The sequence below is a fragment of the Hafnia paralvei ATCC 29927 genome, assembly GCF_001655005.1.
Classification (GTDB): Bacteria; Pseudomonadota; Gammaproteobacteria; order Enterobacterales; family Enterobacteriaceae; genus Hafnia; species Hafnia paralvei.
Window position 1 is genome coordinate 1 of record NZ_LXET01000039.1, and the last position, 57,671, is coordinate 57,671.

At 47.0% G+C, this 57,671-nt stretch carries 54 protein-coding genes (1 of these 54 running past the window's edge); 28 read left to right on the top strand and 26 right to left on the bottom strand.

The features are described from left to right. Positions 1-70: 70 nt before the first annotated feature. The 5 genes from add to malX form a co-directional block, all read right to left on the bottom strand. The gene (add, locus tag M988_RS09425; RefSeq protein ID WP_008813542.1) at positions 71-1,069 is read right to left on the bottom strand and encodes an adenosine deaminase; all 999 of its coding nucleotides are present in this window, start codon (positions 1,067-1,069) and stop codon (positions 71-73) included. A gap of 181 nt (positions 1,070-1,250) precedes the next feature. Then, the gene (locus M988_RS09430) at positions 1,251-1,775 is read right to left on the bottom strand and encodes an N-acetyltransferase (RefSeq protein WP_064573821.1); all 525 of its coding nucleotides are present in this window, start codon (positions 1,773-1,775) and stop codon (positions 1,251-1,253) included. A gap of 3 nt (positions 1,776-1,778) precedes the next feature. Next, positions 1,779-2,048, bottom strand: a complete 270-nt coding sequence (locus M988_RS09435) for a type II toxin-antitoxin system TacA family antitoxin (RefSeq protein WP_039186676.1) — start codon at positions 2,046-2,048, stop codon at positions 1,779-1,781. A gap of 235 nt (positions 2,049-2,283) precedes the next feature. Then, positions 2,284-3,459 carry a MalY/PatB family protein gene (locus tag M988_RS09440; RefSeq protein WP_064573826.1) on the bottom strand — a complete coding sequence of 392 codons (1,176 nt, stop codon included), beginning with the start codon at positions 3,457-3,459 and terminating at the stop codon, positions 2,284-2,286. A gap of 87 nt (positions 3,460-3,546) precedes the next feature. Beyond that, positions 3,547-5,142 carry a maltose/glucose-specific PTS transporter subunit IIBC gene (gene malX / locus M988_RS09445; protein ID WP_039186680.1) on the bottom strand — a complete coding sequence of 532 codons (1,596 nt, stop codon included), beginning with the start codon at positions 5,140-5,142 and terminating at the stop codon, positions 3,547-3,549. 281 nt (positions 5,143-5,423) lie between these two features. Here malX and malI point away from each other — a divergent pair, with 281 nt between their 5' ends. Further along, complete coding sequence (gene malI / locus M988_RS09450) at positions 5,424-6,455, top strand: Mal regulon transcriptional regulator MalI (protein ID WP_020303739.1); 1,032 nt, start codon at positions 5,424-5,426, stop codon at positions 6,453-6,455. A gap of 67 nt (positions 6,456-6,522) precedes the next feature. Here malI and M988_RS09455 read toward each other — a convergent pair whose 3' ends face one another. Then, entirely contained in the window at positions 6,523-8,019 is a 1,497-nt protein-coding gene (locus M988_RS09455) for a YdgA family protein (protein ID WP_008813536.1), read from the bottom strand. A 213-nt stretch (positions 8,020-8,232) separates the two neighbouring features. Then, positions 8,233-9,408, bottom strand: a complete 1,176-nt coding sequence (gene manA, locus M988_RS09460) for a mannose-6-phosphate isomerase (protein ID WP_064573828.1) — start codon at positions 9,406-9,408, stop codon at positions 8,233-8,235. Between the two features lie 196 nt (positions 9,409-9,604). Here manA and fumC point away from each other — a divergent pair, with 196 nt between their 5' ends. After that, positions 9,605-11,005, top strand: coding sequence for a class II fumarate hydratase (gene fumC / locus M988_RS09465; protein WP_008813534.1), 1,401 nt, complete (start codon positions 9,605-9,607; stop codon positions 11,003-11,005). A 21-nt stretch (positions 11,006-11,026) separates the two neighbouring features. Here fumC and tus read toward each other — a convergent pair whose 3' ends face one another. The 3 genes from tus to fnr form a co-directional block, all read right to left on the bottom strand. Next, a complete protein-coding gene (gene tus / locus M988_RS09470) occupies positions 11,027-11,959 on the bottom strand; it encodes a DNA replication terminus site-binding protein (protein WP_064573830.1) in 933 nt (310 codons plus the stop codon). A gap of 205 nt (positions 11,960-12,164) precedes the next feature. After that, positions 12,165-13,124 (bottom strand): universal stress protein UspE, encoded by a 960-nt coding sequence (uspE, locus tag M988_RS09475; RefSeq protein WP_008813532.1) that lies wholly within the window; start codon positions 13,122-13,124, stop codon positions 12,165-12,167. A 207-nt stretch (positions 13,125-13,331) separates the two neighbouring features. Continuing rightward, positions 13,332-14,087, bottom strand: a complete 756-nt coding sequence (gene fnr, locus M988_RS09480; protein ID WP_039186921.1) for a fumarate/nitrate reduction transcriptional regulator Fnr — start codon at positions 14,085-14,087, stop codon at positions 13,332-13,334. A gap of 621 nt (positions 14,088-14,708) precedes the next feature. Between fnr and M988_RS09485 the strand changes: the two genes are divergently transcribed. Next, on the top strand, positions 14,709-16,712 hold the full coding sequence (locus M988_RS09485) for a peptidase U32 family protein (RefSeq protein WP_064573832.1): 2,004 nt from the start codon (positions 14,709-14,711) through the stop codon (positions 16,710-16,712). Between the two features lie 67 nt (positions 16,713-16,779). Here M988_RS09485 and M988_RS09490 read toward each other — a convergent pair whose 3' ends face one another. Then, positions 16,780-16,986, bottom strand: a complete 207-nt coding sequence (locus M988_RS09490; protein ID WP_082919446.1) for a DUF1127 domain-containing protein — start codon at positions 16,984-16,986, stop codon at positions 16,780-16,782. Positions 16,987-17,166: 180 nt separating this feature from the next. On the opposite strand from M988_RS09490, the gene M988_RS09495 reads away from it, so the two are divergent. Further along, complete coding sequence (locus tag M988_RS09495; protein WP_064573838.1) at positions 17,167-18,630, top strand: aminotransferase-like domain-containing protein; 1,464 nt, start codon at positions 17,167-17,169, stop codon at positions 18,628-18,630. Here the strand turns inward: M988_RS09495 and M988_RS09500 are convergent. Continuing rightward, positions 18,620-19,087, bottom strand: a complete 468-nt coding sequence (locus tag M988_RS09500) for a tetratricopeptide repeat protein (RefSeq protein WP_064573840.1) — start codon at positions 19,085-19,087, stop codon at positions 18,620-18,622. The genes M988_RS09495 and M988_RS09500 overlap by 11 nt on opposite strands. 21 nt (positions 19,088-19,108) lie before the next feature. Continuing rightward, the gene (locus M988_RS09505) at positions 19,109-20,296 is read right to left on the bottom strand and encodes a sugar transporter (RefSeq protein ID WP_064573842.1); all 1,188 of its coding nucleotides are present in this window, start codon (positions 20,294-20,296) and stop codon (positions 19,109-19,111) included. Between the two features lie 256 nt (positions 20,297-20,552). Here M988_RS09505 and M988_RS09510 point away from each other — a divergent pair, with 256 nt between their 5' ends. Together M988_RS09510 and tehB are read left to right on the top strand one after the other, a co-directional pair. Then, on the top strand, positions 20,553-22,340 hold the full coding sequence (locus tag M988_RS09510; protein ID WP_064573845.1) for a methyl-accepting chemotaxis protein: 1,788 nt from the start codon (positions 20,553-20,555) through the stop codon (positions 22,338-22,340). 207 nt (positions 22,341-22,547) lie between these two features. Beyond that, positions 22,548-23,162: a tellurite resistance methyltransferase TehB gene (tehB, locus tag M988_RS09515; protein WP_008813526.1), complete on the top strand. Its 615-nt coding sequence runs from the start codon at positions 22,548-22,550 to the stop codon at positions 23,160-23,162. A 59-nt stretch (positions 23,163-23,221) separates the two neighbouring features. Here tehB and M988_RS09520 read toward each other — a convergent pair whose 3' ends face one another. Both M988_RS09520 and M988_RS09525 read right to left on the bottom strand, forming a co-directional pair. Next, the gene (locus M988_RS09520) at positions 23,222-23,494 is read right to left on the bottom strand and encodes a hypothetical protein (RefSeq protein ID WP_008813525.1); all 273 of its coding nucleotides are present in this window, start codon (positions 23,492-23,494) and stop codon (positions 23,222-23,224) included. Positions 23,495-23,613: 119 nt separating this feature from the next. Then, the gene (locus tag M988_RS09525) at positions 23,614-24,453 is read right to left on the bottom strand and encodes a DMT family transporter (protein WP_064573847.1); all 840 of its coding nucleotides are present in this window, start codon (positions 24,451-24,453) and stop codon (positions 23,614-23,616) included. A 98-nt stretch (positions 24,454-24,551) separates the two neighbouring features. Here M988_RS09525 and M988_RS09530 point away from each other — a divergent pair, with 98 nt between their 5' ends. The 3 genes from M988_RS09530 to M988_RS09540 all read left to right on the top strand — a co-directional run bounded on the left by M988_RS09530 (position 24,552) and on the right by M988_RS09540 (position 27,514). Then, entirely contained in the window at positions 24,552-25,043 is a 492-nt protein-coding gene (locus M988_RS09530) for a MarR family winged helix-turn-helix transcriptional regulator (protein ID WP_039186697.1), read from the top strand. Positions 25,044-25,117: 74 nt separating this feature from the next. After that, on the top strand, positions 25,118-26,578 hold the full coding sequence (locus M988_RS09535) for an AMP nucleosidase (protein ID WP_071603099.1): 1,461 nt from the start codon (positions 25,118-25,120) through the stop codon (positions 26,576-26,578). A 303-nt stretch (positions 26,579-26,881) separates the two neighbouring features. Next, positions 26,882-27,514, top strand: a complete 633-nt coding sequence (locus M988_RS09540; RefSeq protein ID WP_064573848.1) for a CatB-related O-acetyltransferase — start codon at positions 26,882-26,884, stop codon at positions 27,512-27,514. 481 nt (positions 27,515-27,995) lie between these two features. On the opposite strand, the gene arsH is transcribed toward M988_RS09540, so the two are convergent. After that, positions 27,996-28,700, bottom strand: a complete 705-nt coding sequence (gene arsH, locus M988_RS09545; protein ID WP_064573852.1) for an arsenical resistance protein ArsH — start codon at positions 28,698-28,700, stop codon at positions 27,996-27,998. Between the two features lie 85 nt (positions 28,701-28,785). Between arsH and M988_RS22375 the strand changes: the two genes are divergently transcribed. The 8 genes from M988_RS22375 (at position 28,786) to M988_RS09580 (ending at position 35,555) form a co-directional block, all read left to right on the top strand. Further along, complete coding sequence (locus M988_RS22375; RefSeq protein ID WP_071778688.1) at positions 28,786-29,106, top strand: metalloregulator ArsR/SmtB family transcription factor; 321 nt, start codon at positions 28,786-28,788, stop codon at positions 29,104-29,106. 45 nt (positions 29,107-29,151) lie between these two features. Beyond that, complete coding sequence (locus M988_RS09550; protein ID WP_064573856.1) at positions 29,152-30,441, top strand: arsenic transporter; 1,290 nt, start codon at positions 29,152-29,154, stop codon at positions 30,439-30,441. Between the two features lie 37 nt (positions 30,442-30,478). Further along, positions 30,479-30,907: a glutaredoxin-dependent arsenate reductase gene (arsC, locus tag M988_RS09555; RefSeq protein ID WP_064573858.1), complete on the top strand. Its 429-nt coding sequence runs from the start codon at positions 30,479-30,481 to the stop codon at positions 30,905-30,907. 286 nt (positions 30,908-31,193) lie between these two features. Beyond that, the gene (locus M988_RS09560; RefSeq protein WP_064573860.1) at positions 31,194-32,240 is read left to right on the top strand and encodes a LacI family DNA-binding transcriptional regulator; all 1,047 of its coding nucleotides are present in this window, start codon (positions 31,194-31,196) and stop codon (positions 32,238-32,240) included. Between the two features lie 98 nt (positions 32,241-32,338). Further along, positions 32,339-32,908 carry a gluconokinase gene (locus tag M988_RS09565; RefSeq protein WP_064573862.1) on the top strand — a complete coding sequence of 190 codons (570 nt, stop codon included), beginning with the start codon at positions 32,339-32,341 and terminating at the stop codon, positions 32,906-32,908. 64 nt (positions 32,909-32,972) lie between these two features. Further along, entirely contained in the window at positions 32,973-34,301 is a 1,329-nt protein-coding gene (locus tag M988_RS09570) for an MFS transporter (protein ID WP_064573865.1), read from the top strand. A gap of 17 nt (positions 34,302-34,318) precedes the next feature. Then, the gene (locus M988_RS09575) at positions 34,319-35,083 is read left to right on the top strand and encodes an SDR family NAD(P)-dependent oxidoreductase (protein WP_008813507.1); all 765 of its coding nucleotides are present in this window, start codon (positions 34,319-34,321) and stop codon (positions 35,081-35,083) included. 55 nt (positions 35,084-35,138) lie between these two features. Then, positions 35,139-35,555: an RbsD/FucU family protein gene (locus M988_RS09580; protein ID WP_064573867.1), complete on the top strand. Its 417-nt coding sequence runs from the start codon at positions 35,139-35,141 to the stop codon at positions 35,553-35,555. A gap of 156 nt (positions 35,556-35,711) precedes the next feature. Here M988_RS09580 and M988_RS09585 read toward each other — a convergent pair whose 3' ends face one another. The 3 genes from M988_RS09585 to M988_RS09595 all read right to left on the bottom strand — a co-directional run bounded on the left by M988_RS09585 (position 35,712) and on the right by M988_RS09595 (position 37,641). Next, positions 35,712-36,239, bottom strand: a complete 528-nt coding sequence (locus tag M988_RS09585; RefSeq protein ID WP_064573868.1) for a GNAT family N-acetyltransferase — start codon at positions 36,237-36,239, stop codon at positions 35,712-35,714. A gap of 225 nt (positions 36,240-36,464) precedes the next feature. Then, on the bottom strand, positions 36,465-37,427 hold the full coding sequence (wzzB, locus tag M988_RS09590) for an LPS O-antigen chain length determinant protein WzzB (RefSeq protein WP_064573869.1): 963 nt from the start codon (positions 37,425-37,427) through the stop codon (positions 36,465-36,467). Next, positions 37,417-37,641, bottom strand: a complete 225-nt coding sequence (locus M988_RS09595; RefSeq protein ID WP_008813503.1) for a hypothetical protein — start codon at positions 37,639-37,641, stop codon at positions 37,417-37,419. The genes wzzB and M988_RS09595 overlap by 11 nt, the downstream gene beginning before the upstream one ends. 90 nt (positions 37,642-37,731) lie before the next feature. On the opposite strand from M988_RS09595, the gene ydfG reads away from it, so the two are divergent. The 3 genes from ydfG (at position 37,732) to M988_RS09610 (ending at position 39,367) form a co-directional block, all read left to right on the top strand. Next, complete coding sequence (gene ydfG, locus M988_RS09600; protein WP_008813502.1) at positions 37,732-38,478, top strand: bifunctional NADP-dependent 3-hydroxy acid dehydrogenase/3-hydroxypropionate dehydrogenase YdfG; 747 nt, start codon at positions 37,732-37,734, stop codon at positions 38,476-38,478. A gap of 240 nt (positions 38,479-38,718) precedes the next feature. Next, positions 38,719-39,051, top strand: coding sequence for a DUF1283 family protein (locus M988_RS09605; RefSeq protein ID WP_048797676.1), 333 nt, complete (start codon positions 38,719-38,721; stop codon positions 39,049-39,051). Between the two features lie 43 nt (positions 39,052-39,094). Next, positions 39,095-39,367, top strand: coding sequence for a DUF1161 domain-containing protein (locus M988_RS09610; protein ID WP_008813500.1), 273 nt, complete (start codon positions 39,095-39,097; stop codon positions 39,365-39,367). Between the two features lie 53 nt (positions 39,368-39,420). Here M988_RS09610 and M988_RS09615 read toward each other — a convergent pair whose 3' ends face one another. Then, positions 39,421-40,911: an MDR family MFS transporter gene (locus M988_RS09615; protein ID WP_039186717.1), complete on the bottom strand. Its 1,491-nt coding sequence runs from the start codon at positions 40,909-40,911 to the stop codon at positions 39,421-39,423. 341 nt (positions 40,912-41,252) lie between these two features. On the opposite strand from M988_RS09615, the gene M988_RS09620 reads away from it, so the two are divergent. Both M988_RS09620 and clcB read left to right on the top strand, forming a co-directional pair. After that, positions 41,253-42,641 carry a cytochrome-c peroxidase gene (locus tag M988_RS09620; RefSeq protein ID WP_064573871.1) on the top strand — a complete coding sequence of 463 codons (1,389 nt, stop codon included), beginning with the start codon at positions 41,253-41,255 and terminating at the stop codon, positions 42,639-42,641. Positions 42,642-42,788: 147 nt separating this feature from the next. Continuing rightward, positions 42,789-44,066, top strand: coding sequence for a voltage-gated ClC-type chloride channel ClcB (gene clcB, locus M988_RS09625; protein ID WP_039186926.1), 1,278 nt, complete (start codon positions 42,789-42,791; stop codon positions 44,064-44,066). 10 nt (positions 44,067-44,076) lie between these two features. On the opposite strand, the gene bioD is transcribed toward clcB, so the two are convergent. From bioD to M988_RS09640, 3 genes are all read right to left on the bottom strand, one after another. After that, entirely contained in the window at positions 44,077-44,742 is a 666-nt protein-coding gene (bioD, locus tag M988_RS09630) for a dethiobiotin synthase (protein ID WP_004089733.1), read from the bottom strand. Between the two features lie 228 nt (positions 44,743-44,970). Beyond that, positions 44,971-46,191, bottom strand: a complete 1,221-nt coding sequence (gene mlc, locus M988_RS09635; RefSeq protein WP_008813487.1) for a sugar metabolism global transcriptional regulator Mlc — start codon at positions 46,189-46,191, stop codon at positions 44,971-44,973. A 140-nt stretch (positions 46,192-46,331) separates the two neighbouring features. Next, the gene (locus M988_RS09640; protein WP_008813486.1) at positions 46,332-47,237 is read right to left on the bottom strand and encodes a LysR family transcriptional regulator; all 906 of its coding nucleotides are present in this window, start codon (positions 47,235-47,237) and stop codon (positions 46,332-46,334) included. Between the two features lie 193 nt (positions 47,238-47,430). On the opposite strand from M988_RS09640, the gene M988_RS09645 reads away from it, so the two are divergent. Further along, a complete protein-coding gene (locus tag M988_RS09645) occupies positions 47,431-48,690 on the top strand; it encodes an MFS transporter (protein WP_371419420.1) in 1,260 nt (419 codons plus the stop codon). 49 nt (positions 48,691-48,739) lie between these two features. Here the strand turns inward: M988_RS09645 and pntB are convergent, their stop codons facing one another. After that, complete coding sequence (gene pntB / locus M988_RS09650) at positions 48,740-50,131, bottom strand: Re/Si-specific NAD(P)(+) transhydrogenase subunit beta (protein ID WP_008813484.1); 1,392 nt, start codon at positions 50,129-50,131, stop codon at positions 48,740-48,742. 10 nt (positions 50,132-50,141) lie between these two features. Next, on the bottom strand, positions 50,142-51,671 hold the full coding sequence (pntA, locus tag M988_RS09655) for a Re/Si-specific NAD(P)(+) transhydrogenase subunit alpha (protein WP_008813483.1): 1,530 nt from the start codon (positions 51,669-51,671) through the stop codon (positions 50,142-50,144). Between the two features lie 626 nt (positions 51,672-52,297). On the opposite strand from pntA, the gene ydgH reads away from it, so the two are divergent. Together ydgH and M988_RS09665 are read left to right on the top strand one after the other, a co-directional pair. Continuing rightward, positions 52,298-53,248 carry a DUF1471 family protein YdgH gene (ydgH, locus tag M988_RS09660; RefSeq protein WP_008813482.1) on the top strand — a complete coding sequence of 317 codons (951 nt, stop codon included), beginning with the start codon at positions 52,298-52,300 and terminating at the stop codon, positions 53,246-53,248. A 278-nt stretch (positions 53,249-53,526) separates the two neighbouring features. Then, entirely contained in the window at positions 53,527-54,918 is a 1,392-nt protein-coding gene (locus M988_RS09665; protein WP_008813481.1) for an amino acid permease, read from the top strand. Between the two features lie 87 nt (positions 54,919-55,005). On the opposite strand, the gene M988_RS09670 is transcribed toward M988_RS09665, so the two are convergent. Then, entirely contained in the window at positions 55,006-55,425 is a 420-nt protein-coding gene (locus M988_RS09670; RefSeq protein WP_020303748.1) for a hypothetical protein, read from the bottom strand. Positions 55,426-56,104: 679 nt separating this feature from the next. On the opposite strand from M988_RS09670, the gene folM reads away from it, so the two are divergent. The 3 genes from folM to rstB form a co-directional block, all read left to right on the top strand. Continuing rightward, positions 56,105-56,827 (top strand): dihydromonapterin reductase, encoded by a 723-nt coding sequence (gene folM / locus M988_RS09675; RefSeq protein WP_008813479.1) that lies wholly within the window; start codon positions 56,105-56,107, stop codon positions 56,825-56,827. Positions 56,828-56,917: 90 nt separating this feature from the next. Continuing rightward, complete coding sequence (gene rstA, locus M988_RS09680; RefSeq protein WP_008813478.1) at positions 56,918-57,631, top strand: two-component system response regulator RstA; 714 nt, start codon at positions 56,918-56,920, stop codon at positions 57,629-57,631. 6 nt (positions 57,632-57,637) lie between these two features. Continuing rightward, on the top strand, positions 57,638-57,671 hold the 5' portion of the coding sequence (gene rstB, locus M988_RS09685; RefSeq protein WP_020303749.1) for a two-component system sensor histidine kinase RstB. 1,295 nt of this gene lie beyond the right edge of the window; only the first 34 of its 1,329 coding nucleotides appear in the window; the start codon lies at positions 57,638-57,640; its stop codon lies off the right edge, out of view.

Genomic DNA, 57,671 nt, shown 5'->3' on the forward strand with positions numbered 1-57,671 from the left:
GACTCGGACGCCAGCACAAGGCTTATGTGATATTCGATGCTTTAGGCGTACGAAACCTTACACACAGTTCTCACCCCAACTTCTTCTCCCGCAATACCTGCTTCTCCGCATCAGAAATAAACGCCATCTCTAAGCCATTTATCTGCGCGGTGCGGATCTCTTCCTGCGTCAGTCCTGCGGCCGGCGCGGCAACATTGTACTCATGCGCCAGCTCGATACCTTCAACCGCTGGATCGTCGGTATTAATTGAGGCCAGAATTCCGTGGCGTAGGAAGGTTTTCAGTGGGTGACTTTCCAGTGAAGCAACGGTGCTGGTTTGGATATTGGAGGTCAAACATGACTCCATGCCAATGCGTTTTTCTGCCAAATAATCTAACAGCTTTGCGTCTTCAACGGCTTTAACACCGTGTCCGATGCGTTCAGCGCCCAGCTCATTGATCGCTTGCCAGATACTTTCCGGACCTGCGGCTTCACCTGCGTGTACCGTGATACGTAAACCCGCATCGCGGGCGCGATTAAAGTGGCTCAGGAAGAGAGAGCCCGGGAAACCGAGTTCGTCACCGGCGAGATCGAGTGCGGTAATGCCTTCGCGACAGGCAAGCAGGGCATCTAATTCTTTTAGGCAGGCGCCTTCACCAAAGGTACGGCTCATGATGCCAATCAGGCGAGTTTCAACACCAAAATCACGCACGCCCGAACGCACGCCATCAATGACGGCTTCAACCACGCCTTGAACGGGTAATTGGTGTTTCATTGCCATGTAGTAAGGGGAAAAACGAAGCTCTGCATAGTCGATACCCGCACGCAGCGCATCTTCAACGTTTTCATAGGCAACGCGGCGACAGGCATCGAGAGAACCTAGCACGGCGACGCCCCAGTCGAGTTTCTGCAAAAAACTGACTAAGTCTGGCGCCGTATCCGTAATCTGTACGTGTGGGCGCAGGGCTTCGAGCTCTTCGGCGGGCAGTTCAAGATTGAACTGGCGGCCCAGTTCCAGAATAGTTTGTGGACGAATGTTACCGTCGAGGTGACGGTGGATGTCAGTCAGAGGAAGGCGTGTATCGATCATGATGTGCACTCTCAGTTATTCTGGATAAAGTGCGTAACAGTATAAAAACAATACACTGCAAAATACTAGTGAGTTGCATAAAAATGTGATGTATATCACAAATAATCGCGGAAAGTCTCCGTTTTACGGGGTGCTGTATATAAACACAGTATTTGGTGTGATGACGAAAGATAGGCGAAATTTATTCGTCTTCAAACAGCTTTTCGATGGATTTTGTTGGGTAGAACAACGAGTTTGCGTTATTGCCTGTAAGCGCAATAAAACCAAGTTGAAGATAGAACCGCTTGGTTTTTTCGTTAAGGGCATCAACAAACATACCATGGATGCCGACCGCCAGTGACGCGTGATAGATGACTTTCATAGCATGAGTTACCAGCGTTGTTCCCCAGTCTTGTCCCTGCAACTCTTTTTGGATAGCCAGTCGCCCCAAGGTGACGCTGGGCACATTAGCGTAAGGTACTTTCCGTTTCTGTGTGTTTGAGGGAAGCGTTTCTTTCTCGAAGCAACTGCCAGATAACGTGTAATATCCTACGATTTTAGGTTTTGGCTCTTTGGTGACCAGCAAATAACCCCGTAAGATTCGAGCGTTGTGCTGGCGGGCAAGATGATTGGTGAGGAATATATTGAGAGATTCTTCACCACAGTCGAAATGAGCAAAATCATATTCGATGTCGTTCGAAAAAATCTCAATAGCGAGATCTGGCATGTTTTACTCCATGCTTGCTAGACGTTTCGCTGCTCGTTTCAGCCGACTGTTCGGGGCTGGCGGATTGCTGATAGCGTCCATCACCAAATTCCACGACTCATCGTTGAGAACGAGACGACGATGCTGCTCAATGACTTCCTCTGCGCGTTCAGCGGCGCTAGCAACCATAAACTGGGTGATAGTTTGGTTGGTCATTGCGGCCGCTTCTTCGATCTTGCTTTTGTCATCATCGGTGAGTCTGAGATCGATACGTTGTTTTTTTAGGGCGGACATAATGTACTCCTCGACAGCGGGCGTTTAGTCACTGTCAGACTTATTGTTTCAGCTCTCTTTTAGTCAAAAAAGGAAACCAAACTTGAATGATACTGTACGGAAATTTTCCGTACGCCAACTATAGGCGCGATCGCATCATCTTTCAACGGGTAAGTCGATTTGTTGAACAAATGGGATGCGAATCGAACAGGGGAATACCCCCACCGATATGCGCGGCGGGGGATTTTCGGCAGGGTTATTTAACTAACTTGTTTAAGGCTGAAATCAACTTTTGTACCCCGAGTTCAACTTTGCTGCGTGGGCAGCCTACGTTAAGTCGCACGAATCCGCGTCCTTCTTCACCGTAGGTAAAACCGGGCATGATAGCGACTTTCTCTTCGTCAATTAATATGCGCTGTAGCGCTTGATCATCGACAGCGAGTGCGCGTAGATCAATCCAGGCCAGATAGGTTGCCTGTGGGATTTTCCAATTCAACTGTGGGAATGCGGCATTGAGCTCATGGGCAACATATTCCAAATTAGCCTGAAGATAACCGCGTAACTCATCCAGCCACGGTTGTCCCTCACGGTAGGCGGCAATATGCGCTGCCACCGCCAGTACAGCGGGAGAGGAAAGGCCGTCTTTACTTTTCAACTGTAGGAAATAAGCATCTCGAGTCGCAGGATCGTTGATGAAGCCATAGGCACCGGTTAAGGCGGGAATGTTGAACGATTTAGAGGCCGAGGTAAGCAATGCCCACGGTGTTTTTCCCACTTCGTTCCAAGGAGTATGACGGTGTTCTCCCCACGTCATATCCATGTGAATTTCATCACTAATCACTTTAACATCATGGCGTTCGCAGAGCTCGGCCATGATGTGCAGTTCGGCCTGCGTCCAAACTTTACCCGTTGGATTTTGCGGACTACACAATAAAAGCACCTTGGTCTGTGGACGAGCCAGCAGCGCTTCCAGATGAGCCATATCGCAGTACCATTCGCCCTCTTTTTGTTTCAATGGACAGGAGAGCAGTTGGCGCTGATTACCTAGTACCACCTTATAAAACGCGTCGTAGGCGGGGGTATGGGTTACCACGAATTCGCCCGGTTGAGACCAAAGTCGAATGAGCTGGGCGACCATATAGATGACCGAAGGGCCATAAACCGCGGTGTCGGTATCAATGGCGCTATTGAAGCGTTTGGCATACCAGTGTCGTAGGGCGCCAAGGAAATCTTCGTGCTGCCAGCGACTATAACCAAGAACACCGTGCGCAATGCGTTTTTCTAATGTTTCGGTAATACAGGGAGCGGTAGCAAAATCCATATCGGAGATGGTGAATGGCAGCAGGTCATTGGCACCAAATCGATCGGCAATATAGTCCCACTGGGTACACCAAGTGCCATGACGGTCAACAGTCTTAGAGAAATCAAACATATTTCATTCGCCTTTTATGATATCTGCTCGAATGAGGGATTAGATAAATAAAGCGGGGCGCTTAGCGCCCCGAATCAATGATAAAAATTAAGCACTCGGCTGAGCTATCAGATAGTCTAATTCATCTTTGACTGACTGTACCTGTGGTCCGATAACAACTTGTAAATTGTGCTCGTTCAAGTGTACGACGCCAATTGCACGGAGATTTTTTAGCGTTGCATCATCAACCAACGACATATCTTTAACTGACAGGCGTAGGCGGGTAATACAGTTGTCGAGCGAGACAATATTCTCTGCACCGCCTAAGGCGGTCAAAATTCCCGGCACATCGTAGCCAGACTTGCTGGAAGAGGCATTTTTAGCCGATTTCTCGCTAGTCGCGCTGTTATCGACATCGCGTCCCGGCGTTTTGATATTGAAACGAGTAATCGCAAAACGGAAGATCGCGTAGTAGACCACGAACCAAATCGCTGCAACCACCGGCACCAGATACCATTTGGTTTGTAAGCCATGCAGGATACCAAAGACCACGAAATCAATAATGTTGCCGTCGGTATTACCGATAGTCACACCCAGCATGGACATGATGGTGAAGCCCAAACCGGTCAAAATAGCATGGATCACATACAGGAATGGTGCGACGAAGAGGAACAGGAATTCCAGAGGCTCAGTCGTACCACCAACCACACAGGCAACCACACCGGAAATCAGCAGGCCTTTAATCTTATGACGGTTCTCAGGACGAGCACAGTGGTACATTGCCAGCGCAGCACCTGGCAATCCACCTAAGAATGCAGGCATTTTGCCTTGAGAAAGGAACTGTGTCGCACTCTCGGAGAAGCCGTGTGTCGTTGGGCAAGAGAGCTGTGCTTGGAAAATGGTCAATGCGCCGCTAACGCTGTTACCACAGACGTCCATGGTACCGCCAGCTTCGGTGAAGCGGATCAACGCCACCAGAATATGGTGCAGGCCGAAGGGCAGCAGTAGACGCTCGCCGGAGCCGAAAATCATGGGGCCGAAGACGCCAGCGTTATGAATAAGCTTGCCGAGTCCGTTGATCCCCATCGCGAACCAAGGCCAAATCAATGGAACCAGCAGGCCTAATAGGCCAAGCACCAGCGTGGTGATGATAGGCACAAAGCGTGTACCGCCGAAGAAGGCTAGCGCATCGGGGAGACGAATAGTGTTAAAACGTTCGTGCAGCAGATAAACCACGATCCCGACAATCACAGCACCCAAAATACCGGTGTCGATAGACTGGATACCGATGATGTTTTGGATGTTGTTTGCCTTCAGCACCAAAGGATCAACGGTGGGTAAAATACCTTTGGTGGTCAGATAAAAGTTGGTAGCTAGATTAAACACGGCAAAACCGACAAAACCGGCAAATGCCGCTACGCCTTTATTTTCCCGCGCCATACCTAGCGGAATAGCAATTGCAAACATCACTGGCAGGAAGCTGAATGCGAAAGAGCCGACTTTGCTCATCCAAGTAAACAGCAACTGGAGTGGGACATTATCCAGCATGGGTAATAACGTTAACACATCACGGCTGCTCAGCGAGCTACCAATTCCCAGCATAATGCCGCAGAAAGACAGCAGTGCCACGGGTAGCATAAAGGTTTTTCCTAGACTCTGGAAAAACTCCCACAGCGTGATTTTTTGTTTGGTCTGAGTGGGCATGACGACTCCTGATGAAAGATCCTTGACTGCTCTTAATTTAATGAAATTTTAAAATGACGTATAAAACTAAAATGACTTACAAATCTATCGACGGGTATTCAGCGATTCTGGTAAAAGAAGATAAAACGTTTTACCAAACAAAACCATTTGCCGGATCACAGTTCTCAGAATCGGTGTTAATGTGAATTATGCGATATCGGATTAAATGTTTTACTAAAAAATAAGGTAAAATAACCATGCAATTGAGCGCGATAAGCTACCCATAAGTGAATAAAAACGGCATGAACTCGAAAAAAATCACTATCACCGATGTTGCACAACACGCTGGCGTGTCTGTGACCACGGTATCTTTGGTTCTCAGTGGGAAAGGGCGTATCTCTGATAAAACCAGCAGCCGTGTCAATCACGCCATTGAGACATTGGGTTATGTGCGCAACCAGCAGGCAGCCATGCTGCGCGGAAGTGTGTCGAATGTGATTGGTCTTATCGTAAGTGATATCAGCGAGCCGTTTTATGCCGAAGTCGCCGCTGGCATCAGTGAAGTACTTGAAGCACAGGGAAAAGTGCTGTTTCTTACTCAGTGCGGTAAAAACGGACGCAATTTAGCGCGTTGCTTAGATAGCCTCAGCGGCTATGGCGTTGATGGCATTATCGTAGGCAGTGGGCGTTTTCTCAGTGATGAGATGAAACAAAAAGCGCGAGAAATGCATTTACCGCTAGTATGTGCTGCACGGGCCAGCGAATTTGATGATATCGACGTCATTCGCCCTGATAACTCGCAGGCGGCAAAGATAGCGACAGAATATCTGATCAAACATGGTCATCGTCAGATCGCTTATTTGGGGGGCGAAAGCAGCTCATTGACGCGCGCAGAACGGCTGGGCGGATTCTGCGGCACGCTTATCCAGTACGGCTTACCGTTCAAATCGGAATGGATTATCGAGTGTGAATGCAAGCAACAGGCCGCAGCTCAGGCCACCCAAACGCTGCTTAATCATTATCCCAAGGTGACAGCCATCTTGTGTCATAAAGCCTCTATTGCCATGGGCGCTTATTTTGGCGTAATCGGGATGGGAAACAGCGTCGGTAAGGATGAAAATGAAAGCTACTATAACCGTCAGGTGGCACTGATAGGCTTTGGCGATGTGCCAGAAGCTGAGCTTACCGATCCGCCTCTGACGTTCATCAGTAGCTCTGCGCGTGAAATTGGCTATAGCGCGGCAAATCGTATGCTACAGCGCATTGATGCGCCGGATGAACAGGCCCAACATATTATTTTGCCACCAAAACTTATTGCCAGAGGTTCTGCGTAAGATATCCGTTAAAAAAACGGCCCCAATAGGGGCCGTTTACGTTGGAGGTGTTGTTCAGTGACGGAAATTAATTCCCGGCAGGGGCTTCGCCCTGATCCTGCATGCCACCTAAAATGCCAAACAGGCCAACAAACTGAGCGAGAGGCATTTTGGTGCCGTTCAAATCAACCTGACCATTCGCATAGCTGAAGCTGCTAGAAATCATGTTGTCTTTCTGCGTTGTCAGTTTAAACATTTGGCCCATAGCTGAAATGCCTTGAACTTGCTGTCCCGCTAAGCGTTTTGCATCTTCAGCGTTATAACCTTCTAGTTCTGCTGCTTGAGACGCTAACTGAGTCGCCATTGGCATGGAGATAGCCAGTTTTGCATCCAGTTTTTTGATTGACTGCAACATCAGTGGTTCGTCGGCGGTTTCTGCTTGAGGTTGAGGATTCACTAAGTTGAGATCCAAGCTAAACTGGCTTTCACCCTGAGAGGTCTTCCAGCTTAGTGGTTGTATATTCAGCGTTGGATTACCGGCGAGTAGGGCTGGCATGTTCTTTTCAACCAATGCCGCTAATTCTTGTTGATATACATCAGGATCGAGGTCATCGCCTTGGGCCAGTTGGCGATTGATAAAATCATTGTACTGTGAGGCAAAGGTTTTCAATCCCTTACCATCAACACCGTTAAATTTCAGCGTTAATGCGCCCTGACCAAAATCTTTGCCGCTGATTTTTAGTGCATCGAGTGTGTAGTTCAAAACGCCATTGAGGTTTTTATCATCCTCGCCCATGTTAGCGTCTAGCTTGAAGCCATCTAACACTGCCGACTCTTTACCATCGACAGACACCGACAGATGCTTGGCATTCATTTTCTGTGAGCCAATATTCAGATCGAACTTGCCGCGATGGCTATCACTTTCCATCGTGAAACCTTGCAGAGTGATTTGCTCTTGCTGGCTCATCTCATTTGGCGCAGAGATCACGACGTTATCGCTGTTCATATCGAATTTCAGCGTGGAAAGATCTTTAGCTACATCTGCGTTAATTACTGCACCGTCAAATTTCACCGAAATTTTATCTTTTGCGTAGTCGACAGGAATGAGCGTAATTTTCGATTGCGTATCGCCGTTGTAGGCGATGCGGGTATCAGCATCGACCAGCGATTTACCCTTAGTGGCATCAAACAGCACTTTTACCGCAGGCGTGTTTTCTAATTCGGTATGTACAGACGCCATGCTCGGCACAAAGTTGAAGTTCTTGAGCTGTGCTAGCGGGAAGGGGCCGTGAGTAATGGTTTCTTTCAGGACAATCTGCTCACCGGCTTTGAGGCTTGGCTCGCCTTTGAAGCTCGGATCGTTTTGCAGAATATAGCGCACATCGGTGGAGAACAGGTGACGGTTATAGTCTTCGTAGCTGAGTTTTAAACCCGCTTTAGGGAAATAGTTGTTGAGCTGGCTATTAACGTTCTCGACCTCAGTCGTCATTCGTTGCTCAATGAGCTTGCCGGTATACCAAGAGGCTCCGGTCCAAGCGGCACCTAAAACCACGATGACCGCGACCGCGACAGCTGATTTTTTCATATTAAGTTCTTCCTTAAGCCTTGAATGTGCTGCCGCAGGGAGATGTCCCATCAACGGCGTATCAAAAAATTTGTGGCGAGCATAAACAAAAAACGCCCGCAGGCGTTTTTATTGTGGCGGTAAACAACGCCAATTAGCAAATACTAATCTGAATTAGCTAAGAAAAGAGAATTTTCTAAAGAGGGTTTTAGCCTCGTTTATCCTCTTATGTGCTCAGAGTTCGTTAAATACACGAGCCAACTGCCCATGACCTTGGGCGATCACCGGTGACTCATTCGCAGGAAGATAGCAAGACTCTCCCGGTGCTAACGTAATACGCTGCTCACCTTTGCTTAATGTTGCTTCGCCCTCGATGCAGAACAGCACAGCGGCACTCTCTTGCGCTAAGGACTGTGGTGCGTCGGTTAGCGTGTGTACGGCAAAGGCAAAGTCTTCCACGGGAATAGGGAAGCGCGTTTCGTTACCAGTGATAATAGGCGTCGTCAGCAGTGAATTCGCTGGTTTAGGTACAAATTTCACGTTGGCCAGCAGTTCTGGGACATCGATATATTTTGGCGTTAGGCCTGCGCGCAACACGTTATCGGAGTTAGCCATAATCTCTAACCCTACGCCGTTTAAGTAGGCATGCGGCGTCTCGGCATACAGAAACATACTTTGCCCAGGGGTTAACTCGATGGTGTTGAGCAGCAATGGCGAGAACAGTCCGCTATCGTCCGGATACACCTGAGCGATACTGCGGATAGCGTCCCACGCTGAACCTTGTTGATGGTTCAGCGCCTCGGCAAGTACGCTAAGTGCATGGGCTTTTTGTTCGCCCGTCATACTCAACAAATTCCCGAACAACGCGGCGAGATGCTGTTCATCGGGATGCTGGATAAATTGCGCGATATCTGGGTGAGCGTCAGCGACGGGTTGTAGCAATTGCGCGATTTCAGTCAGTTCGCGGAACCCGTTCATTGCTTTGAATGGTGTTAAGGCATAGACCAATTCAGGCTTATGGTTAGGATCTTTGTAATTACGATTTGCGGCGTTAATTGCAATTCCAGCTGACTCTTCACGCGCAAAGCCTTCTTCGGCTGCATGTTTGCTTGGATGTACTTGAATCGAGAGAGGTTGTGCTGCGCAGAGTACTTTGAACAAAAATGGCAGCTCTCCAAAGCGTTTTGCCACCGCATTCCCTAAATTTCCATTCAGATCCTTGGCGATTTCGTCACGTAGCGACACTTTATGGCCATTTTTATCTAAAACCATGGAGCTACTTAGCGGGTGCGCGCCCATCCATAGCTCTGCCATGGGTTTATTGTCTGGATTTGGGAAACCATAAAGATTGCTGAGTGCGTCGTGACTACCCCAAGCATAGTTTTGTACGGCATTGATCATCTTTTGCATTGGTATCAACCTAAAGTGAAGTTAAAGCGATATAAAGTGATTGTGGTAAGTAAACAGGAGATAGCGCACCTGACGCAAGGATATTGATGTAAGAAATTAGACGAGCTCTCACATTCTAACCAGTTGATATAACGCTATACTCATTAAATAAGCTAACCATTCACCGGAGTTTGGTATTTATAACCAAGGAGAAAATATGACAGCTATGCGCGTTGAACGAGACTCTATGGGCGATATTGATGTTCCTCAGGCGCGGTTGTGGGGAGCTCAAACGCAGCGCTCATTGGAACATTTCCGTATTTCGGTGGAGAAAATGCCGCAGGCGTTAATTGATGCGTTGGCGGTGGTAAAAAAAGCGGCTGCGCAGGTGAATCTAGATCTTGGCTTATTAAGCGAGGAGAAAGCCGAAGCGATCATGCAGGCTGCGCAGGAAGTTATTGATGGTTTTCGTTATCAGGAATTTCCGCTCGCGGTATGGCAAACCGGTTCGGGTACGCAAAGCAATATGAACATGAACGAAGTTCTGGCGAATCGCGCCAGTGAATTATTGGGTGGAGAACGTGGCAATGAGCGTAAAGTTCATCCCAATGATGACGTGAATAAAAGTCAGAGCTCGAATGATGTATTTCCAACCGCGATGCACGTGGCGGCGGTGGTGGCAATCCGTCAGCAGCTTTTGCCGCAGATGGATGTATTGATACAAACCTTGCAGGAAAAATCAGACCAATTTCGCCACATCGTGAAAATCGGTCGCACGCATTTACAGGACGCAACGCCATTAACGCTCGGGCAAGAGATCTCAGGCTGGGTTGCGATGCTTGTACACAGCAAAAAGCATATTGAATACGGACTTGAACACCTTTATGAGCTGGCTTTGGGAGGGACTGCGGTTGGAACTGGACTTAATACGCATCCTGAATATGCGGTGCGGGTGGCAAAAGCGATCGCACAACTGAGTGGCTGTGATTTTGTGACTGCACCGAATAAGTTTGAGGCTTTGGCCAGCTGTGACGGTTTGGTACAGGCTCACGGCGCGCTAAAAGGCCTAGCCGCATCGATGATGAAAATAGCCAATGATGTTCGCTGGCTTGCCTCTGGGCCACGTTGTGGCATCGGCGAAATTAGCATTCCTGAAAACGAACCAGGCAGTTCCATCATGCCGGGCAAGGTGAATCCGACTCAGTGTGAAGCCGTTACTATGCTTTGTGCTCAGGTGATGGGGAATGATGTCGCGGTGAATATCGGAGGTGCTTCGGGGAACTTTGAACTCAACGTTTTTCGACCTCTGGTTATTCATAACTTTTTACAATCCGTGCGCCTGCTCGCCGATGGAATAGAAAGCTTTAACGAACACTGCGCCCGCGGAATTGAACCTAATCGGCCTCGAATCAATCAGTTATTAAATGAGTCTCTCATGTTAGTCACCGCGCTTAACACCCATATTGGCTATGATAAAGCGGCTGAAATTGCTAAAAAGGCTCACCACGAGGGATTAACCCTCAAAGAGTCAGCCTTGATGCTGGGCTATGTTACGGCGGCTCAGTTTGACGAATGGGTTAGACCACAAGACATGGTGGGGAGCACCATTAGATCATGATACCTCCGTGACGTTGTCACTTTAATCCAGCTCTCGATAAAGATGCAAGCGAGGTATCAAGAGCTCAAGCTTCTTCGCACGCGGACGATGTTTTACCTGAATATTGTCCGCGTCGTAGTCACTTAAATCGCCCAGCAAGGGAACCGGTGTCTCGCTAAACTCATCTGTTAGGGAAATCAACGGCATACTACAAGGATGCTGTACCTGTTTTTGTTCTTCCTGATACCAAACGCGTGCAATGGGCTGAACTTTTACCGGCCGCTTTATCTTCAGCTTAGCCCCTTCAGGCAAACGCATGACATCTTCTAATTCTTGACTCACCAGCTCAGCCCATTGTTCGCGAGAATAGGGGGGAACAGAACGGTTGGCGGTTAAACTTTTCTCTAAGCGAGCGATGACCTCATCGCGCTGCATATTTTTGATGACGCTCTTATTTGCCCAACCAAAACGTACGGTGGTTGGGTTATGTAATACCGTTAGCGAACGATAGGCGCTCAGTGTAATTAAGCCTTTAAGGTGCGCGTGAACGAACTCAAAGCGTTGCTCGGGGGGGAGACCGGACTCTACGGCAATGATCTTCTCCAACTGTTTTTTTAGCTGGTTAACCTCACTAATAAGGGCGCTGGTGGATTTCATCTGCGAATAGGTGGCAGAGTAGCAGAGCACGCCGGGAAGGCGAACAGCGGCTTTGCTGCTGATATGCTGTGCATGATGGTGAATGAATAGACGGCGAAAATGCTGTAATCCTGCATCAAATGCGGCTTCACCGGAGCAAGGGATTACGCTAATGTGGGTGACTTCATCATGCTCTTTTCCTTTTTCGATATCGGGCAATTGAAAGACGTTCGCTTGCAACGGCGTGAGCGATTTAAGAACGGCATCGATTTCAATTAGGCCTTGCTCAAGCTGGTGGAAGCAAACGTTCATTCGATCAATGACATGGTTAGCAGACATAGTGCACCTTTTTCTATCGTCATTTAGTTACAACATACATTGTAAGCTATAAAAAAGAGATCGTCTTTAACTTCGCAGAAAATAGTTAACTAACGCGATATATGGTATCTCAAAGAATCAACTGCGCTGAACAGCGTAGGGAAGGCAAGCGTAGGTAATCAAAAACCCCCGTAAAACGGAGGTTTTGATAGAGTTCTATCTGTACTCATTCATCATCATGTTCATCGTCGTCGTCCAGTTCTACGGGCGACTGGAAACCATCCGGTTTAATAGCTAACAAGTCGCATTTCAGATGGTCGATAACATGTTCAGCGGTATTACCAATAAATGCCGCGGAAATGCCTGTGCGGCCTAAAGTACCTAAAACAACAACGCCAGCGTTCAGATGCTCTGCCACATCAGGGATCACTTCCTCAGGTAAGCCTTTCTCTACGTGAGTGCATTCTTCCTTCATACCAAACTTCTGACGCAGCGCTTTCATCGCGAGCAGATGCTGCCCACGGATGGCATCATTATAAATGCTCGGATCAAAGTCAGGTAGTTCGATAGCAATGTTAATTGGCGTTACAGGATAGGCACCGACCAAATGCAAAGAGGTATGGTCAACATGCTCTGCCAGTTCGAGTGATTCTTTCACTAATTTAATATTAAGCGGATCGTGGTAGGGTTCTTCGCTTGATAGATTCACCGCCACCAGAGCAGTGCCGTTCTGTGGCCAAGGCTGATCTTTTACCATCCAAACAGGGCAAGGACATTTACGTAGCAAATGCCAGTCGGTGGGGGTGAAAATCACGGATTCTAAGCGATCGTGCTGATGTGCCATTTTCAGCAGTAAATCGTATTTGCCGCTAATCACTTCTTGAATAATGGCTTCGAATGGACGGTTATGCCAGACCACCTTGATTTCGATAGGCACACCCGCTTCCAGATAGTAACGACACTGCTCTTTGATCCAAGCAGAGCGTTGACTGATAACACCTTGTCGCATCGACATTCTCTCATCGGGCGAGAGCAAGGTCGTCATTTCGTAGGAAAAATCGTAGATAGACAGAAATGCCGTAATGCGTCCGCCATTTCGCTGGACCAGATAAACAGCGCGGCGCAACGCCGGTTGATCATCCTGATTGGGATCAATAGCCACCAGAAGATTCTGATACTTCGCCATACCGCCTCCTCGCTAACCCAAATAATGTGTGCATTGCACTGTTTTATCGTCCAAGGGACAAATACAACAATAGGCCTTACAGATTAAGAGTAAACCATCATGGGAAAACAAAGTAGGGAATAGAAGAGAACCGGATCAACTAATCGGAAAAAATCCGTTAGAAATTAGTGACCCGGGTTAATATCATTCAGAAAAATATCTGAACCATTACTCGTTGGTTGAGCGGGGATTGCCAGCCAACAGCGAAAGCGCATCAACATCTTGGATGGTGATGTATTTACCTTTCACACTTAAAATTTCACTTTTTTGGAAACGTCCCAGCAGACGGCTGATGGTTTCAACAGTCAGTCCCAGATAGTTACCGATATCACCACGTGTCATGGTCAAACGGAACTCACGTGGAGAGAAACCACGTTGAGCAAAACGGCGGGAGAGATTGTAGATAAAAGCCGCCAAGCGTTCTTCGGCGTTTTTCTTGGATAACAGCAGGATCATGTCCTGGTCACCTTTAATCTCACCGCTCATCAGACGCATCATCTGCTGACGCAGGCTTGGCATTTTGCCCGACAGATCGTCCAGAGTCTCAAACGGGATCTCGCAAACCATTGAGGTTTCGAGTGCCTGAGCAAAACTTGGATGCTGCTGATTACCGATAGCATCAAATCCCACCAGATCGCCTGCAAGGTGGAAAGCCGTAATTTGTTCATCACCTTGCTCGGTGATGGTGTAGCTCTTAATGGTTCCGGAGCGAATGGCATACAGCGATTTCAGCTCATCACCGGCTTTAAATAACGCCTGACCTTTCTGAATCGGCTTTTTACGCTCAATGATGTTGTCAAGCTGATCCAGCTCGTGCTCATTGAGAGTAAAAGGAATGCACAGCTGGCTAATGCTGCAATCCTGACAATGGATCGCACAACCGCCAGACTGGATACGACGAATGACGCGCTTTTCCGGAATCATAGGTAATGCCCAAGCAATATTGATATTGGTCAATTTTAACATCTTTTAGGGGAGAGAATAAACCCTGTTGTTGATCCAAACGATAATTTGACGTTTAAGTAGACATAACTTTAGGAAATGTGACCGAAATTGAGTTTGTTTTATGTGACAACGTCACAACAAAGAGATGTGTATGTTGTATTTATTTGTGTTACTTGTTTTTCATGTTAATGAATAGCAAATAAAATGGAGGTCGTTTTTTGGGATTCCCCTTTACGGGCTGGTGTGAAACTCATAGCTGGAGCGGCCTAGCGGCAGTCTTAAAAAAAATACGTTAATAAATTGTCGCAAATGAATAAATATCTTCACCACTCACTAAATGCAATATTAATAATTGGTTTAAAAATTTATTTTTGTTCAACGGCACGCTGCAATACGTTAAAAAAGCCAAAAGTAAAATGTAAGCAAACGTGGTCGCTCGATTTTAGCCCCTATGAGATATATCTGGCTGTTTTTTGATTATTGAGCTGAATTGGAAAATATCTGAAAAGAATCACTCAATGTGGGTGAGGTTTCCTTGTGAAGTGAAAATTCCAGACTACAATAGCCACGTTTTCGCCTTTTCACCAAGACGGTTAATCCATGCTACGAAGCGACGTATCCCACAAGAATAAAATTGAACTCCTCAGCCCTGCGCGCGATGTTGCTATTGCGCGTGAGGCTATTTTGCACGGCGCAGACGCCGTTTATATTGGCGGGCCGGATTTCGGCGCACGTCATAATGCAGGCAACTCGCTGAGTGATATTGCTGAGTTAGTCACTTTTGCCCATCGGTATGGCGTAAAAATTTTTGTGACGCTCAACACCATTTTGCATGATGCAGAATTAGAGCCCGCACGCCGGTTAATTCATCAACTGTATGACGCCGGCGTCGACGCACTGATCGTGCAAGATCTCGGCATCCTCGAGTTGGATATCCCGCCAATTGAACTGCATGCCAGTACGCAAACCGATATTCGCAGCGTAGAAAAGGCCAAATTTTTATCCGATGTGGGCTTCTCGCAAATCGTTTTAGCGCGTGAGCTTAACCTAAGTCAGATTAAAAATATCAGTGATAGCATCGATGCGACCGTGGAATTTTTCATCCATGGTGCGCTGTGCGTTGCCTACTCAGGGCAATGCTACATTTCTCATGCCCAGACAGGGCGCAGCGCAAACCGAGGCGACTGCTCTCAGGCATGCCGTTTACCCTATACGTTGAAAGACGATCAGGGGCGCGTGGTCGCCTATGAAAAACATCTGCTGTCGATGAAAGACAACGATCAGAGCCAAAATCTCATCGCATTGATTGATGCTGGCGTTCGCTCTTTCAAGATTGAAGGGCGTTACAAAGATATGAGCTATGTGAAAAATATCACAGCTTATTATCGCCAGCACCTCGACGCGATTATGAACGAACGTCCAGAGTTGGCGCCGGCATCCATGGGGCGCACCGAGCATTTCTTCGCGCCGTCCCCAGATAAAACCTTTCACCGTGGCAGCACTGATTACTTTGTCAATCAGCGCAAAATGGATATCGGCGCGTTTGATTCGCCAAAATTCGTGGGTTTGCCGATGGGTGAAATCCTGAAGGTTGGTAAAGATCATATCGATGTCAGCGTGACCGAACCACTGACTAATGGCGATGGTTTGAACGTATTGATTAAGCGCGATATCGTCGGTTTTCGTGCGAGTAAAGTGGAAAAAATCACGGCCAATAGCTTCCGCGTATGGCCTAACGAAATGCTGGATGCGTTGAAAAATATTCGTCCTCATCATCCGCTGAACCGCAATCTAGACCACAATTGGCAACAAGCGTTGCTGAAAACGTCGAGTGAGCGACGCATCGGCGTCAAACTGCGTCTAGAAGGTAATGAAAACCAACTAATGTTAACCGCAACCGCTGCAGACGGCGTTAGCGTGACCCAAACATTAGCAGGTGACTTCGACGTGGCCAAACAGCCAGAAAAAGCCTTTAGCAATTTGCATGACGGTTTGGCAAAACTCGGGCAGAGCATCTATTTTTCTCAGGGGATCGAAATCAATCTGCCTACGGCATATTTTGTGCCTAACGGTTTGCTCAATCAGTTGCGGCGCGAAACTATCGATATGCTGACAGAGGCGCGTTTACATGCGTATCAGCGCGGTCATCGTAAAGCCGTTTCGAAACCAGCACCGGTTTATCCCGAAACGCACCTGACGTTTTTAGCTAACGTTTACAATCATAAAGCCCATGAATTTTACCAGCGCTACGGCGTCCAACTGATTGATGCGGCCTATGAGGCACATCAAGAGAAAGGTGACGTTCCGGTGATGATTACCAAACACTGTCTGCGTTTCGCGTTTAATTTGTGTCCTAAACAGGCCAAAGGTGTGCAAGGGGTAAAAGGGCGCGCATCACCAATGCAGTTAATCCATCAGGATGAAGTGCTAACGCTCAAATTTGATTGTAAACCGTGTGAAATGCATGTGATTGGCAAAATTAAAAATCACATTTTGAAGATGCCGCTTCCAGGCAGCGTTGTTGCATCAGTTTCACCTGAAGAATTGATGAAAACGTTGCCAAGCAAATCAGCCAGCGCCACAAAAGCTAAAGTTCGTCGCTAGACACTTGCCAATCTGTGCTCGGCTCAAACCTCTCCACAAACGGGAGAGGCTTGAGTAATACGCATGCCTATTTTCTCTGACGCGTGATATTGTCAATATCCGCACAGGATAGACCAATATCTTTCAGCTGCTGCTCACTCATCCGATGTAAATCGTAATGTGCCTTTCTCCGCATACGCCACGTTTGCCAATGCTGATACAGTCCCATGAAAAATAGATAAAACGGCGACTGTAAAAAGGGTTTCTTGGCTTGGTTTTCATCATATCCCATCATGTTGCTCCTCGCTGTTTCGATAGGTCTATCATTGCGCGAAGCGAATACAGGTCACAGATACAAAAATAACTATTATTTAACATACAGATTGCGCATTATGCGATCTGAATGGTCAAATTCACGGGCAACTGTACTGGTTTTAGACGGTTTGAATCTCATACCACGAATCAAGGGGGCACAATGACGCGCTATCAACACCTCGCCGACTTATTAGCACAACGAATTGAAGCGGGGCTATATCAAAGCGGTGAGCGTTTGCCATCGGTTCGCACGTTGAGTGAGGAACATTCGGTCAGCATTAGCACTGTGCAACAGGCGTATCATTTGCTTGAAGATAGGCAGCTCATCAGACCGCAGCCAAGGTCAGGATATTATGTTACGCCACGCAAACATACTCCGCCTGCACCGGCGATCAGTCGGCCAGCGCAGCGTCCTGTTGAAATAACTCAATGGGAATGTGTTCTCGATCGCCTGAATGAAGAACCCGATAGCGATGCCATTCCTTTCGGCAGTGGATCGCCGGATATGAGTCAGTCCACGTTGGCTCCGTTATGGAAAGCGATGACTCGGCTGATGCAGTCACAAGACCGCCGAGTATTGAACTACGATCCCGTATATGGTTCTTACGCCCTGCGCGAACAGGTTGCGCGTTTGGCCATCGATTCAGGATGTCATTTAAATCCTGCCGATATCATTATCACTCATGGCTGTCATGAAGCGCTGATTGTAGCGATTCGCGCGGTTTGTTCGGCAGGCGATATCGTGGCGGTGGAATCACCTGCGTTTCATGGGATCATGCAAAAACTACGTGGTTCCGAAATAAAAGTGATTGAGATACCAACCGATTCAAGCACGGGGATCAGCGTAGAAGCGCTCAAACTGGCGCTTGAGCAGTGGCCAATTAAAGCGGTGATGCTCGTACCTAATTGCAATAACCCCTTAGGTTTCATCATGCCAGAGCCACGAAAGCGCGAATTGCTGTGTTTGGCTCAAGAATATGACATCGCCATTATTGAAGATGACGTCTATGGTGATTTAGCCTTTGAGTATCCTCGACCTATCACGATTAAATCTCTGGATATGGATGGCCGAGTATTGCTGTGCAGTTCTTTCTCGAAGACGGTTGCACCGGGACTGCGCGTGGGTTGGATTGCGCCAGGCCGCTATTTCGATCGCGTGGTTTACATGAAATATACTGGGACAGGCGCCTCGGTTTCGCATCCTCAGTTAGCCATTGCCGAGTTTATCAAGTCAGGGGGATATCAAATCCACCTACGCCGCATGCGCAAATATTATCAGCAGAATCTAGAGAAATTCACCTGTCGGGTGAGGGAGTATTTCCCTTGCGGAATCTGCGTCAGTCGCCCTCAAGGAGGATTCGTGATGTGGATTGAACTGCCAGAACATTTTGACTCAGTGCGCTTAAGTCTTGAGCTCAGCGAAGCGAAAGTACAATTTGTTATCGGTTCGCTGTTCTCTGCATCGGGTAAATATCGAAATTGTTTGCGATTAAATTACGGTCTGCCTTATAGCGATAAAGTCGACCAAGGTTTGCAAAAACTGGCTAAGGCGGTTGAGTGCGCCATGTTGGAATGCCAGCTGCAAACGGCGGGAGAAGCCCGTCAAAACGGCACTAATCGCTGATAAAGTCCAAATCTTGTGCGTAAAAATCGATCGCTTTGCGATAAGCTAGAATCGTGTCGTCCTGTGTGGTGCTAGTGAGTAGCAACAGGGTGTCACGCAGCGCACTTTTTGCATCGCCCATGCTGTATTTCGCCAGCGCATAAAACACCTGTAGCGCACGGTCGTTTGGGAAATGCGCCACGGCCTGAGTGAGAAGTTCATAGGCTTGCTGATAATTGCCGGTCACGCGATAGGTACTGCCAAGCCCTAAATAAGCCTCTTTTAAATCAGCGTCGGGCAATCCCAGGGCAATAGCCTTTTCATAATGAGGAATTGCCCGGTTCTCTTGCCCCAAACCATCACACGCCCATGCCGCATAATAGTGGTTCAACGCTGAGTTGGGGATAATGGCTAACTCTGCTTCTGCCGTATCCAGTGCTAACGCATAGTTCTGCGCCTTCAAAGCCGATAAAATCATACGCTCCCCATCCAGTCAGTATTAATAGCCTTTAGCCATTACTTCGGCATAGCGGCGGAAAATAAACACGCACCACAGCAAGGAAACCACCGCCAGCGCTGCACCAATATAGCCAATGTTTGCCATGCTGAAATGAATACTGATCTGATTTCCCAGCAAAGCGCCTGCGCCAATGCCGATATTAAAGATGCCCGAGTAAAGCGACATGGCAACATCGGTCGCATCCGGCGCCATCGCGAGAACTTTTACCTGCATTCCCAAACCGATGGTCATAATGGCCACGCCCCAAACGACGCAAAGCAGGGCAATCCACAGAGGGCTCGCGGCGGCAGGCAACAACAGCAACAGGCTTAAGGCCAGCAGCACAATGGCGCCAATGATGAGTGCAGTAGGGTGTTTATTACCCAACATGCTAAACAGCACGCTGCCGATAATCCCTGCCGCGCCGAGTATCAATAGCAACATGGTGGCAAAACCTTGGCTCATGGATGCCACGGTTTGGATGAAGGGTTCGATGTAGCTGTAGGCCGTGTAGTGTGCCGTCACCACAATCACGGTTAAAGCATATAAGCACAGCAGCGCTGGGCGACGAGCGAGAATCGGGATGCTTTTCAACGAGCCTGAATGTTCGCTTGGTAGCTTAGGCAGCAGTTTGAGGACGCAGATTAGCGTTATCGTGGCCAAGATACCGATGACCAAAAACGTGGTTCTCCAGCCTAAATATTGCCCGATAATTCGCCCGAGCGGCAGCCCTAAAACCATCGCTAATGCAGTACCCGTCGCCAACAAGCTCAGCGCCTGCGCCTTTTTCCCCGCAGGGGCCAAGCGAATCGCCAGAGAGGCGGTGATAGACCAGAATACCGCATGAGCAAGCGCAATGCCGATACGTGAGATCACTAAAATCCAGAAATTCCAAGCCACCACCGAAAGCACATGGCTGACAATAAACAGCACGAATATTTTCACTAGCAGCCCACGCCGTTCCATCTGGCTGGTCATCAGCATGAACGGGAGAGACATCAGCGCAACCACCCATGCGTAAATAGTCAGCATCAGACCCACTTGCGCGGTGCTCATCGAGAAACTGGCCGCGATATCCGACAGTAAACCAACGGGGACAAATTCGGTGGTATTGAAAATAAAGGCAGCCACCGCAAGGGTAATCACCCTTAACCATGCGGTTTTACGGGAAACAGGAGTTTTATTCATTGCGCTTACTAAGTTAGGAGAATGGAGAAAATAGAGCAGTAGTGAGCATCATACTGCTAAATGTTCAGGATTTATAGGTGATAGGACGACGGGAAAGCAGCAATGAGTGAGATCGGTTACTCTGCTGATTAATATGGTTTAATTTATTTATAGTGTAAATAACTCAAGTTTTAATTTTTGAGGCCGTTATTTAGTGAGCTGTTTTAATAAAAAACATAAGTCTGGCATATCTCTCTTCTAATCAGGGCAAGCAATCATGTTCGACTCTATCCGTTCACGTATTCTGGCAGCCTCCACCGCCATTGTTATTTGCTCTCTCAGTATTAACACCTATCTCAACTATTCCATCGCGAATAAATACAATAACAGCGCGATAGACAGTACCCTTGAAGCCGTTTCATCCAGTCACAACCGTGCTATCGCTGATTGGGTGGCTAGCAAAAGCCATCTGGTAGTATCGTTGACGCCGCACGTTACTTCTCCAGATCCGATGCCTTTGATGGTGCAGGTTGCCAACGGCGGTAACTTTATGGGAATCGATATTGGTTATCCGAATAAAATTGATATTTCATCGGTACCTAACAGCGTCCCCGAAGGCTATGATCCAACAACTCGGCCTTGGTATGTACAAGCAGTAAAAGCAGGTAAACCAATTATTACCGCGCCATATATTGACGTTAACACCAAGAAAATGGTGGTTACCTTTGCGGCACCTAGTATTGAAAATGGGGTGCTTAAAGGGGTCGTCGAGGGGGATGTGACGATGGACAGCGTAATCGAAAACGTTCGTTCAATTCATCTAACCGACAGCAGTTTCGGCATGTTGATTGATTCCGAAGGCAACATTATGGCGCATCCGGATGAATCTCTGACTCAAAAGTCGCTTCGGAGTATTGCGCCGACCTTGGATTTATCACGCTTGCTGAATGCCCGCACGCCGATTGAATCAGAAATTAGCGGTAGCGTAAAACTTCTACTGGCTCAGCCTGTAGCGGGAACGTCATGGTTTACCGTGGTAGCAATGGATAAAACTGAGGCTACGGCGGGTATGCGCTCTCTGCTGACAACCTCGTTAGTCACGCTGTTAGTGCTTATCGTGATTGCTGCCGTCATCATTGGCGTGATTGCCCAGCGCGCGCTAAAACCGCTTATTCGCATTCGAGATGCCATGGATGCGATCAGCTCCGGTACAGAAGATCTGACCCAGCGCTTACCTACGGACGGCAAAGATGAGGTATCGCAAATCGCCGGTGCCTTTAACCGCTTTGTCGATAAGCTCAGTGCGGTGATGAAAACAATCCGCAACAGCAGCGAATCTGTACGTGTAGCGGCCAATGAGATTGCTTCAGGGAACCAAGATCTCTCAAGCAGAACCGAATCCGCTGCGGCAAATCTGCAGCAGACGTCCGCCGCGCTGGAACAAATTTCCTCTACGGTGGCTCAATCCGCTGGCGCAGCTAAGCAGGCTAACAGCGCAGTACAATCGGCATCAGCCGATGCCTCGCGCGGTGGAGAAGCGATCGCTAAGGTGATCAACACCATGCAGTCCATTGAAACGGCCTCCGGTAAAATTGGTGATATCACCGGTGTGATTGACGGCATCGCTTTCCAAACCAATATTCTGGCGTTAAACGCGGCGGTGGAAGCGGCTAGAGCCGGTGAGCAAGGTCGTGGTTTCGCTGTGGTTGCAGGCGAGGTTCGTACCTTGGCGCAGCGTAGTGCTCAGGCGGCGAAAGAGATTAAAACGCTGATCGAATCAACGGTGCGCAGTGTGTCATCGGGGTCAACGCAGGTGCGCCAAACCAGCGATACCATGACCGATATTGTCACCAGTGTTTCGGCAGTGACGGCAATTATGTCTGAAATCACCAACGCGGCCGATGAGCAAATGCGTGGCATCAATGAGATCAACAAAGCCGTCACTCACCTTGATACCATGGTGCAGCAGAACGCGGCGCTGGTCGAAGAGTCAACCGCAGCCTCGGGGGCGTTATTGTCTCAGGCGAATGATTTGGTGGGGGCGGTAGGCCAGTTCAACGTCTAGAGAAATGGTAGGGGCCTGACTATTGGTGTGCTAGATATAAATATCATGCCGAGAGTCAGGCCTAGTGTTTACTGCGGCTACGGGGTTAATAATTTTTTTTCCGTGAGGTTGTCATGGAATGGTGAACTTGCCTACGCAGGGAAGCATTTATCGACAGAATGAGGGATAATTACCCGATTAATTCTGGTAATTGATATGGATACCCTAATGAACTCAGATAACAACACTACCGCTCGTGATGGCGATTATTACACTCGCAAATATCAGCTGACAGCCACGCATTCAGAAGTGTTAAACGCCGCTAAAATTGTTCCGGTGGGTAAAGCGTTAGATCTCGGCTGTGGTCGCGGTCGTAATTCGCTGTATTTAAATTCAAAAGGTTTTGACGTCACCGCATGGGATAAAAATCCGATGAGCATCGCGAGCCTGAATGAGGTTATTCAGGCAGAAGGGCTGGTGAATATCTCAGCCCATGAAGTCGATCTCAACACCCAGCGTTTTAGCGGAGAATATGACTTCATCCTCTCCACCGTGGTTTTTATGTTTCTCGATCGGCAACAAATTCCTGCCATTATCGACAACATGCAGGCTAGCACCCGCGTCGGTGGCTACAACCTGATTGTTGCGGCTGTAGACAGCCCAGACTACCCGTGCAGCGTACCATTCTCGTTTACGTTCAAACCAGATGAACTGCGTAATTACTATGCGGGCTGGGAGTTTGCAAAATATAACGAAGATGTGGGGGAATTACATCGCATAGATGCCAATGGTAATCGCATCAAAATGCGCTTTGCGACCATGCTAGCTAAAAAAGTGAATTAACGTGCGGTAATGAGAGGAGCTTTAGCGCGCCATGATAAGAGCTAAAGCTCCACATAAGATTAGTAGTAAACACATTCATGTTCGATTTCTGGGTCACTATGCATCATGGCTAAAATAGCCGTAAGAAGGTGGTCAATATTGTGGTTTGATTCTCGTTGCTGAATTCGACTCACCCATTCTGGCCCATCGATATGTTCTCCAGGCCGCACCAAATAGCTATATTTCTGCACGGCTAGGTGGAAGTTCTCCTCAATATGATCGTACTGCGCACAGCGACAGTTTTCGACAATCAATATTCCTGCATAGGTTCGAGTCAAACCAAAAGTATTCATATAACACCTCAGAGAGGAATGAATGACTACTCTTTATGTATAGCATTTCCATGTGGCATTTGTGTGACGAACCGTAACAATAGAGGGCTATTTTCATTATGGCGCCATGAAAAAGGGCACTAGAGCACAACAGGTTTCGTCTTAATTACCTTCATCAACAGGATGGAGATAAATATTAATGCAATGCCGCTCCATTGTGTGATAGATAGCCTCTCGCTGAGGAAGATAGAACCGAGTAGAACAGCGGTAACCGGATTGAACAGCGAAATCATCGACATGGTGTGTGGACCGAGCAGGCTTACAGATCGAGTCCAGCACCAGTAGGCGAATGCCGTGTTGCAAACGACCAGCCAGATTAAACCTACCCACGTTTTCGGCGTAGGCAGCGCCGGAGCACCCGCAAACATAAACGCGAACGGCAACAAAATAACTCCCCCCAGAAAAAGCTGCCAAGCGGCAAGTCCAAGCTGATCGTGAGTTGGCCAGCGTGCTATCCACAGTGAGGTTTGCGCCATGAGCAGAGTCCCGAGCAACGCGGCTGCTACGCCGATAGGGTCAAGGTTAGCCGATGGATTTAGCAATAGCACCACGCCAAATAACCCTAATAAGGCAAGGCCAAGCTTTGATAATGCAGGTTTTTTTCCCTCTTCCCCCCATTGCAATAACAACACCATCAACGGTAATGTGGCTCCTAGCGTTCCCGCAACCGATCCCGGTAAGCGGTGTGCCGCAATAAACAAAAGAACAAAGAAAAAAGATATATTACATAGGCTTATTGCCAGCATTCGGTTCCACCTCAGCGGTGGCAACGCGCGATGGATAAGCAACAACAAAAGGCCAGCCGGTAGGGCTCTAAAGACGGCTATCCATACCGGTGATATATCTTGTAGAAAGTAACCGACAACGGCGTAGGTACTTCCCCAGAGCAACGGAACCATAAAAGCGATGAGTATATTCATATATATCTTTTTGAAAAGTTACTTTTGTAAAAGATAAGTTAGTGGCAAAAGTACAATAAAACAAGTATCTTTTTAAAAAGACATATAGGAGGGTGGCGATGGAACAAGATCACGTAGATAAAATCATTGCGCAATGGCAGCGTGAACGACCGGACCTCGATTGTTCCCCAATGGGGATCATTGGCCGCATGGCCCGCATGGGACAGCTTTTATCAAGCAAAGTGACCCAGGTTTATGAACAGCATGGTTTGGATACTATCGAGTTTGATATTTTGGCCACGTTGCGAAGAAGTGGTGAACTGATTACTCCTACCGATCTTTATCAGACGGTAATGCTTTCATCAGGCGCGATGTCAGTGCGACTGGAGCGGCTGGAATCACGAGGGCTCGTGTTCAAACAGCCCAATGAACATGACAAACGCAGCTGTAAAATTGGGCTGACCGAAGAAGGGTTAAAGGTGATAGATAGAGCACTTGAGCACCATGTGCAGAATGAAAAGCAGATCCTTGAGCCACTCAGCGCAGATGAAAGACAACAATTAGCAGGCCTAATGCGTCGCTGGTTGCTGCATAATGAGCCTGCAGAATAAACATCAGCCTGAATAAATGGGTGGATGCGCCATACTGTTTTAACCACAGCTTTGCGAGTCATTAAGGGGATATTTTGAATAAATCACAAGAGACAATGCATCTCACGGCATCCGAAGCACTTGATCGACTCGAAGCACTGTATGAGTCAGCGCTGGCGGCCTTGCGTACCGCCATCAGTGATTACATCAGCGATGGTAAGCTGCCGGATGTTGGTGCAAGAGCAAAAGGGTTGTTTGCCTATCCACAGCTGAGCGTAAGTTGGGACGGAAAATTCCGCGATCATCTGCGAACTCGCGCCTATGGGCGCTTTTCTCGCACCGGTCAGTACAGCACTACGATTGCACGTCCAGCTCTGTTTAGAGAGTATCTTTCAGAACAGTTAACGCTGCTAGAAACGGAGTATGGCGCTAGCTTTGAAGTGACACCGTCACAACAAGAGATGCCATATCCATTTGTTATTGATGGTTCCGACCTCATCCTTGACAGAACCATGACCGCAGGGTTGGCGCAGCATTTCCCTACCACCGATTTAGCGCAAATTGGTGATGGGATCACCGATGGTTTGGAGACCGGCGGCGATTTCTTCCCACTTTCACATTTTGATGCGCTGCGGACAGATTTCTCGCTCGCTCGACTCAAACATTATACCGGTACGCCTGCGGAACATATTCAGCCTTATATTTTGTTCACCAACTATAGTCGCTATGTCGATGAGTTTGTCAGCTGGGCATGCGAACAAATTCTTGATCCTAACAGCCCGTATGAAGCACTTTCCTGCGCCGGTGGAAGCTATATTACGGCCGAAACGGCAGATCCAGAAAAGACCACGTCTGACTTAGCGTGGAAGAAACATCAGATGCCAGCGTACCATCTGATTTCGGCTAACGGGCAGGGGATCACACTGGTTAACATCGGTGTAGGTCCATCAAATGCCAAGACAATTTGCGATCACTTAGCGGTGCTAAGACCGCATGTTTGGCTGATGATTGGACATTGTGGTGGGCTACGCGAAAGTCAGTCGATTGGCGATTATGTACTGGCGCATGCCTATCTCCGTGACGATCATGTTTTAGATGCGGTTTTACCCCCAGATATTCCAATCCCAAGCATCGCTGAAGTTCAGCGCGCGCTATATGACGCCACTAAAGCCGTGAGTGGGATGCCGGGTGAAGAGGTGAAACAGCGTTTGCGTACCGGTACCGTTGTCACATCCGACGACCGTAACTGGGAACTGCGTTTTTCCGCATCAGCGCTGCGTTTTAGCTTGAGTCGCGCCGTAGCGGTTGATATGGAAAGCGCTACGATTGCGGCTCAGGGATATCGGTTCCGCGTTCCGTACGGAACATTACTGTGCGTTTCTGATAAACCGCTGCATGGTGAGATCAAACTGCCGGGACAGGCAAATCATTTCTATGAAGGTGCCATTTCTGAACACTTACAAATTGGCATCCGCGCGATTGATTTGCTGCGAGCCGAAGGCGATAAACTTCATTCTCGTAAGCTACGTACGTTCAATGAGCCGCCGTTCCGTTAAGTATTAAGCAGATAGGCCCACGAAAGTGGGCTTTTCTGTGATCGCGCTGTGTAAAATCTCGTGTATCACTACACTGTTAAAACTCCAGATTTCACGTAGCGTTGTCTCTATGCTGAACGGTTTTATAACGTGTCCGAGCTTGATATTATAACAATACTCATTGAAAGCAGGTTTATCCCTATGCATCTTCTATATCAGCCATTGCTGAAACATCCCCGGATCTCTGATAGCAGTAATTATCTGAACGAGTAATTACTGCCACGAAAAATCGTTCCGTGGCTCTTATTAATAGAAGGATGAGTCATGAAAGAAAAGCATTGGTCAAAACTGGAATATCTACACCTGACCGTAAAGAATCCCAACATTTTAGTTAGCGGCACTCACAGTTATTACAGTGACTGCTGGGACAATGGATTTGAGAAGTCGGTTGTTCGATATTTACACGGCGATAGGATTAGCCAAAGCTGGGAGCCGCTAGGCAAGATCGATAAACTCAGAATCGGAGATTATGTTTGCATTGGTGCTGAGTCCGTTATTTTAATGGGCGGTAATCATAATCACTGCATGGATTTTATTAGTCTTTATCCCTTTATGGAGACAATAACGGATACATATCGTCATCGCGGTGACACGGTTCTTAACGATGGTTGTTGGCTGGGAATGCGTTGCATGATTATGCCTGGCGTTACCGTAGGCGAGGGTGCCATCATCGCGGCTGGAAGTATCGTGACGAAAGATGTGCCAGACTATGCGGTTGTCGGGGGTAATCCCGCCAAAATACTTAAATACCGGTTCTCTGAATCCGATATTGGTAGAATTCTAGCGTTAAATATTTACGACAGATCTGAAGACGAGCTTGAAAGCGTCAGAACCTTGCTAAGCTCGAATGATTTAGATGCGCTGGAGTTTGCACTGCGGGCGTCTGCAAACCCATAAGTACAATAAAGCTTGGAAAAGACAATAAGTGAGTGCTTTGAGTCTTTCCGAGCTTTTCTGACAAAATCTGACGGGCAAAATTCTACGTTTTAAATCTCAGACTTCACGTAGCGCAATCACAAAGAGGTGACCGAGCGTTGGTGATAACAGCGCAACGCAAAGAATGCATATCATTACCGATGTCTGCATGTTACCGATACATAATCATTCATCACGCATGATGACTCAGGATCAACTGACAGGGGAAAGGGGCGGAAAGGCACACAGCGTAGGTTTTCGCTCCATTTACTCAATTTAACATAATATACATTATGCGAACCAACGTATCATTAGGTGGAGTTTACAGGTTTTTAGTCATGGTTACGTTACTCACATGCTGACGCGCCTCCTAGCTATCCCGCCAAACTAAGCGATTCAGGCTCCAGTTATCTTTCTCACGTTACAGTCTTACTGCAGCGTTCACTGCTTTCAAATTGTGGTCTCAGATTTTTGCTTGATTGACCCGCGCCGAAAGTTCCTGATGGTTTTCTTTCCTTTCGCTGTAACGGTCGGCAAGATAGCTTGTATGTTCCTTCAGGATCAGGGTTATTTTGAAGAGCTCTTCTGCGACATCAACAATTCGGTCATACCAAGGAGATGGTTTCATGCGTCCTTCGTCATCAAATTCCTGCCACGCTTTAGGCACTGACGACTGATTGGGAATGGTGAACATACGCATCCAGCGGCCAAGTATTCGCAACTGATTTACTGCGTTGAACGATTGCGAGCCACCGCAAACTTGCATAACAGCAAGCGTTTTTCCCTGTGATGGACGAACAGCGCCTTCACTAAGGGGGATCCAGTCAATTTGGGCCTTCATAACCGAACTCATGGCGCCATGTCTTTCCGGAGAACTCCAGATCATTCCATCACACCACCTGACCAGTTCTCGTAGTTCAAGCACTTTCGGATGACTGTCCAAGGCATCATCAGGTAATGGCAGGCCGGAAGGATTAAATGTTTTCACCTCAGCCCCCATTTTTGTCAGTAACCGCCCTGCTTCTTCAGCTGCAAAGCGACTGTAGGAGCGTTCTCGAACTGAACCATAAAGGATGAGAAAACGCGGCATTGTTTCAGTGTTGCTTGCTAGTTTGCTGACGATTGCATCATCAAAGCAATCCAGTTCAACTGCTGGTAACTGTGTCATAAAAACCCTCTGTTTTATAAGCTATACTTTAAAACCTATCATATATGAAATATCATATGTATATGTTTTTTCGTTGAGGTCAGAAATGCTACAGCCTGTTCAGCTTTTTAAACTCCTTGCGGATGAAACTCGTTCGACTATTGTGATGCTTCTCAGGGAGTCTGGTGAGATGTGTGTTTGTGATATTTGTGCATCAACGGCAGAGTCTCAGCCCAAAATATCACGTCACATGGCTCTGTTACGCGAGTCCGGTCTAGTGATAGATCGCCGTCAGGGAAAATGGGTGCATTATCGACTATCACCACATATGCCTGCTTGGGCTGCAAGTATTATTGAAACAGCCTGGGACTGTGAACGTGAAAATATACGCAATAAGCTCAATAGAGCGTTGTTATCCTCCTGCTGAGGATGATGGATACATACGTTTTATCAAATATGAATGAGGTTTGTGATGTTACTAGCAGGCGTGATCTTCTTATTCACCCTAGTTCTGGTTATCTGGCAGCCTAGAGGTCTGGGAATTGGCTGGAGTGCCTCATTGGGCGCAGGTTTGGCATTACTGACCGGTGTTGTTCATCTAGGTGATATTGTTGCTGTCTGGCAGATAGTATGGAATGCGACCGCAACATTTATAGCTGTGATCATCATCAGTCTTCTCCTCGATGAGGCTGGTTTCTTCGAATGGGCTGCACTACATGTCGCCCGTTGGGGTAATGGCCATGGTCGAAGATTGTTTACTTGGATTATCCTGCTCGGTGCTATGGTCGCGGCGTTATTTGCTAATGACGGTGCAGCACTTATCCTGACGCCGATTGTGATTGCGATGCTGCTGGCTTTAGGTTACAGCCAGAGATCAACATTAGCTTTTGTCATGGCCGCTGGATTTATTGCAGACACAGCTAGTCTGCCTCTGATTGTCTCGAATCTGGTGAATATCGTCTCAGCTGACTATTTTAACCTAGGTTTTTCTGAGTATGCCGCAGTCATGGTGCCTGTTAACCTGACGGCTATTGCGACGACGCTGATTCTATTGCACCTTTTCTTTCGTAATGACATTCCTGCCGTTTACGATCTTTCCCTGTTGAAAGAACCTAAAAAAGCAATTCGAGATGCCAGAACCTTTAAAACCGGCTGGCTAGTTCTGACTTTGCTATTAGTGGGATTCTTTGGCCTCGAACCTCTCGGTATACCTGTTAGTCTGGTCGCCGCCGTTGGTGCCCTAATTTTGCTTACCGTCGCGAAGAGAGGACATGTCATAAACACTGGCAAAGTGTTGCGTGAAGCACCTTGGCAGATTGTGATTTTTTCACTGGGCATGTATCTGGTAGTCTACGGTTTACGCAATGCAGGTTTGACTCACTACCTTTCTGCCCTGCTAAATCAACTGGCTGAACAAGGATTGTGGGCATCAACCTTAGGGACAGGATTCCTCGCGGCGTTCCTCTCTTCCGTCATGAACAATATGCCGACCGTTTTGGTTGGTGCCCTGTCGATTGATGGTAGCGTAGCCACAGGCGTTATCAAAGAAGCGATGATTTATGCCAATGTTATCGGTAGCGACCTTGGGCCTAAAATTACGCCGATTGGCAGTCTTGCGACGTTGTTGTGGTTGCACGTTTTGTCGCAGAAAAATATTACGATTACCTGGGGATATTACTTTCGAGTAGGCATCGTCATGACAATCCCTGTACTGTTTGTCACGCTGGCGGCATTGGCTTTGCGCCTGTCAGTAGCGCTATAGCCATTACCTTCAGGAGTATTAACACGAGATCATTATGATGAACAATATCACTATCTATCATAATCCAGCCTGCGGAACGTCGCGCAATACCCTAGAGTTAATCCGCAACTGCGGCGCTGAGCCCACGGTTATTATGTATCTTGAAACACCGCCGACTCGAGAAGAACTGATTAAACTTATCGCGGATATGGGAATCTCCGTTCGGTCGCTATTACGCAAGAATGTCGAACCTTATGAACAATTAGGTCTGACAGACGATGCCTTCAGTGATGAACAACTGATTGATTTTATGTTGCAGTACCCTATCCTCATCAATCGTCCAATTGTTGTTACCCCGCTGGGTACACGCTTATGTCGGCCTTCTGAGAGTGTTCTGGATATTTTAACTGATGAGCAATGCGGCTCGTTCACTAAAGAAGATGGTGAGCGAGTCATTGATGAACAGGGTAAACGGATAAAAAAATAAGTGCTGGGTAAGGGAGCAATTATGCTCCCTTTTTGTCATCAGATTTGAACCTGATTAACATTGCACAATAGCGTCTTTATGTCTTCTCCCTACTCAACCCACGTATCATCAAATCTCCTCTGCTGTTTAGTAAACATAACGCGAGTGTTATGACAGTTTTCACAAAAGTATTATTCAGTTATTTATGTATTCGCTTTCTGCTTGCTTGGAATATATATCCCTTATAGATTGCTGTTTAGGGAATCAGGAACATGGCCAGAAAGAAGTAAATAAGAGGATAGATTTAATGGCAAATATTCGCGATGTTGCTCGGCTAGCCAAAGTATCTATCAGCAGTGTATCTAATGTGCTGAATAATAGAGTTAGTCAAATGAGCACAGAAACATTGTTACGCATAGAACAAGCAATACGCGATCTCAACTATCGTCCAGCAAGGAGCCTGCCATCGGCTGGCGATGAAAAAAATAAGATTTTTGGCTTGCTGGTACCCTCTATTGTTAATCCTAGTTTTTCTGCATTAGCTCATGAAGTGGATTTAGCTGCTAGAGTATTTCGTTATCGAGTATTGTTGGGAAACTCTTACCGCCAAGAGGACGAGGAGCGTGCATTCATTGAGGATATGTTTTCACACGGTGTACGCGGGATCATTGTTGCAGCAAGTGATATCAGGAAGACCCATTTTATTCGCGCCGCTGAAAAAGGAATGGTTATTGTCAGCTATGATAATCATTCTCCTGATGGCATATCTAACCATGCCCATATTTTTGATAGCGTTTCAATGAATAACATTGAAGCAGGTCGTTTAGCCACACGCCATCTCGCTGAGCGCGGCTGCAAAAATATATTTTTTGCCACAGAGACGACGCTGACACTGAGCCGTAGCCATAAGATTGATGGATTTCTGTCTGAGCTACGTCAGCAAAACTTGCCGTTTCAGTCTCGGATTATTGAAGGTAAAGCCAGCAGCGAGTATGGCGATACTGAGATGTTTGAGCTGGGATTAATATTGGCACCTAGGATCATCAAGCTTCCTATACTGCCTGACGGAATTGTAGCAATTAATGATGCTTTGGGAATCGGATTGATGGTCGGTTTGCAAGCTGTGGGTATACGTATTCCAGACGATATATCATTGGTTGGCATCGATAATATTTCGTTATCTAACCTTAGCTCCCCTGCTCTAACGTCCGTTATGCCCCCGCTGGCAGAAATGGCGCAGCGAATGGTGGGACGACTGATAAATAGAATTGCCGAGCCTTCATTACCGATCAGAGAATATCTTTTTACTCCAATGCTCATCAATAGAAAATCGGTAAGACCGCTAACTAGCTAAATAACCAAATAACGTAGTCATATATTAAATTAGTTTTCTTTCTTAGCGATGAGTTCATTGCCTAAATATCTTTTAATAAAAATTAGAGGAGCAACACTATGAGTGCAAAAAAAACATCATCAGACTGTCATATAATATCGGAAAAACCACATAAAAATCATCAACTATGGATATTAATGGGCGTGTCTGGTTGTGGAAAATCCGCAGTTGCGCAGAGACTATCATCTGCATTGAATATTCCATCTCTTGATGGTGATTTTCTTCATCCCCGCCATAATGTGGATAAAATGGCGAATGGCCAAGCGCTTGATGATGATGATCGCTTACCTTGGCTACAGGCGTTAAATCAGGCCGCTTATGCCATGTTGCGCACGAACCCGAATTCATTGATGGTCTGCTCTGCCCTTAAGAAAAACTACAGGGATATACTGCGACAAAATAACTCGGGGATACATTTTATTTTCCTCAGCGGTAGTAAGGATGTTGTCAAGGAGCGACTTCAGAAGCGTAAGGGACATTTTTTTAAAGATACAATGCTGGACTCACAATTTAATACCCTAGAAACTCCTGATGTTGATGAGAAAGATATTATTACAGTTGATATTAATCACAGATTAGATTCAGTGGTTTCTGAGTGTATTAGACAAATAAATATAACCAATCGTTAATTGCAGCGAAAATTAAAAAATACATTAGCAACTTGCTAATGCTAGCCCATTGGAAATATCCATTATGAATAAAAGAACTCCGCAGGATATTGAACGTAGTGCAATAAAAAAACTTACACTACACATTGTCCCATTAATGATATTGCTCTATTTTTTAGCTTTTCTTGACCGTAATAATATGGCCTATGCTGCTATGGCATTAGAGGACAGCCTTGGTTTAACAGCATCTGCCTTTGGATTCGCCTCAGGTATTTTCTTTATTGGCTATTTTATGTTTGAAATACCAAGCAATGCAGGAACCATAAAATTTGGTCCACGTATATGGTTTGCGAGGATCTTAATTTCATGGGGGGTGTTTGCAACTTTGCTTGGTTTTGTTAGAACACCAATGGAATTATATATCTGTCGCTTCATGCTTGGCGTCTGTGAGGCCGGTTTTTTCCCTTCAGTAGTCTATTATTTTACAGTATTTTTCCCACAAAAGTATCGCACAAGAATTTTAGGTATGTTTATTATTGTACAACCTCTCTCTAATGCGATCGGCTCTCCTATTTCTGGTTTTATTCTGAATATAGATCAAGGCTGGTTTGGTTTGGAACCATGGCAATTACTGTTTATCATAGAAGGTATTCCGCCAATTATTATTGGATTGCTAATTCCTTTTATTATCAAAAACTATCCAAAGGAAGTAAATTATTTAGATATTGAAGAAAAGGCGTGGTTGATGAGTAGCACCGAGCGCTCCAAATCGGGGTCAAAAATTACGCTGTCTGATTTCTTTAATGGAATTAAAAATCGTAAGTATCTACTGTATGCAATGCTGAATTTCGGCATGGTGTGTGGGATTTATGGTTTTGGCATGTGGCTTCCCTCGATCATCACTGCTATCTCAGGCGACGATATCTTTAAAGTCAGTCTGATGGCCCTAATTCCTTATGGTCTTGCAGCATTATTAGTCTATCCCTGGAGCCTGTTGGCAAGTAAAACTCGAAAAATCGGCGTGTTTGCCGGTATCAGCATGGTTGTTGCGGCGATGGGCTTAGTGGGCGCTGTCATCTTCTTTAAATACAACGTGTTTGTCTCACTATCGTTTCTATGTATTGCCGCTATCGGAATATATACCTCCGTTCCCCCATTTTTATCTATGCCGGCCAATATTTCGTCAGGCGCAGCAGCGGCAGCCGGATTAGCCGTCGTAAGTTGTATCGGTAATATCGGCGGTTTTGTTGCCCCCTATGTGGTTGGCGTACTCAACGATATGACTCATAGCAGCATGCCAGGTCTCATCTTTTTATCTTTATGCCTATTGGTTACCGGTCTCATTTGCATTTTTTACTGCGCCAAACAGCGTGAAGGCGTTATTCAATCCGAATCCTTTTCAGGAAAAAACTAACACACGAGGTATCAATTATGGGAACTCTAGCAGGTAAAAAAGTCTTTATTACAGGTGCAGAACAAGGGATTGGGCGAGCTACAGCTGAACAATTAATTCGATCCGGCTGCGATATTTATCTCCACTACCATAGCGGTGAAGAAGGTCCTAAAGCGTTGGCGGAGTTAGCTCATTCATTGGGGCAAAAAGCTGCCTATGGTTATGCTGACCTGATTAATTCTGAGGAGGCCGAGCATTGTGTTAACACTGCAGCCGAATTTTTGGGAGGAATTGATATATTAATCAATAATGTTGGGGGAATAGTAGGCCGTAAATGGTTAGGTGAAATTGATCATCAATTCTGGCAGACCGTTCTCGATGTGAATATGACAACGATGCTTAATGTGACACAAACTGCGCTACCTTTCTTAAAATCATCGGCTGATGGCGCTAGCATTGTCAATCTGGCTTCCTTAGCTGGTCGTTCTGGCGGACATTCAGGGTCTCTAGTTTATTCCACGACGAAAGGCGCTGTACTGACTTGGACTCGCTCTTTAGCAGCAGAACTCGGCGAACATGGCATTAGAGTAAATGCCGTCGCCCCCGGTTTGATTCTCGGTACGCGTTTTCACAATCGTCATACCACCCAAGAATCAGCAGAACAGACGATTCAGGCCATTCCCCTTGGTAGAGCGGGAACACCTGAAGATGTTGCTCGAGTTATTAGCTTCCTTGCCGCTGAATATGATGGTTTTATTTCTGGCGCGACTATCGATATAAACGGTGGGATTTACCGTATGTAATTCACTTACAGGCAGCCGTCAATTTGCGACTGCCTTTATTCATCCGAGAATAATTATGATTAAATCAGAACTCATTCACCCTGAGCTGCTATGCTCGCTCGCTAAATGTGGCCATAAAACACAGGTGCTGATTGCTGATAGCAACTACTCAGTCATCACGAACGCTCCTCGTCAGGCAACGGTTATTTATTTAAATCTAACACCGGGAGTTATACCTGCAACATTAATTCTAGAAAAGGTCCTTACCAGTATTAATGTTGAAAAAGCAGTTTTAATGGCTTATCCCTCTGACTTTATAAATACGATTGAATCTGAATATCGGCAGATACTTCCAGAAAACTGCCCGATAGAATACTTGCCGCGTCAAGATTTCTATAATCAAGTCAAATCTGATCAAACATTATTAGTGATTGCATCAGGAGAGCAACGTCGATTTGGTAATCTACTTCTTACCATAGCCCCAGTTTTCTAATGTTATTCGCGTTGAAGAAATAATAATACAAAGGGATGTATAAAGCCGAAGTAAGGTAACTCACACATCCCTTTATCACACTACATAATAGACAAAACAACAACATTCTGTACTTTTCGCCAAGAGCGTCGCTACTTGAGATATTTATTGATAAGACTAAACACCGTCCATCACCACAAAACGAAGGTCGTGGCAAAAAGTAGTGTATTGCTCATCTGACAATGCTTGCTTACTGCTAAGTACGATTAATTGATGATCACTCATTTCTGCATGATAGCTCGGATGATGATGTACAAAGTCATTTTGAATAAATCCTAAGCTTTGATAAAAGCGCAGTCGGCGATGAGCAATCTCCGAGGTTAGCGGATCAATTTCCAACACCGTTTGCGGGTGATGAGCTAAGAAATGTTCGAGTATTTGTTTACCAAATCCTCGCGAACGAACGCTAGGATCAATCGCTAGATGTTCAATGTATGCATAGTGCTTAAACATCCAGTAGCCGATAAAGCCGACGAACGTGTTGTCGAATTCCCATGCCTCTAGGTGATATGCAGGATTGGCCAAAGCCGAGTGTTTCGCCCTTTCCTCTCGTTTTTCATGATAAGGAAATGCGTTTGCATAAAGATGATCTGTCAACGTATAGAGTTTTTCATCCATGTTTGTTATACGCGTAATGCTAAACATCTCTATCTCTCAGGTTTATGTAGGATGGATTAACTATAACAGGATGGATAATAATGAAAATACGCGGCAGATGTTTTGCGAGTGTATCGACTATTTATGAGCGACAATTTGATGACTGTAGAAGTAAAAATCCACCGGCAATCTCCGCGTCGTGTTACGCAAAGCTTGCTCGGTGGATCTGTGACATACCAGCGTTCAAATTCCAATCAACTTAAACGCTCGGCGTTATGCCGCTTGATTCTTGTCCTTCATATTACGTAAGAAGCCTTTTACCAAAACAATCGCTGCACCAATCAGTCCGCCAAGTAAAACAGACAAAATCAGAATGAGTGCTCTCTTTGGTGCATCTTTGATCATAGGTAGCGAAGGCTTCTGCGAGTACGCGAATGCCTCAAACTTATCATTGCCCGTATCGCTTAGCTTAATTTTCTGCAATGCCTGCAACGTTTCACGATTAGAGTAATAGCTATCGCTTAAATATAATGGCCAGCTTGACTCGTTATTTATTAAAGTCTTGAGAGCAGATTCTCCGAGCATGAATAGCATATCATCAGACAGTCCGTTCACTTCTTTAACCGCTACATTTTTGGTATCAGTCGCTTCAGCAACTTTTAGTGCTTCTGTTAATGCCGTCAGGCGACGATTTTTCTTCGCTTCGGCAGTTTGAAGTTGGGCATCGAGTGAGGTGTTAATGGCATCCATTCTCACCTGTAGCGCTTTACTTGCATTAGAATAAAAACTGCTAGATGTTTCCTTATTGACCTTGCTCAGCACCGCTAACAGTGATTTTTGAGCTTCTTCTGGCGTCTCTGCGCTGAAGCTTACGGTGAAGGAGTCTTTGCTGCCCGAATTTGTCGGTTTAATATCTAACGGTTTTTCAGGCATAAAGGCTAAAGTTTCCGCCGACATACGTGATACGAAATTAGCAAATACATCATTGCCAATATCCTTACTATTTGAGGGGTCAATAACAGCAACCGCCGTTGGGTAGTCGGCTAACTGACCTAACTGTGGAGGCGTTATTATCGCTGTCGACGTCCATTGCTCTTTTGCGATGACGATGTATCCGATAGCTAAAACAATAGCAATACACACGGCGGCAATGATGGTCTTCTTTCCATTCCATAGCTGTAGCAGCAGATCGAGCAGATCAATCTCATCGCTGTTGTTTTTTTGCTCAAAACTCATAGGATTTCCCATACATATTATTAATTGTTCTAGCTAATATTTGTTCTTTTACCGAATAATATACCGCCATTGCTAATAGCTGGCGGTTGATATATCGCGTACGAATATGACCGCTGATAGTACTAAATACCTTATCGATACTCAATCGGACAAAACTCTGTTGAGCCTTTATTTCATCTAAGATTTTTCCGTATTTGTAAGTATAGGTAGCCATTATTTTTCTACTACCTGCAATGGCAATTTAACGTGCTTCTGGTAGATTGAATGGACTGGATTTTAGGCTAACTTAACGAGGCAATTTGAAATGAATATATTTGTAACCGGTGCTACTGCAGGATTCGGTGAAGCTATCACGCGCAAATTTATCAAAAATGGACATCATGTCATTGCGACCGGTCGCCGTTTGGAACGCCTCGAAAAGCTCAAAGATGAACTGGGTGATGCACTAACAATCCTGCAGTTAGACGTACGGAATCGTGCGGCCATCCAACAAGCGCTGGAAAGCCTCCCTGTCGAGAAACGTCGCATTGATGTCTTGGTCAATAACGCTGGATTAGCGCTGGGGCTAGAGCCTGCGCATAAAGCAAATATTGATGACTGGGATACGATGATTGACACAAATGCTAAAGGTTTAGTCAATATGACCCGGGCAATCCTACCTGATATGGTTGAGCGTAATGTTGGACACATCATCAATATCGGTTCAACGGCAGCGAATTGGCCTTACGCTGGAGGGAATGTTTACGGCGCCACCAAAGCATTTGTAAAACAATTCAGTTTGGGTCTACGCGCTGATTTACACGGAACTCGAGTGCGCGTTAGCGATATTGAACCCGGTCTTGTTGGTGGCACTGAGTTCTCAAACGTGCGTTTCAAAGGTGATAATGAGCGTGTTGGTAAAACCTATGAAAACGCCAATGCCCTGAGCGCTGTAGATATAGCAGAAGCGGTATATTGGGTTGCGACGCTGCCAGCACATGTCAACATCAACACCATTGAAATGATGCCAGTGAGTCAGTCCTTCGCCCCGCTCTCTGTTCACCGCGGTTAAGCATCAGATAACAAGCTAAACTTTTGCATTGAACGCCTTTACCAATCGTTGAAGTTTAGCTTTATCTGCCCTCTCTCTTTTGACTAAACCACACCGCAACCAGCCTTGATACAAACTATCAGCGAAACTGAACGGGTGTTATAGTGGCTCTATATTGCGTGTGATGATCGAGAAAATCGGTCATGGAAAAATGAGGATAACTACGTGAAACTAAAAAAATTACAGGTGGTCGCTCGTTGGATGCCTTTAGCTGCAGCCCTCATTATGGGCGGCTGGCAAGCATCAGCTTTGGCTGACTCTTGTGCATCAGGCAGCACGTGTGTATTCGGCTCAAGCGGCGGTCAAGATAACTCGCTGACGAAGGAAGATGCGCGCCAGCAAAAAGAGCAATGGGATGATACTCGCTCTTTGCGCAATAAGGTGAATACACGCGTTGAGAAACAGTTCGATAAATTCGATAAAGCGGTTGATTTGCAGGATGCATGTGAGAAAAGCCTTAACGTCAACGCATACTGGGAGCCCAACACCCAACGTTGCCTAGATAGAAATACTGGTCGCCCGCTTAATCCATAAGCGTTGAAGTCGAGTCTACCCTTAGGAAACTTGGAGGAATTTCATGAAGAAATCATTGATTGGCATCATGCTGTTAGGCGCGATTCCATTGGCTGCTCAAGCATCCTGTGAAACGGTCAAAGCAGATATTAGCCAAAAGATTATCAATAATGGCGTACCCGAGTCAGGCTTTACGCTGGATATTGTGCCAAACGATCAGGCGGAATCTAGCGGTGGACAGGTTGTCGGCCATTGCGAAAATGACACGCAAAAGATTATTTATCAGCGTATCAATGGCAACGAAGATGAGAGCACGGCTACCCCTGCTGCACACTGATCTCGATGAAGAACTTAATGCTAAAAGGCTGCTTATCGCAGCCTTTTTTACATCTAACACTCACTCTCCAGCTCTACATTTGGCGCACTTTGTGGTTTTAATTTTGCGGGAATAAGCCAGGCGGTAATGAGCGCAAAAAGTGAAAGTATCGCAGCAGCCATGAAAACCCAATGAAGTGATGCGGCTACTTGTTCCGTTAGATGCTGCATTGCGGGGTCAGCAATAAAACCCTCTCTATGTAGGCTCATTAATTTCTGTACTGGATCATGAATATCTGGCAATCGCCAGTCGAGGTTCAAGTTTAACGTTGCACCAAGAACCGCGGTACCTAGCGCTGAACCCAGCATTCGAGTAAACACCGTTGAGGCTGTAGCAATACCCCGCATGGTTGGCGGCGCAATATTTTGCACCGAAACCAAAAATGTAGTGTTAGTCATACCCATACCGCAGCCGATAATAAAGGCGGCAATACGCCCCCACAGTAGACCGCTATCAGGCTGCTGCATCAGTAATACAAGGCTTCCGGTAATTAATAATATGCTGCCAAATAACGCCGTTGTTCGATAAGAGGTGCGTAGCATCATGCGGCCGCTCAGCGCACTGGCAATCGGCCATCCAATTGACATCATGGCCAGAGTCGTTCCCGCTTGCAGTGGTGTGCCGCCCATGACACCTTGCACAAAAGTAGGTAAAAACGCAGCAACCCCCATCATCGAGGCCCCCACAACTAAACCACCGATATTGCCTGCCACAATAACTTTATTACGCCATAACTCGAGTGGGAACAGCGGTTCGATTGCTCTTCTCTCTTGGCGTAACAGAAAAAATGATGCAATAGAGGATATCAACAACAATGGCACCACCCAGTACCCCAGAATATCTGCCTGAAGCAGCGCAACTAAAAGCGATGCCACAGCAATGGTTAGCCACGCCGTACCCGCGATATCCAACGGATGGACTCGCGGCTGGAGTGTTTCCGGAAAGTAACGCCACAACAGGTACATGGCCGTAAGCCCAATGGGAACGTTAACCCAAAAAACCAAAGCCCAGTTAAAATGCTGTACGATAAAAGCGCCCATCAGCGGACCCACAATCGCGGATACCCCCCACACGCTGGAAAGATACCCCTGAATTTTAGGTCGTTCTGCTGGTGAATAAATATCGGCAACGATGGTAAATGCAATTGGCGTGATTGCACCTGCCCCCATGCCCTGTATCGCGCGAAAAATAATCATCCACAGCATGTTGTTGGCAAAACCACATAGCACCGACCCCAGCAAAAACAGCGATGCGCCAATGTAAAACATGCTTTTGCGACCGTAGAGATCGGCCAGACGCCCATAGATCGGAATGGATATCGCCTGAGTCAGCAGATACGCCGCAAACACCCAGCCTAATAGTGAAAAGCCGCCTAAATCACCGATGATGGTTGGCATGGCAGTAGATACAATCGTCACTTCAACCGCAGCCATAAATGTGGCAAGCATGCAGGCTGTTAACACGATACCTCGCTGTCCATGTTGTTGTTCAACCTGTTCCACCATACTGCTGCCTCATCTTAAATAATACGTATAACTAGCCTTTTACAGTAGCATGAATAATGAAAGATGGATGACGAGCGGTGCAAGGATGCGAATGAGATTGCAAAATAAGTCGGGTTTAACTCCACATTGTGACACTGTCACACATCTGTTTTACGGATACCTAAATTCAATTGATTGCTAAATCCTATTCTAACGATAGGCAGCCCCTGCCCATATCATTGATAGTGGTCAATAAAGTGGCAGGTAGCAACCCGCACTATGGGAAGGCCAATTTTGGCCCTCTGAGGATTGCGTCCATCGCAGACGCGCTCCTATTTCATGCTCTGAAATGGAGTTTTAACATGATAAAAATAACCAAAGTTTTAGGGATTGCTGCGACGGTGGGCGTTGTGGGATACCTAGGTCTGGCGGGATACGTTTATTACCATGACAAACAGCGCATCACCATGCCTGAGCAAGCATCGCTCTCAGCGCAGAATGCTGCGGTATTGAAAACGTTGAGTGAGAAAGGCTGCGACTACTGCCATACGCCATCGGCGAAGTTACCGTTTTATTCACAGTTCCCGATTGCGAAGCAATTAATGGAATACGATATAAATCTGGGCTACAAGTCGTTTGATCTCACGCCAATCCGCAACAGCTTGATCCATGATACTCCTCCTCCACAGGGGGATATCGCTAAAGTGGAATGGGTAATGCAACACAATACGATGCCACCCACTCGCTATACCGCTTTGCATTGGGCTGGTTCTCTCAGTGAAGAAGAACGCAAAGGCATTCTAAACTGGGTCAAAGATCAGCGTATTAAATACTACGCTGCCAAAGACATGTCTCCCGCGTTAATGAACGAACCCGTTCAGCCACTGCCACGTACGATCCCTGTTCATGCTGATAAAGTGGCTTTAGGTTTCCGCTTATATCATGATCCGCGTTTGTCTGGTGATAACTCTATCGCCTGCGTGCATTGTCACCAACTAGGCGCTGGCGGTGTTGATGGACGCCAAACCTCGATTGGCGTCGGCGGTGAAGTGGGCCCCATCAACGCACCAACAGTGTTTAACGCAGTCTTCAACGTTGAACAGTTCTGGGACGGTCGAGCACCTGATTTACAGAAACAAGCGGGAGGCCCACCACTGAATCCAATCGAGATGGCATCTAAGTCTTGGGATGAGATTACGGGCAAACTTAATCAAGATGCGGCGCTAAAACAGCAGTTTACAGCGGTTTATCCTGAAGGCTTTACTGGCGATACCATCACCGATGCGATTGCTGAGTTTGAGAAAACGCTAATCACACCGGATAGTCCATTTGACCGCTATCTTCGCGGTGACGATAAGGCGCTAACGGCTCAACAGCTACATGGTTATCAGCTATTTAAAGATAACAAATGTGCTACCTGCCATACGGGTAAAATTTTGGGAGGTCAGGCGTTTGAGCCACTTGGCTTGAAGCAGGATTTCGCTTTCGGTCATGTGACCAGTGCGGATATTGGGCGTCTGAACGTAACCCAAGGTGAGCGCGATCGTTTCCGTCAGAAAGTGCCGACGCTGCGTAACGTTGCATTAACGGCACCGTATTTCCACCGCGGTGACGTTCCGACGCTTGATGAAGCTGTAAAACTGATGCTGAAATATCAGGTAGGTACAACGCTTCCACAGCAAGATGTGAATGATATCGTTGCCTTCCTTGAATCGCTAAATGGGGTTTATACCCCCTATCCCATTCACTAGCCTCTGACTCGCTGTGCTGCATGATTGCAGCACAGTTTCTTCCTGTAGATAAAACCCTTAAACTGGCAACACTTTTCTGAATAGCACAGCCGAAATCGCCTGTGCATACTGCGACGGAAACCCACGGCCAATATGACTTCACCACGCATGAAACGTTTGATTCATATGCAACATTATCAACTCATGCTACGCCGTTTGGTTATCTCAATGATCCTCGGTATCGCTGCCGCCACCGTCGTTTGGTTATTTCATCAGTCGATGCTTCAGCTCGAATGGCTGTTTCTCGGCAGTCGCCGCGGAAGTTTAGTGGCCGCTGCTGCCGATCTGCCATTATGGCGGCGCTTGCTTACGCCAGCACTCGGGGGATTGGTAGCCGGTTGTATTTTGTGGCTATTCCAGAAATATCAGCACCAACGCCCTTCAGCCCCCACCGACTATATGGAAGCTTTTGATGCTGGCGACGGCCGTTTAGATGTATCCGCGAGTCTGGTTAAAAGCCTTGCTTCGCTTATCGTGGTTTCCAGCGGCAGTGCTATTGGTCGTGAAGGTGCGATGATCCTGTTAGCCGCCCTGTTTGCTTCGATATTCGCACGCTATTTCACACCATTTAAAGAGTGGAAATTGTGGGTAGCCTGTGGTGCCGCCGCGGGCATGGCTAGCGCTTATCATGCGCCGTTAGCCGGTAGTCTATTCATCGCCGAGATCCTGTTTGGTTCTCTGATGTTGGCGTCGCTGGGACCCGTGGTGATCTCTGCCGTTAGCGCGTTGTTAATGAGCAATTTGCTTAATGGCGGCCAAGAAACGCTCTATCAGGTACAAATCCTCACTGCGCCGTGGCCTATTCAGTACGTACTTATGGCAATGCTGGGTATTATCGCAGGTTTTACAGGACCTCTCTTTTTAATGCTGATGCAATACAGCAGCAATTTCTTTCATCACTTGCGCCTGCCGCCACCGTTGCAACTGGCGCTTGGTGGGTTAATCGTAGGGGGACTATCGATTCTATTTCCAGAAGTCTGGGGGAATGGCTACAGCGTGGTTCAATCACTGTTAACAGCACCACCCGGTGTATTGCTTATTGCAGCCATATTGATCTGTAAGCTGGTGGCAATTTTAGCCAGTAGCGGATCGGGGGCTCCCGGTGGTGTGTTCACTCCCACGCTGTTTATTGGCGCCGCACTTGGGACGTTGGTGGGACAGGTTTGTGCCATTTGGCCTGAGATGGGCCAGCATATTACGTTATTGATGGCGTTAACCGGCATGGCGACGCTGTTGGCAGCAACCACCCATGCGCCGGTGATGTCTGCATTGATGGTGTTTGAGATGACGGGAGAGTATACCCTGCTTCCAGGATTGCTGCTGTCGTGTGTGCTAGCAACGACCCTATCTCGCTGGCTGCGGGCAGGGTCGGTATATCGAAAATAAAAAGCGTTTGTTATTTCAGCGGTGAGAGATCGATATATTTAGAAAGATCTTTCTCTTCAGGTCGGAACAGATAGGGAATCTCTCCTAACTGTGGCCCTGGCAGCTTTTGACGCAGCGCTTCCAGCGTTTCCGCATAATGAGATAGGCCTGGGTTGATTCGGTTAGCAATCCAGCCGGCAAACGGCAGACCATCGTTGATAATCGCTTGGGCAGTGAGGATCGCATGACTAATACAACCCAGCTTAATCCCCACCACTAAAATGACAGGCAATTGCTCTTGCACCACCCATTCAGACAGCGGACGCAAATCTTGCATTAATACACGCCATCCGCCGGTTCCTTCAACGACCAAATGCTCCGCTTTGCTGCTCAGGTTCTGCAAACCGCGGCTCATCAAGCTGTAGTCCAGTGCCTCCCCTGTATATGCGTTAGCAATTTCTTCCTGCAGCGTTATGGGGTTCACTTCGTCGTAGGTCAATGGGATCGAAGAGGATGCCTGCAATGTTAACGCATCTTTATTACGCAGTCCTTGCGGGGTTTCTTCACTACCAACGGCAATAGGTTTATAGCCTAAAGCAGTAGCGCCAGAAGCATGGATGGATTGCAGTAAAGCACGAGAAACGACGGTTTTACCTACTTCAGTGTCAGTTCCTGTGACGAAAACACGCTTTAACATGAATATTACTCCGGAGAAACTCCGACAAAAACACAAAAAAATGGTGAAGTGATAACTCTCCTCCACCGTCAAGAATAGAGAAAAGTCTAGGCGAAGCAGCAAAGCGGCAGCTTGCGTTAGCTCAATATTTTGTTTATCGAGCGGACAAATTCATGAAATATCGCGATTTATACCCCTATGGGGGTATGAAATAGAAAGGCGTTTAGCTGAAGAAATAGGTGCGGAACATCAACCTTGAAGTAACTGAACCAGCAACGAACCGTTATACAGCGCCTCTTTGACCAAAGCCGCAGCGGGCATAGTGCCATTATTACGGAAATGGGTCGCCTCGACGTTCAAGCCATGTGCATAGTACGGTAGAGATTGCTGTTGGATCGCTGCATTAATCGAAGGAAAAAGGATTGCGCTTGCCTGATTGAGCGGTGAACCAATTAAGATCTTGTCTGGGTTAAACAGGTTAACCATGATAGCCAATATTCGGCCAACGTTATTACCGACGCTACTAATGATATCTTTAGACAGTTGATCGCCCTGCATCGCGGCCTGACAGATAGCGTCAATGGTAATGGGGCCATTATGTAACAGCGACGAGGGAGAAAGAGGTAAGCGTTGCTGAGCGAGATCCAGAATATGATCAAGCCCTGCGACGGTTTCTAGGCAGCCATGATTTCCGCAGTAACATTGTTTGCCGTATGGATCGACCTGCGTATGGCCAATTTCGACAACGCTATGGCGTCCTCCATTGAGCAACCGCCCATCGGTAATCACCCCCGCGCCAACATCATGGTCGATGACGACCTGCAGCATATTGCCGCAACCTTCCCCCGCACCGAATAAGGATTCGGCCATTGTCCATGCACATATATCATGCTGCAGGAATACCGGTAGTCCCGTATGTTGCTCAAGTTCGGGGCCAAGAGGCATATCACAGACATCAGCATAAAATGGCATGCGATGTACCATGCCTTTGGCAGAATTAATTAACCCCGGAAGCGTTATTGCGATAGCGGTCAAGCGTTCTAATTTATTCTGATGGCGAATAAAAAACTGATCGATTTCATTAATGATTCGTTCAAGAAGCGGCTGTTCGGCCTGAGCAGGGAGATCTATATCGTCTTCCGCAACCAATTTACTGCTTAAGTCACGCAGCGCTAGCGTCATGACGCCATGTCCAACGCGTACACAGAGATAGTGCCAAGCGACCGTATCTAGAATTAACCCCACTGCGGGACGCCCACGGCTACCGAGATCCTGAAATTCAGTTTCCTGCACCAGATGGGCTTCAAGCAGTTCGCGCACAATCTTAGTGATACTGGCAGGGGCTAGCTGGGCGCGTTTTGATAACTCAATGCGTGAAATTTGGCCATGTTGATCAATTAGGCGGTATACCGCCCCTGCATTTATCTGCTTTATTTGATCAATATGACCCGGTTGGCTTTCAGCTATCACCCACCTACTCCTGCTTATTTTTCACGCTTCTAAATAAATATTAATGCTATGGTGTCGGTTTTGTGGAAACGCGTCAACTATTTGATTCGTTATGTGATTTAGCGCACAAATAAGCTCAGCTACACAGACTTTGTTTTCGATTATTTTATCTGCTGTTGAGAAAGCATTAATGCTATTAGGGCGGTTGCCTGTGCGGTTAATGCCCTATTCTTGTTGTAAACTAACCAAACTTCAGTGAAAGCATTGTCTTCATCCAAGGGCCGATAGCAGACGCCATCCACTTGGATGCGAGTAAAAGATGCGGGCAAAATCGAAACCCCTAACCCTGCCGACACGAGACCAACAATCGTCATCGCTTCTCCGACTTCTTGCGTGATGTAGGGCGTAATCCCTGCATTGAGCAGTAAGGTTAAAATCTCGTCATACAATGCCGTCCCAACTTCGCGTGAGAAAAAGACAAAAGGCTGCTGGGCTAAATCGCTAAATTTAAGCGGCTTATGCTCCCCCGCCGCAAGTGGATGATTTTTATGCAAAACGGCAACCAATGGCTCACGTAACAACAGTTGATGCGCCAGCATGTCGGGGAGACGAGTGTTACGCATGACGCCGAGATCTAACTTCCCCTCCAGCAACGGTTCGATTTGTTGCTTAGTGTTTACCTCACGCATTTGCATATGCACTAAGGGATAACGTTGCCGGAAAGAAAACAAACTGCTGGCGACCTGACTAATAAACGGGGCCGAAGAGGTAAAACCAATTTTCAGGCTCCCCAACTCACCGCGGTGCGCTCGCGCCGCCGTTTCAGCCGCTTGTGAAAGGTGGTTAACGATTTCATAGCATTCCTTGAGAAACAGCTCCCCAGCCTGAGTCAGACTCACGCTGCGATTGGTGCGCGCTAATAACCGCGCCCCGACTTCTTGTTCAAGGTATTGAATCTGCTGGCTTAGTGGGGGTTGAGAGATATTCAACCGCTCTGCGGCGCGGCCAAAATGGCACTCTTCTGCCACCGCAATAAAGTATTTAAGGTGTCTGATTTCTATACGCATTTTATTGATTGATACTTTTAAAGTCTCATTTGAATTTATTAATATATTAGACAATAAAATGGCAGATACCTATGCTGAATTTACATCAGCCGTTGTGAGCTACCGCACATTAATGAGGTCAGTAGAGCTGGTTAACCGTTACACCCGATATTTTCGGTAAGGATACAGAGTGGATACCCCTTCGGCTGAAAGTATTCAGCCTCAATCAGGCTCGGCCTCAACGCCTTCTGCTGCGCCAACGCGTCGTACATTAAATAAACTCCCCTTTATAGAACGTGGACAGCCGCAGTTTATTCGCGTCACTCTTGCGCTTTTCTCGGCCGGACTCGCTACCTTTGCCCTGCTGTATTGCGTTCAGCCTATTCTGCCTGTGTTATCGCACGATTTTGGCATTTCGCCCGCCAGCAGTAGCCTTTCTCTTTCTGTGTCCACGGGCCTCCTTGCCGTTGGGCTTATGTTTACGGGCCCACTTTCGGACGCCATTGGACGCAAACAGGTGATGGTCACCTCACTGCTGCTAGCAGCGATTTGTACACTGATTTGTTCGATGATGACTAGTTGGCACGGGATTTTGATTATGCGTGCCATGGTTGGGCTTTCGCTCAGTGGCGTTGCCGCAGTGGCGATGACCTATTTGAGTGAGGAAATTGACCCCGCTGTGGTGGCTTTCTCTATGGGGCTTTATATCAGTGGTAATTCAATTGGCGGAATGAGTGGACGATTAGTTAGCGGTGTACTAACCGATTTCTTCTCTTGGCGAATCGCTCTCGCCATCATTGGGCTTTTCGCACTCGCGGCTGCATTTATGTTCTGGAAAATCCTGCCAGCCTCTAAGCACTTCCGCGCAACTTCACTTCGCCCAAGGACGTTGCTTATCAACTTCCGTTTACACTGGCATGACCGTGGACTGCCACTTCTTTTCGCCGAAGGTTTCCTACTGATGGGAAGCTTTGTGACTCTATTTAATTATATTGGCTATCGTCTGCTTGGCACGCCATATTCTCTTAGCCAAGCCTTTGTGGGACTCTTATCGGTCGTATACCTCACCGGCTCCTATAGTTCTCCCAAGGCGGGCGCACTGACCAGTAAATTTGGCCGCGGTCCGGTTCTCACTGTGTCGATATCCATTATGCTGATCGGGTTGCTTATTACCCTATTCGCGCCATTGGTGGCTATTTTTATCGGAATGATGTTATTTACCGCCGGTTTTTTTGCCGCGCACTCCGTAGCAAGTAGCTGGATCGGTCGCCGTGCTCGCCGTGCTAAAGGTCAGGCATCCTCTCTCTATCTATTTTGTTATTACGCAGGCTCTAGCGTAGCGGGAACGCTGGGGGGAGTATTCTGGAATCAGTATGGTTGGAACGGCATTGTGATATTTCTCGGCGTGATGTTATTACTTGCCATTTGGATCAGTCGTTCTCTAAAACGGTTACCCGAAGCAAGCCGTATATAATTAAAAAAGGGCCGCATCTGCGGCCCTTGGTATCTACAATGAGCGGGGATTACAGCGCGCGCAGAATAGCTTCAACGCTCGCTTTGGCATCGCCGAACAACATTTGGGTGTTCTCTTTAAAGAACAGTGGATTTTGAACGCCTGCGTAGCCAGTGTTCATCGAGCGCTTGAATACGATAACATTCTGCGCTTTCCATACTTCCAATACCGGCATACCCGCGATTGGACTACGTGGATCTTCCATAGCCGCTGGGTTAACGGTATCGTTCGCGCCGATCACTAAAACGGTATCGGTGTCTGCAAAGTCATCATTGATTTCATCCATTTCTAGCACGATATCATACGGGACTTTGGCTTCAGCTAATAATACGTTCATGTGACCCGGTAAACGCCCTGCAACGGGGTGAATACCAAAGCGAACTTTTACCCCCATGGCGCGAAGCTTAGCGGTAATTTCAGCTACAGGATACTGAGCCTGAGCCACCGCCATGCCGTAACCTGGGGTGATGATGACCGATGAAGAGCCTTTCAGTTGCTCGGCAACTTCTTCTGCCGTCGTTTCACGGTATTCGCCCATCTCCTGATCTTCACCAGTAGAAGAACCATCAGTACCAAAACCGCCGGCAATAACGCTGAAGAATGAACGGTTCATTGCCTTACACATGATGTAAGACAGAATGGCACCTGAAGAACCGACCAAAGCACCCGTTACGATGAGCAGGTCGTTGCTCAGCATGAAGCCCGCTGCTGCGGCTGCCCAACCGGAGTAGGAGTTCAGCATTGAAACCACAACCGGCATATCCGCCCCGCCGATAGACGCGACAAGGTGCCAGCCGAAGGCTAACGCAATGATCGTCATCAGCAGTACGCACATGACCTGCACGCTGGTGCTTCCGGTATTCACGAACCAAACCATGAGTAGGAAAGAGACAACCAAAGCCGCCAGATTGAGCTTGTGACGATTTGGTAACATCAATGGTTTTGATGAAATCGTGCCGCGCAGTTTACCAAACGCCACGATTGAACCAGTAAAGGTTACCGCACCGATGAAGATGCCAAGGAACACTTCAGTCAGATGGATATTCTCCATCACGTGTTCCATTGAGCCCGGCTGGTGTTCGATAAAGCTGTTAAACCCAACAAGCACCGCGGCTAAACCGACAAAGCTGTGCAGCACGGCAACCAGCTCTGGCATTTCGGTCATTTCGACTTTCTTTGCCAGATAAACACCAATAGCACCGCCGATAACCATGGCGACAATAATCCAGCCTACGTTGCTAGAGTCAGGGCCGAAAATAGTTGCGATCAGCGCGATTGCCATCCCGACAACGCCGAAGATATTACCCTGCTTGGATGTCTCGTGCTTTGACAAGCCCGCCAGACTGAAAATAAACAGGATTGCGGCAACAATATATGCTGCAGTAACTAATCCTCCAGACATGTGTTACCCCTTAGTTCTTCCGGAACATTTTCAGCATGCGCTGAGTCACGGTGAATCCACCAAAAATGTTAATGCTGGCAATCAGCACGGCGATAAACGCGAAGAAAGTGATCCAGCCGCCATGACCGATTTGCAGTACGGCCCCTACGACAATGATCCCTGAAATCGCATTGGTCACCGACATCAACGGTGTATGCAACGCATGGCTGACGTTCCAAACCACGTAATACCCGACCACGCAAGAGAGCGCAAAGACAGTAAAGTGAGAAAGGAATTCTTTTGGTGCTACATTCGCCAGCCAACCAAACAGGATAATAGCAACGGCTAATATGACGTACTTTCTGTATGGAGAGGCCGGTTTCTCAGGTTCTTTAGCTGCAACCGGCTCGGCCGCTTTAGCTTTAGGCTGTGCTGAAACCTGAATCGGCGGCGCTGGCCAGGTAATTTCACCGGTTTTAACCACGGTAACACCGCGAATCACGGTGTCGTCGAAATCAACATTCAAAGTACCGTCTTTTTCTTTACACAGAAGCTTGAGCAAATTCACCAAGTTCGTCGCATAAAGCTGAGAGGACTGCGTGGGTAAACGGCTTGGCAGGTCGGTGTAGCCGATAATTTTCACGCCGTTTGGCGTTTCAGTCACGGTATCCGCAACGGTCAGTTCACAGTTGCCACCGGTTTGCGCTGCCAGATCGACAATCACGCTACCCGGCTTCATTGACTCAACCATTTCTTTGGTGATCAACCGTGGTGCTGGTTTCCCAGGGATAAGCGCCGTCGTCACGATGATATCGACATCTTTAGCCTGTGCGGCAAACAGCTCCATCTCAGCCTTGATAAAGGCAGGAGACATCACTTTGGCATAGCCATCGCCGCTGCCCGCTTCTTCCTCGAAATCTAACTCGAGGAATTCTGCGCCCATACTCTGAACCTGCTCTTTCACTTCTGGACGGGTATCGAATGCACGAACAATTGCACCAAGGCTTCCGGCGGCACCAATCGCAGCCAAACCGGCAACGCCTGCGCCGATCACCATCACCTTCGCCGGTGGAACTTTACCTGCCGCAGTGATTTGCCCAGTAAAGAAACGACCAAACTCATGTGCAGCTTCGACGATCGCGCGATAGCCAGCGATGTTGGCCATTGAGCTCAAAGCATCCAGCGACTGGGCACGCGAAATGCGCGGCACCGAGTCCATGGCCATCACGGTAACCTGACGTTCTGCCAGTTTTTGTAGCAGCTCTTGATTTTGCGCGGGCCAGATGAAGCTGATTAATGTACTGCCCGGATTCATCAGAGCAATTTCTTCATCTTCTGGCGCGTTGACTTTTAAAATGACGTCCGACTGCCAAACATCTTCATAGCCGACAATTTCAGCGCCAGCTTGCTGGAACGCCGTATCGTCGAAACTGGCTAATTTGCCGGCACCATTTTCGATGGCCACGGTAAAACCCAATTTGAGTAGCTGCTCTACCGTTTTCGGCGTAGCTGCTACTCGGGCTTCATTGGCCAACCGCTCTCTGGGTATACCAATACGCATAATCTTCCCTTTTCACCTGTCAATAAGATGAGCGTCATCCTAAAGGAGCGATGACCGTTAGAGCTTTACAGCTCAATGTTTGCTAAACCTTTTTTTACAAGGCGTATTGCCTATAACAAAACGCCTATCATTTGAGGTACTGATAGCTACCTATAACCTACTGAAAATAGAGTTGATGATCCACTATTCCCATGCACTTGACGGATATATTTAATAAAAATTATCGTTCTGTGTATGTTATTAGTAAAACGATTGTAAAAACCGAGCTCATGACATTGATTTTACCGAAAAAAATCTGGGCAGAGATTCATCACATTTGCACTTTCATCTAGTTAAATCAGACGATTGAAGCTTTAAATTAACATAAACTTAACACCTGTGCGGTAATCTGATTGTCCAATGCATTTCTTCGGTTTATATCCGTATGGCATAAAAATGCGATTTAGTTACCATATCACTGACTACGCATAAATTACTGAGGCATGACAACTTATTACATGTAATAATCTGCCCCATTATTTTTACAAACACTGTCACCCTGATTGATTGTGCAGCAAAAACTGTGAAAGACTAAACGGTACTCCCTGCAACACTCGTCAATGCAAAAAAGGCGTAAAGGATTTTTTATGAAGCTGAAAACCACCATTATTGCATCAGCGTTATTGTCTCTTACTGCGCTGTCTGCTCAAGCGGCACAAGAACTAACGCCAGAGAAAGCCTCCGAACTAAAGCCATTTGACCGAGTCACCATCAGCGGACGTTTTAACGCGATTAATGATGCAGCGAGCGCAATCTCTCGTCGCGCTGATAGCATGGGTGCGGATTACTTCTATATCCAAGATATCAACAACAGCAATAACGGCGGTAACTGGCGCGTAACGGCAGACGTTTATAAGAAAGATGCCGAAACGGTTAAGGACACCACCCAATATCGCGTGTTCAATGGCGTTAAGGAGCTGCCTAAGGCAGAGGCTTACGCACTGCAGCCTTACGATACCGTTACCGTGAGTGGTTTCTTCCGTAGCCAACCTGATGCAACCGACGCAATCAGCCGTGCTGCGAAGAAAAAAGGCGCTGACTCTTATTTCATCATTCGTCAAATCGATGCTAACAGCGGTGGTAACCAGTACATCACCGCTTACATCTATAAAGCTGACGCGCCTAAGCGTCAAGTGCAAAGCCCCGACGCCATTCCAGCGGATTCTGAAGCAGGTAAAGCGGCACTTGCAGCCGGCGGTGCGGCAGCCGCAAACGTAGAAATTCCAGGTGTGGCGTCTTCGGGAACGCCAAGCGCGGGTATTGGCCGCTTCTTCGAAACCCAGTCATCCACCGGCAAGCGTTACACCGTAACACTGCCTGATGGAACAGAAATTCAGGAAGTGAATAACACAACCGCTGCGCAGATGGTTCCGTTTGACTCAGTAACCTTTACTGGCCACTTCAATAGCATGACCGACGTTTCAACTGAAGTTGCTAAACGAGCCGCTAAAAAAGGCGCTAAGTATTACCATATTACGCGCCAGTGGCAGAACAAGAGCGGTGGCAACCTTACGGTTAGCGCTGATCTGTTCAAGTAAATTTAAATGATTACGTCACAAGGGCAGCCAATGGCTGCCCTTTTTTATTCAACTTTGCAAAGAACTCCCTCGTCATTAGCCTGCTTGGATTGATCTTCATGCTTTTTGCATATTTTTTTGCAAAAAACGCATAGGCATCCATTGCACCCCTATCCCTCAACTCGTACAATCGGCGCCACTTTTTACGGTTTATTGTTTTGTTTATTTACGGCTACAACCCTATTTAAACCAATCAGATGTTATCAAACAGTTAATTAAGCTGCTTTCAGGATTTTGCATTGGAAAAAAAACTCGGACTCACCGCTTTAACAGCTCTTGTCCTCAGCTCTATGTTGGGGGCTGGGGTTTTTAGTCTGCCACAAAATATGGCTGCCGTAGCCAGTCCAGCTGCGCTACTGATCGGTTGGACGATCACCGGTGTTGGTATTTTATTCCTTGCTTTTGCCATGTTGCTACTTACACGCCTTCGTCCAGACTTAGACGGTGGCATATTCACTTATGCGAAAGAAGGCTTTGGGGAGCTGATTGGTTTTTGCTCTGCTTGGGGATACTGGCTGTGTGCCGTCATTGCCAACGTCTCCTATTTGGTGATCGTTTTTGCAGCGCTGAGTTTCTTCACTGATTCAGCCGGACACACCGTGTTTGGCGATGGTAACACTTGGCAGGCCATCGTCGGCGAATCCATTTTATTATGGGTGGTTCACTTCCTGATTCTGCGAGGGGTAAAAACCGCTGCTGGGATTAATTTGGCGGCGACCTTAGCGAAGTTATTGCCGCTGGGTTTATTCGTCATTTTGGCCGCGCTGGCATTTAAGATCGATACCTTTAAGCTAGATTTCACCGGCGTTAAGCTCGGTGTTCCGGTTTGGGAACAGGTTAAAGACACAATGCTATTCACTCTGTGGGTATTTATTGGGGTCGAAGGCGCAGTGGTGGTTTCTGCTCGAGCTAAACATAAAAAAGACGTTGGCTTAGCGACCATGTTGGCAGTCATCTCTGCTCTCGTGGTTTATCTGTTGATTACCCTGCTGTCACTAGGGGTGATGCCACGTGCTGAACTTGCTGAAATCCGCAACCCATCTATGGCTGGTTTGATGGTTAACATGATGGGGCCAATGGGTGAGATCATCATTGCTGCCGGTCTGATTGTCTCTGTTTGTGGTGCCTACTTGAGCTGGACTATCATGGCAGCCGAAGTGCCGTTTCTTGCCTCTCAGCACGGCGCTTTTCCTAAAATTTTCGGTAAGCAAAACAGTAAAGAGGCGCCAGCATCATCACTATGGTTAACCAACGGCGCGGTGCAAATCACGCTGATTATTATTTGGCTGACCGGCGCTAATTACAATAATCTGCTAACCATCGCATCCGAGATGATTCTAGTACCTTACTTTTTAGTGGGCGCATTTCTGCTGAAAGTGGCTCGCCAGAAACAGGATAAACGCATTATCTTCGCCGCCTATGGCGCCTGTGCGTACGGATTATGGCTGATTTATGCCTCCGGTATCACTCATCTTCTGATGTCTGTCATGCTGTACGCGCCAGGGCTGTTAGTCTTCATGTTTGCTCGCCGAGGCCTAGAGGGGAAAAAGGATCTGTGCGGCATGGAACGTATGGGGATCTTCTTACTGTTGCTTGCAACCTTCCCCGCCGCTTGGTTTATGTTTGGGTAACTACCGAGAATGAAATGCAAAAAAGGTGGCTTATCAGCCACCTTTTTTATTTGTCTATTTTGTCTCTGTAAACACAACGCACATGACTTATTTACGCTTAGGTTCTTTCACCGTAATGACGACATGCAAACGCTCGTCGTATTGGGTCATGCTGACAGCATTCCGGCACTCAGCTTGTATGGTCATCAGTTGTTCATCTTCCAATGCATAGGGAAGCTGAATATCTAACTCTTGGAGCCCCTGATTTTTGACCAGTTCTATCAGCCGTACGATGTTGGTCTCATCGCTGACCTGTGTCGATAAAACCTGCATTGCCAATTGGCGAATCTGCGCGTTGAGATTCTCAATCGATTTTGATTGAGAGCGAGTCACCATGCCGAACAGCGGCATAACGCCATATATAGCATCAATAAAACCCCAGTGCTTGTTACAGGAAGCCGATAGAAACCGAGTGTAATCAAAACAGAGTGCTTTTCTATCCTCTACGGTTGAATGATTACCGGACATTTCCTTAGCCTCCCTCACTTGGATTGCGACATAGCGCACAGGTAAAATTGTATCAAAATGATGTTTTGCGCAGGTGTTGCAGATATTTTTTAATTATTCAGCCAATTCATAATGGCACTTTCTTAAATAGAAAACCACACAGAAAATGAAACTTAATATAAGAAATATAAATATCATCATAGACGCAGCATTATTTTATCTTCCCATTAAAAAATTAACTTAATCGTTAATTAGATTTTACAAAATTAACATCAAATATATTACCTTAATAATACCAGCAATATTCACTTCTCTCTTTCGCATCGGCCCGCCTGACCTGACATACCTCGTGATGTAACCAGAGCAGCATGTTAGCGACTCAAAGTAAAACTCATACGTTCGAGCATAAAATCATTTTTAAACCAAGGGATTTATAAAAGCAGATAAAATTAATTTTTTAATTAATTAAACTCATATTTATAAAACTTTATACTCTGCGGTAGAGCCTTTATTTTAGCGTAGATATTACTACTGCTAATGTATTTCAATCGCACGTAACACTATAAAAACAGTGATTATGGCCTCAATCTCGTGTCTGAGAACCTGAAACGTTTCTCTATGTTAACCCTAGCGACAGATGGCATAATCAGCGGCAACATTCGACTTGAGCGCAATGCTAACGATCATAGGAAACCGACAGATGACAAACGCCTATAACGCCCCCATCCTGATTACCGGAGGTGCCCGCAGAATTGGGCTGGCGTTAGCTCATGCATTGCTAGCACAAGGAACACCTGTCATCGTCGCCTATCGTAGCGAATACCCCGCATTAGATGGACTACGTCAAGCGGGGGCAATATGTATTCAGGGAGACTTTACTCAAACCCAAGAGATCTATCAGTTTGCTGAGCAGATCAAATCCTGTACACCGAAGCTGCGAGCGGTCATCCATAACGCTAGCGCATGGCTTGCTGAGACTGCAGAAATCGCGCCCGAAGATACGTTGGCGAAAATGTTGCAGATTCACGTCTACACCCCCTATTTGCTCAATCAGTTACTTGAACCGTTACTGGTTGGTCAAGGTGAGGCTGGCTCAGATATTATTCATATTACGGATTACGTCGTGGAACGCGGTAGTGCCAAGCATATTGCCTACGCAGCCAGCAAAGCGGCACTAGATAATATGACTCGCTCCTTTGCCGCTAAATTGGCGCCAGAAGTGAAAGTTAACGCCATTGCGCCCGCCCTCATTATGTTTAATAGCCTAGATGGTGAGGACTATCGTCAGAAGGCTTTGGACAAATCACTGATGAAAATTGCTCCCGGTGAACAAGAAATTGTGAACACCATTGAGTTTCTGTTGAACAGTCGCTTTGTTACAGGACGTACTATTAGCGTTGATGGTGGCCGACCATTACGGTAAATCGCTGCATCAATATTTATTTCGAATGGTCACTCGCTTAGATTGCACCGTTCTTATGAGTTTTCTTCACGCTAAGGCTTAAGAATCGTTATGAACAACATTGTTTTCGTTGAAGATGATCCAGAGGTTGGCCAGCTAATAGCCGCTTATCTCGGCAAGCACGATCTTGATGTCACCATCGAACCACGCGGTGATACCGCGATGGAGACGATTGTTCGCCTTAATCCTGATTTAGTTTTGCTCGACATCATGTTGCCAGGCAAAGACGGGATGACACTGTGCCGCGATTTACGGCCAGTCTATAAAGGTCCAATCGTACTACTGACCTCCTTAGATAGTGATATGAACCATATTCTGTCTTTGGAAATGGGCGCCAACGATTACATTTTGAAAACTACACCGCCAGCGGTGCTATTGGCGCGCCTACGCTTGCATCTTCGTCAACATCAGACTTTGACCTCTGAGACGGAAACGTTGCCAACTAACACTCGCAATGGCATCCATTTTGGCCAGTTACGTATCGACCCCGTTAACCGTCAAGTTACGTTGAAAGATAAAAATATCAGCCTATCAACGTCAGATTTTGATCTGTTGTGGGAGCTGGCGACACACGCAGGCACCATCATGGATCGCGATGCTCTGTTACTCACGCTACGTGGTGTCAGCTACGACGGTATGGACCGCAGTATCGATGTGGCGATCTCACGCCTACGGCGTAAATTAGACGATAGCGCAACTGAGCCGTTCCGGATCAAAACCGTACGCAATAAGGGCTATCTGTTTGCACCGAACGCGTGGGAATAACTCTCGATGAGAAAGCTTTTTGTCCAATTTTATCTTCTGT

Excerpts from the sequence above, each read along its gene's own strand:
- add (WP_008813542.1), bottom strand. The coding sequence starts at position 1,069 with ATGATCGATACACGCCTTCCTCTGACTGACATCCACCGTCACCTCGAC.
- M988_RS09430 (WP_064573821.1), bottom strand. The coding sequence starts at position 1,775 with ATGCCAGATCTCGCTATTGAGATTTTTTCGAACGACATCGAATATGAT.
- M988_RS09435 (WP_039186676.1), bottom strand. The coding sequence starts at position 2,048 with ATGTCCGCCCTAAAAAAACAACGTATCGATCTCAGACTCACCGATGAT.
- M988_RS09440 (WP_064573826.1), bottom strand. The coding sequence starts at position 3,459 with ATGTTTGATTTCTCTAAGACTGTTGACCGTCATGGCACTTGGTGTACC.
- malX (WP_039186680.1), bottom strand. The coding sequence starts at position 5,142 with ATGCCCACTCAGACCAAACAAAAAATCACGCTGTGGGAGTTTTTCCAG.
- malI (WP_020303739.1), top strand. The coding sequence starts at position 5,424 with ATGAACTCGAAAAAAATCACTATCACCGATGTTGCACAACACGCTGGC.
- M988_RS09455 (WP_008813536.1), bottom strand. The coding sequence starts at position 8,019 with ATGAAAAAATCAGCTGTCGCGGTCGCGGTCATCGTGGTTTTAGGTGCC.
- manA (WP_064573828.1), bottom strand. The coding sequence starts at position 9,408 with ATGCAAAAGATGATCAATGCCGTACAAAACTATGCTTGGGGTAGTCAC.
- fumC (WP_008813534.1), top strand. The coding sequence starts at position 9,605 with ATGACAGCTATGCGCGTTGAACGAGACTCTATGGGCGATATTGATGTT.
- tus (WP_064573830.1), bottom strand. The coding sequence starts at position 11,959 with ATGTCTGCTAACCATGTCATTGATCGAATGAACGTTTGCTTCCACCAG.
- uspE (WP_008813532.1), bottom strand. The coding sequence starts at position 13,124 with ATGGCGAAGTATCAGAATCTTCTGGTGGCTATTGATCCCAATCAGGAT.
- fnr (WP_039186921.1), bottom strand. The coding sequence starts at position 14,087 with ATGATTCCGGAAAAGCGCGTCATTCGTCGTATCCAGTCTGGCGGTTGT.
- M988_RS09485 (WP_064573832.1), top strand. The coding sequence starts at position 14,709 with ATGCTACGAAGCGACGTATCCCACAAGAATAAAATTGAACTCCTCAGC.
- M988_RS09490 (WP_082919446.1), bottom strand. The coding sequence starts at position 16,986 with ATGATGGGATATGATGAAAACCAAGCCAAGAAACCCTTTTTACAGTCG.
- M988_RS09495 (WP_064573838.1), top strand. The coding sequence starts at position 17,167 with ATGACGCGCTATCAACACCTCGCCGACTTATTAGCACAACGAATTGAA.
- M988_RS09500 (WP_064573840.1), bottom strand. The coding sequence starts at position 19,087 with ATGATTTTATCGGCTTTGAAGGCGCAGAACTATGCGTTAGCACTGGAT.
- M988_RS09505 (WP_064573842.1), bottom strand. The coding sequence starts at position 20,296 with ATGAATAAAACTCCTGTTTCCCGTAAAACCGCATGGTTAAGGGTGATT.
- M988_RS09510 (WP_064573845.1), top strand. The coding sequence starts at position 20,553 with ATGTTCGACTCTATCCGTTCACGTATTCTGGCAGCCTCCACCGCCATT.
- tehB (WP_008813526.1), top strand. The coding sequence starts at position 22,548 with ATGAACTCAGATAACAACACTACCGCTCGTGATGGCGATTATTACACT.
- M988_RS09520 (WP_008813525.1), bottom strand. The coding sequence starts at position 23,494 with ATGAATACTTTTGGTTTGACTCGAACCTATGCAGGAATATTGATTGTC.
- M988_RS09525 (WP_064573847.1), bottom strand. The coding sequence starts at position 24,453 with ATGAATATACTCATCGCTTTTATGGTTCCGTTGCTCTGGGGAAGTACC.
- M988_RS09530 (WP_039186697.1), top strand. The coding sequence starts at position 24,552 with ATGGAACAAGATCACGTAGATAAAATCATTGCGCAATGGCAGCGTGAA.
- M988_RS09540 (WP_064573848.1), top strand. The coding sequence starts at position 26,882 with ATGAAAGAAAAGCATTGGTCAAAACTGGAATATCTACACCTGACCGTA.
- arsH (WP_064573852.1), bottom strand. The coding sequence starts at position 28,700 with ATGACACAGTTACCAGCAGTTGAACTGGATTGCTTTGATGATGCAATC.
- M988_RS22375 (WP_071778688.1), top strand. The coding sequence starts at position 28,786 with ATGCTACAGCCTGTTCAGCTTTTTAAACTCCTTGCGGATGAAACTCGT.
- M988_RS09550 (WP_064573856.1), top strand. The coding sequence starts at position 29,152 with ATGTTACTAGCAGGCGTGATCTTCTTATTCACCCTAGTTCTGGTTATC.
- arsC (WP_064573858.1), top strand. The coding sequence starts at position 30,479 with ATGAACAATATCACTATCTATCATAATCCAGCCTGCGGAACGTCGCGC.
- M988_RS09560 (WP_064573860.1), top strand. The coding sequence starts at position 31,194 with ATGGCAAATATTCGCGATGTTGCTCGGCTAGCCAAAGTATCTATCAGC.
- M988_RS09565 (WP_064573862.1), top strand. The coding sequence starts at position 32,339 with ATGAGTGCAAAAAAAACATCATCAGACTGTCATATAATATCGGAAAAA.
- M988_RS09570 (WP_064573865.1), top strand. The coding sequence starts at position 32,973 with ATGAATAAAAGAACTCCGCAGGATATTGAACGTAGTGCAATAAAAAAA.
- M988_RS09575 (WP_008813507.1), top strand. The coding sequence starts at position 34,319 with ATGGGAACTCTAGCAGGTAAAAAAGTCTTTATTACAGGTGCAGAACAA.
- M988_RS09580 (WP_064573867.1), top strand. The coding sequence starts at position 35,139 with ATGATTAAATCAGAACTCATTCACCCTGAGCTGCTATGCTCGCTCGCT.
- M988_RS09585 (WP_064573868.1), bottom strand. The coding sequence starts at position 36,239 with ATGTTTAGCATTACGCGTATAACAAACATGGATGAAAAACTCTATACG.
- wzzB (WP_064573869.1), bottom strand. The coding sequence starts at position 37,427 with ATGAGTTTTGAGCAAAAAAACAACAGCGATGAGATTGATCTGCTCGAT.
- M988_RS09595 (WP_008813503.1), bottom strand. The coding sequence starts at position 37,641 with ATGGCTACCTATACTTACAAATACGGAAAAATCTTAGATGAAATAAAG.
- ydfG (WP_008813502.1), top strand. The coding sequence starts at position 37,732 with ATGAATATATTTGTAACCGGTGCTACTGCAGGATTCGGTGAAGCTATC.
- M988_RS09605 (WP_048797676.1), top strand. The coding sequence starts at position 38,719 with ATGCCTTTAGCTGCAGCCCTCATTATGGGCGGCTGGCAAGCATCAGCT.
- M988_RS09610 (WP_008813500.1), top strand. The coding sequence starts at position 39,095 with ATGAAGAAATCATTGATTGGCATCATGCTGTTAGGCGCGATTCCATTG.
- M988_RS09615 (WP_039186717.1), bottom strand. The coding sequence starts at position 40,911 with ATGGTGGAACAGGTTGAACAACAACATGGACAGCGAGGTATCGTGTTA.
- M988_RS09620 (WP_064573871.1), top strand. The coding sequence starts at position 41,253 with ATGATAAAAATAACCAAAGTTTTAGGGATTGCTGCGACGGTGGGCGTT.
- clcB (WP_039186926.1), top strand. The coding sequence starts at position 42,789 with ATGAAACGTTTGATTCATATGCAACATTATCAACTCATGCTACGCCGT.
- bioD (WP_004089733.1), bottom strand. The coding sequence starts at position 44,742 with ATGTTAAAGCGTGTTTTCGTCACAGGAACTGACACTGAAGTAGGTAAA.
- M988_RS09640 (WP_008813486.1), bottom strand. The coding sequence starts at position 47,237 with ATGCGTATAGAAATCAGACACCTTAAATACTTTATTGCGGTGGCAGAA.
- pntB (WP_008813484.1), bottom strand. The coding sequence starts at position 50,131 with ATGTCTGGAGGATTAGTTACTGCAGCATATATTGTTGCCGCAATCCTG.
- pntA (WP_008813483.1), bottom strand. The coding sequence starts at position 51,671 with ATGCGTATTGGTATACCCAGAGAGCGGTTGGCCAATGAAGCCCGAGTA.
- ydgH (WP_008813482.1), top strand. The coding sequence starts at position 52,298 with ATGAAGCTGAAAACCACCATTATTGCATCAGCGTTATTGTCTCTTACT.
- M988_RS09670 (WP_020303748.1), bottom strand. The coding sequence starts at position 55,425 with ATGTCCGGTAATCATTCAACCGTAGAGGATAGAAAAGCACTCTGTTTT.
- folM (WP_008813479.1), top strand. The coding sequence starts at position 56,105 with ATGACAAACGCCTATAACGCCCCCATCCTGATTACCGGAGGTGCCCGC.
- rstA (WP_008813478.1), top strand. The coding sequence starts at position 56,918 with ATGAACAACATTGTTTTCGTTGAAGATGATCCAGAGGTTGGCCAGCTA.